Origin of the sequence: Niallia sp. 01092 (assembly GCF_052318935.1) — a bacterium.
In the GTDB taxonomy this organism is placed as follows: Bacteria; Bacillota; Bacilli; order Bacillales; family Cytobacillaceae; genus Niallia.
Window position 1 is genome coordinate 1 of record NZ_JBQRKO010000018.1, and the last position, 57,671, is coordinate 57,671.

Here is a 57,671-nt window from a genome sequence, read left to right on the forward strand (position 1 = left end):
ACCTTTATATGCTTGATTTTCACTATCTATATTTCATAGCATCCACTTTTTCAGTGACCTCAGCACAGCGACGAGGAGGCTCGGCACTCGTCCGCGGAAAGCAAAGTGTATTCATGCTGCGGGTTAAATAACAATTAGGCCTAGGGCTTGGTATTCTTACAATCCGTTAAAACAATATTCTTGTTCCAATGGTTGCTCATTCTCTATGGAATCTGCTTAACACCTTTTATTATTTCTAGTTTTTTCAACAAATAGTTGATAACGTTTTATAAGTAATTTATTCTCCAACTAAACCGGTGCTTTGCTTCCATCATGGAGCAAGACATTTTTTCAGTAAATAAAGTGTGAAGATCAAAGAATCACAATAAATAATTATTCAATATCCTTGAGATAAAGCAGATACATGTCAATTTAGATGCTTGTGAATGAAAGTGGGAGAGCATATAAAAAAGCGCTAAAGATGAAAAGAGTTTCCTTAGCGCTTTTTGTTCGTTATTGTTTAACAGCTTCTTTTAGTTCTTTCCCAGGTTTAAAAGCAGGAACTTTAGAAGCAGCAATCTGAATTTCTTCCCCTGTTTGAGGGTTGCGGCCTGTTCGGGCTGCGCGGTCACGTACTTCAAACGTACCAAATCCAATTAACTGGATCTTTTCTTCTTTAGCAAGAGTAGTAGAGATAGTTTCAAATAATGAATCTATCGTTTTTGAAACATCTTTTTTTGTTAATTCTGTTTGTGCAGCGACAGCATTGATCAATTCTGTTTTATTCATATTAACACACCTCAATTTTAAATTGTTTGTAGAAATGATAGCATAACACAACTAATAGCAGGATTTCCAATTTGATTGATTACTATACATTAATTTAAAAGAAATAGACCTAAACCCTTAAATTTAAATTGCTGCATGTATTGCATGGAAGGATTGAGAAGAAGGGTGATTGTATAGACAAGTTTGATAGATAACTATCACCTATTTTTCCACAGGTTTCTTCCCGCTAATATCACAAAAGATGGTTGGAAATTAGCGAATCTTAAGCAGAATAACGATTAAAATTTAAATTTAAGATTAATAAACCTAACATAAGGAAAGCGCATAAGATATAACTTGGATGGGTATTAAATAGTTAAACAACAAGATGGAACATCATGCAAGCCCCTTACTTTTAAGAAAGAAAGGGGCTATGTTCTTAATCAAATTGGAAATCAAATCACTTGGAGAGATATATTTAATGGGAAATAGAACCAGTAGGAGTACTAAAAGTATCATTCATTTTTATATAGGAATTAGTTAAATTAACGATATTTTAATAAGATGTTAGCCAACATTTTGATGAATAAAACAGCAGCTTCAATATAACAATAACTGAACGAACAAACGTTGTTTTCTTCTTTTGTTTTTTCAAATACTTCATCTTTCCGGATTTCTTTAATTTATTTATAGTATGTTATAAATAAAAGTAACATAATCATTAAAGGGAAAACAAAGGAGGACATATGCAAGATTTTGACCAAAGGAGGGAGTACAATGAAGAATTCTTATAAGATTTACAACACTGGAGTGGAGGCTACTTTGGAAGTAATCGGGGGAAAGTGGAAACCTGTGATTCTCTTTCATTTAACATTTGGAAAGAAAAGAAACAGTGAATTGAAAAGCTTGATACCAGCAATAACTCAAAAAATGTTAACACAGCACCTGCGTGAGCTTGAAGATGAAGGGGTCATTTTGCGCATTTCTTATAATCAAGTTCCACCAAAAGTGGAGTATGAGTTGACAGAATACGGATGGAGCTTAAAGGAGGTTCTGCATCTAATGTGTAGATGGGGAGATACGCATATAGAGAGGAAGTATGAGGGGAGAGCTACCATTTTGGCGAATTCACATCTTAAAGACGTAGAAAACATATAAGAAGCCGACCAATTGTATACGAAGGTCGGCTTTTTAATTTTAGGGGATGACTTTGCGTTTGCGGAAATCGTTGAAGATATTAATAAACATTGCTTCGGTATCAACGTATTCGTGAAAACCAAAGCGGCGGGCCTTTGTTCCGTCTGCAAAGAAATCATAATCCCAAGAGAAAACAAAATCACCGAATTGCCAGGAAGATACTTCTTTATACGAATGCCTGGTAAGCCCATGATTCTCGATCATTTTGTTCCAAAGTTGATCTTTGTCGGCCATAACTACATCAAGTGACATCTGTAATGGAGGAGCTATTTCCAATCCAAAGTAGTGAGCGATCTTCGGCCATAATTCATCCCAGCGAAATAAATCACCGTTTGTGATATTGAATGCCTGATTGGCACACCGTTCTTCAGTCGCTGCCCAAACTGTTGCCTTTGCGAGAAGCCCCGCATCCGTCATTTCCAAGAGGCTGGTATATGCACCCGGCTTGCCTGGAAACCGCAGTGGAAGTCCAAGCTCCTTCGAAATGGAGGCATAGATTGCAATAACCATGGCGAGGTTCATAGGGTTACCTAGTGAGAAGCCGCAAACTACAGAAGGACGGATTGCTGACCAAGTCCAAGACTTGCCTTTTTGCCTTTCTTCTAAGAAAACCTGCTGATCAACATTAAATTCGGGCGGCATATGGTTAGCGTCTGTTTCACGGGCTGGTGTCTTGAAAGGACCGAGATGTGCTCCGTATACTTTGTATCCCTGCATCAAGCTGATATGTTTTAACCCCAACGCAATTGGTTCGATTGCATCTACAGTATTCACTAGCATGCTTAGGTTAGGTGGAACAAGTTCTGCCCAAGTTGGTCGGTCCTGATAGGCGGCATAGAAGATGTGTGTTACCTCAGTTAAACCGCTTAGCTTCTTACGTGTGTCTTCTATGTCGAGTAAATCCGCTGCCACATATCGAACACGGCCAACAGATTCTCCACCTCGACGTGATACGCCAATGACGTCCCAATTAGGGAGTGTAACGAGATGATCAATAAGGTTTCGGCCAATGACTCCATTTGCGCCTATCACTAGTGCTACATTGCGTTTGATTTGAGGTATATGATTCATAGTTTTGCAGCTCCTTCTCTAATGTGATTTGTTCCCTGTTATTTTGTATGAAGGAACCAAATTTGAGAAGTACGCACTTTGAAGTGGTATAAGCACTTTTTTGTAATCCAGCAGTGTTTATAAGCAGTTTCCTTTTAATCAAACATTAAAAAACTTAATTCATACCTTGTTTTAAGAGGCGTTAAAAATTTATTATTATGTATTGCTAGTTTTTATAAGTGTACTCAATGAAATGACGGAATTTTTAATAAAATCCCAATCTTTCAGTAACGTAAATGACAGATTGGGATTTTTTATACGGGAGTATCCTTCATTTTATAAATTGCGTTTTGCTAGTGATACCCCTATAAGCTCTTCTTTTTTATATTTTAAATCTTTATTATTTCGAAAACTTTTATCAATCGAAGAATTGAGTGAAAACAGCATCACTTTGACCAGGTGCCTTTTCTTGAAATCCACGCATGATACACATTGGTGCTTCTGCAATGAAATATGTGGTGTATATATCTTTAGGGTGATCAAATCCTATTCGATGAAACCAGGCATGCAATAAAGAACCAGCTAGATTAAGTTTTGTAATTGAAGGATCGTCAAGCAATATTGGATTGATTGTAACGTCTAAAGAAACCTTGAACTGCTTTTTAGCTGTGTTAGCTCGTATGTTGAAATGCTCTCTTGGTTCTGGAATGTAGTAGTTAATTTTTGCTGCAGCAGCATTACCCGTACCATTTTCACTAAAACGTTGCGTTAATGTGTTCATCGCAAGGTTGATAGCTTCTGTTCCACTCGTAATACGAGGTCCTTTAAACCAAAGAGGTGTTAAATTATGGGTTGCGTATTTTTGTGTACATGAATTAAGTTGCGACAGGTAAGGACTGGATTTTTTTAGTTGGAAAAAATGTTGTTGCCAGAACGTAATCACAATAAGAATTAAAGCTCGAATACGATTTGTTTGAGAGGGAGTAAAGCGTGTATCCACATCGAAATAAATAAAAGGCGGTAGAGATGGTCCCACTGGCAGTGCAGGCAGCGCTAACTCAATTCTGCGATAAGAAGGTTTATCACGCATTAGAATTACTCCTTTCTTAAAATTTTAAGTTTCTTTCATCATTTTTTAAGAAGGATATCCCCTATCTATACTATTCAAATTGATAGAAAAAAGGTTGGACAAGTTCATTAATCTATTAAATAAATGGTGAGAAAAATAGTTTGAAACATGTATACCTGAAAGTCGAGTTAACTGGTACGAGCTTGCATGCGTTTCTAATATTTTTTAATTTTATAAACATTAAGGATGTTTGTTTATAAAATTATAAACAAAATAATAAAATGTTTGTTAAATCATTGAATATCCTTGATGTGTGTAATAGTATATATTGTATTACCCAACATATGTTGAAAATATTTGTTTATATATAAACAATAATTTGGAGTGTTTAAAAAATGGAATTTTGGGATGCAGCGGTAGAGGAATTAAAACAAGGCTATATAGAACAAAAAGAGGGGTATGTCTGCTTACTTTGTGGAGAAACCGTCGAAAAAGGCATTATATATCCTCAGGACGATATGTTATATGAAGCAGAGAAATACATGCAAATTCATATTCAGGAAAAGCATCAGTCTGTTTTTGCTTACTTAATAGGCTTAGATAAAAAGCTTACCGGAATGACAGAGCACCAAAATAATTTTCTTTCTCTTTTTTATCAAGGAAAAAGCGATGCGGAGGTGCAGCAGGAGCTTGGCATTGGCAGTGCTTCTACGATTCGCCATCATCGTTTTGTTTTAAAAGAAAAAGAGCGGCAAGCGAAAACATTTTTAGCCTTAATGGAATTGTTAAAAGAAAAAGATCAGCATACTCCTGCATTTGTCCCGGTTCATAAACAAGCGAAAATGGTCGATGAACGGTACAACATAACAGAAGAAGAACAACAAAAAGCGGTTAGTAAATATTTTTCAGAAGGAAAGCTCGAGAAATTTCCGTTAAAGGAAAAACAAAAGCTGATGGTGCTTCGGGAAATAACAAACCGCTTAGATGATGACAAAAAATATACAGAAAACGAATTAAATGATGTGTTAACAGCGATTTATGACGACTATGTGCTGATTCGCAGATATTTAATTGAGTACGGCTTTGTAGACCGCAAAGCAGATGGCAGCAGCTATTGGCTGAAAAAATAAAGAAATAGGTGAATGAAAATGGATCGAAAAAAAGAACTAAAGCAGCTTTATAAAGAAACACCGATTAAAGCAGGCATATACAAAATTCAAAACAAAAAAAACGGTAAAGTGTTTATTGGAAGTACACGAAATATTAAAACATTAAATGGCGTCAAATTTATGTTGAATAAAGGTGGCCATACAAATAGAGAGCTTGCAAAAGAATGGAAACAATTTGGAGAGGATAGCTTCACAGTGGACGTGATTGAGATTTTGAAAAAGAAAAATGATCCTTATTTTAATGAAAAAGAAGAATTGCAGAAATTAGAAGACAAATGGCTAGAGGAATTTCAGCCATATGGAGAACGTGGTTATAACTAAACGATAGAAGGCTGTTTGACGGGGAAAACGTCAAACAGCTGTTTCTATTATTCTAGTTTCGTCAATTCGAAGTAATCTGTGTGAAGTTCTAAATAAATTTGTTGTTTGTCTTTTTGAAATACGTAAGCTTTCCCTTCAAAGTTTTTTTCTTCATTCCACCCTTCTTCTTTAATTTTTTCAAAATAATCAGTAGGATGAATTTCTCCATCTTCTGTTGTTTCCTTTCCAATGCTAATGAGTTCATATTTTTGATAAACGGATTTATCTTTTGTGGCGTTTCCTCGTTTTTCTTTCGCATTAGCAGGAATTGGGAAGTTAGATTGAAGACGAGAATAAGTGAAATCCTCTTTTTCACTATACTCATTCGAGCAGCCAACTAGTAAAAGGAAAAAAACAAACATACAAACATACTTTTTTTTCAAATCTTAACCTCCATTATCGTTTATTTATTATATTGGATACTCAAACCTTATATCCCTTTTATGGTTTTTGTCGAATTTTGTAAAAAAATCGATAAATCTAAAAAAACGAAGATAAAACCAATAAAAACAAAGATAAAATCCAGATTCGACTTTTATTGAAGCAGGATAGCAGACAAAAATGGAGAATAGATTAGTAAACGAGTTTATTACAAAAGGAGAGATGTGCATATGTTCTCAACACCAGTAAAGGGAGAATATCCAGCTTATTTTGAAAATTATATAAATCTTGTCGGGGAAGGAAGCATTATTGAACACCTTGCGAAGCAGATTGATGAAACATCCTCTCTACTTATGAGCTTAACGGATACACAAGCGGACTTTCGTTATGCAGAAGGAAAATGGTCGGTAAAAGAAGTGATTGGACATATTACAGAAACAGAGCGGATTATGCAATATCGGGCATTGCGTATAGCAAGAGGCGATCAAACCTCTCTTGCAGGATACAATGATGAAGAATATGTAAAAGAAGCGATATTTTCTGCCCGTTCCATGGAAGATTTAGTTGAGGAATGTAAAATCGTGAGGCAGTCAACAATTGCGCTTTTAAAAGGATTGCCAGAAGGGACTCCAGCAAGAATGGGCTATGCGAACAACGGAGAAGTATCCGCAAACTCCATCGCATACATTATCGCTGGACATGAATTGCATCATTTAAAAATTCTGAAGGAACGTTATTTCATTTTACAATAACAGAGGAGATTTTTATGGAGATTGATGAAATATACGGTGATTTGCCTACGTTACAAACCGAACGTCTTATTCTTAGAAAAATAACGTTGGAAGATCTAGACGATATGTATGCGTACGGTTCGGACGACGATGTAACAAAATATGTTACGTGGGATACGCACCAAACATTGTCAGATACAAAAGGTTTTTTGCAATTTGTACTCAATCAATATCACAATAAGAAAGTAGCTCCTTTGGGAATCGAATATAAAGAGAGCGGAGAATTAATTGGCACGGTCGATTTTGTTTGGTGGAAGCCATATCATAGAAGTGCGGAAATCGGTTATGTTCTTTCCAAAGATTATTGGGGTAGAGGCATTATGACAGAAGCAGTGAAAGAACTGATCAAATTTGGCTTTGAAAAAATGGATTTAATCCGCATTCAAGCAAGATGTTTTACGGAAAATATCGGATCAGAACGAGTAATGCAAAAAACAGGAATGTCCTTCGAGGGCATCATGAGAAAAGGAATGTTGATTAAAGGAAAACATCAGGATTTAAAGACATATTCTATATTAAGAGAAGAATTCATTAAAACAAGCGCTGGGATATAAGGAAGTCGCTTGTTTTTTTGTTGTTTGGATGGTGAAAACAGGGATTACCGCGTGGAAGTAGAATGAAGTACGTATAAATGAAATAATCGAGAGAAAGATGTTGTCTACCGCGAAAAAAAGTGGAGTACCGCGAGAAAAAAGAAAATGCCGCGAGAAAAAGTGGAGTACCGCGAAAAAAAGGAAAATGCCGCGAGAAAAAGTGGGAGCATCGCGAAAAAAAAGAAATTACCGCGAAAAAAGCATGGCCCCTTAAAAAAATACCGCAGGAAATTATACGATATTAAGTATTCAATAAAAATGTTAATACTAGTTGGCTGTTCTCAACAGATGCAACGTGTGATAAACTGTGGTTGTCATAATTTTCTAATTAATACTCATTCAAGATAATAATTTGGAGGTAATATGTACACTTACGATTTGTTTGAAATATCCGGGTCTTTTACATTATTAAGACCTATTTTCATCAATGTTTATCATTTTTGCTTTGATTCTGTTTGTTATGATTATCTTTCCTAGAACAAGACGAAAATTCATTAATGGGTTTGCTGTTATCAGTTTATCGTTAGTCTCTTTAATCATATCTGCTCAAGTTATATACTATGATGCAATTATTGTCGATGAACTTGGTCTTGGTGGAGATGAGGTTACTACCTTTATGTGTTTAGCAGTTATAGCTTTTAACTTTTTGAATCCAATGGTGTATTTCAGTATTGTTAATCATAAAAAGGATTCAAAGCTGAATCCTTAAAATAGAGAATTTGCGACACCCCGATATAGTAACAGTAACGGGGTGTTTCCTTTAGCCCTCTTGTCTTTTTTATAAAAAATAAGTAAGCTTCATTGAAAGCTCCCGAGAATACCTTTAGAAATGTTTATTTTTATAACCAAATGTCAACTCCCTCAAATTGATTTTTCCTTAATAGTACTCAGCTTAAAATAGGCTAAAGTAGTAATGAAAAGCCCGAATGCTGATAATATGCTTCCAGCAGCTAAAAAATTATTTATATAGCCCTTCAACATAGTATTGTAAGTATTAGGATCGGCTCCACCTTGCTCTACTAACCAATTTTCCGCACGTGACACACCAAATTTCACACTACAAAACAGCATCACAAATCCAATTATGCCAATTAAAGACCCTATGATTAAAGCGCCGATTAAATTCTCTTTTTTCATAAAATTTCCCCCAATCATATGAAATATTGGTAAAATCTGATGATACAAGTTTATCATACATGGGGAACAGACCACGATCCAAATCATTTTTGTACTGGATAAAAGAAAAATAACACGAAGCACTCCATTGTTCTAAAAAATAGAATCACGGGGTGTTTTTTTTGAAAAAATCGAACGAAATCCCGATATCCTACCAATATATAGTATAAAACAACAAGGAGGGATGAGGATGGAGGAGCAGAACGAGTATAATCAGCTCATTACACGTATTTTATCTGGCAGTGAGCAAGCATATACGGAGCTTTATGACAAAACGATTCAATTCGTTTATAAAAATGTTCAAAAGATCGGAATTAATCCAAAAGATATAGAGGGTGATGACATCCCAGCCAATCTAAAAGCAGACTACGAAAAAACAAGTGATTTTATCGAATATGTGAATGAAAAACAAGTACAATAAAGGCAAGAAAAGCTGCAATCTCAATGGGAGGTTGCAGTTTTTTTGCGAAACCCCAAATTCATCTCCTAAAAAATGCTATACTAAAATTCGAATGCTAGAATCTTTTTTATTTATTAATCGTATGTATCTTCTGAAAGGGGTGAAATAAATGGGAAAAACAACGAAAGTAATGACAGGAATTATTTCCACTGCATTTATGTTGAATTTGGCAGCATGCAATAACCAAACGGATGAAGAGTACACAACCACACAAAAAAATCCTGATCCGCCATCTGATGCGAATTGTGATAAGTGGGAATGGGACGACGATGATGGAGTTTGGGAATGTGAGGACCGTCATTCCAGCCATTATGGGCATTATTTTTACGGAGGCAGTTATTATAACTCAAGGTCAGCCTTACATAACAGCAAATATTATAAATCGCCAACTTCTTCTAGTAAAAATTCTTCCGTGAATTCCAGGAACTCAACTAACAGTTCTTCGGTCGATTCAGGAAGTTCAAGTGAAACGAGTAAATCAGTGAAAAGAAGCTCTGGTTTTGGCAGCGGTTCAAAAAGTTACGGAGGATAAAAGAAAGGGAGAATAACATGAACTTATATATCAATTTTGCCTCCTATTTAGGGGTGGCTTTGCTTTTACTAGTAATCGGCATTCTTTTATTTATGTTTAGTACACCGAAATTAAAAGAAATGAAACTGATTGCTGAAAAAAATCTTAGTGCCGCATACGTGCTTGGCGGAAAAGTAATCGGGCTTGCGATTGTGCTTGGAGCAGCAGCGGAATATTCTGTTTCATTAGTTGATATGGCAATTTGGGGAGCTATCGGCATTGTCGTACAAATTGTTGTATTTATTTTAGCAGAAGTAATCACAATCCGTTTCAGCATCCATAAAGCAATTGAGGACGACAATCGTGCAGTAGGCATGATGCTGTTTTCTCTGTCAATTGCAATCGGCTGGATTGTGGCGAAGTGTCTATCTTATTAAGAAAAGCGCAAGCGCCTTGTTCAGCCCCGAAGAAAAATGTTATCTTTCTTATGTTATTAAAAAGGATGAAGACAAATGAAAAAACTCACCTATTTTATTGATAAAGGCAATGACGACTATCAGCCGTTTTACGAATATGAAATTCCGACTGTTGGCGTCGATGAATTATACGCCCGCCAGCTTTGTACGTATTTTATTATGAGAGGGCAGCAATACGAACTCATTTCCAATGAGATGGCAGAAGACGAAGAAATTCTTGTATTGAAAGATATCGGCAGAAATTCATCTGGATTAGATGAGCAAAACTATCGTGGAAAAGGATTACATATCGAGATTCGCAGACATAGGGAAGCGGAGAATTACCGGTTGCTTACGGTGATTCCGTGCAGCGCCCATTTTGATATTATCCGCTATCTATTAAAAGACATCATCGATATTCCTGCTATCGGGCAAAAAGCAGTAACGTCCTCTGAAATTGATGAAGATAGGGGCGTTTATGTCCTGTATGTGAAGGATATTGGGGAGGAGTCATAATGTCTCATTATCAGCAAAAAAGACAGCAATTTTACAGTCGAATCGATTCATTTTGGGCAGATCTTTATAACGAAGAGTATGCCCTTTATGATACCGCCATGATAAAAAAACAACAGTTGCAGCAGCTTCGTATTGCCAGTACACGAATTGGCAGCATTTTTTTCAAAGTGTGCGATTTATTGCGGCAAGTGCCTGATCAAACATTGCTAGAGATGGGATTTCCAGAAGAGACGCTTGCTTTTCTCCGGTTAAAAACATTGCCTGTTGAAAGTGTGATTTCTCGCCTCGACCTCATTCCATCCGGCTCCAGCTATAAATGTATTGAAATAAACAGCGATACACCAACGTTTATTAAAGAACTTTTTTATATAAACGGAAAAGTGTGCAAAGAATTTTCAGTGGAAAATCCGAATGAAGGCATGGATATGTTTCTCGGAGAAGTGATTCGAACGACGATTCAACAACTTCAGCAGCAAACGGTGGTGTTTACTGCCCATGAAGACAATATTGAAGACAGAGAAACGGTTATTTATTTGCAAAAAATCTCCGGGGTGCCATCCAGATTCATCCCCCTTCATAAACTGCAAATCGAAAAAGGGGTCGGTCTTTTTGATGAGGAAGGAAACAAAATTGATGTTTTGTACCGCCAAACGTTTCCGATTGAAAATTTAATCAGCGATGAAGATGAGGATGGCAATAAAATCGGCTTGTGGCTTTTAGAATTAGTGGAAGAGGGGAAACTGAACATTATCAACCCACCGTCTGCGTTTCTTTTGCAAAACAAAGCGGTGCAGGCAGTTATATGGGGACTGCATGCAGAAAACCATGCTTTTTTTACAAAAGAAGAGCATGACTGGATCGAAGAATATTTTCTGCCAACCTTTTTAGAGCCGGATTATTTTCTAGAATCAGGCCTGCCATTTGTGAAAAAGCCAGCATTCGGTAGAGAAGGGGATACGGTCGAAATTTATAATCATGAAGGAAAGCTGGCACATGCAGACAGCCAAACATCATATACCGATTATCTGCCTGTTTACCAGCAATATATCGAGCATCCCGAGATAAGTTTTAACAGTGAAAAAGGAAAACAACAAGGCAAGCTATTGATCGGCAGCTTTTTAGTAAGCGGAAAGGCAGCGGCAGCAGGCTATCGCATCGGCGGAACGATCACGAATAATTTATCTTATTATTTGCCAATGGGATTGGAAGATTAAGCAGGATTTTTTTATAATAAAGGTAAAAATCCAAATCTGGAGGATGCGATGAAATTTGCAGAATTAATAAAACCAACTGTTGCCTGGGAAGAAAGACTGGAAGAAGGCGATGACCTTTTTACAGAGGAAAATTTGGAAGCAACAAATGAAGTGTTGAATGCATTTATTTTACAGCTACAAAACCTTGGCGAAAATACAACAGACGAAGCCGTTATCGCATGTGTAAAAAATGTAGTATTACGCTTAAATGAGATAAACGAAACATTCGAATACTTTATCGAAACGATGGAAAGAGAAGAACTATACGAATTTATAGTCGAAGCTGCAAGCATAGCCGGATTGCAATGGGAAGAAGATATAACAGAAGAATGGCGCGAATGGTAGAGCATGGGTGGCTCGACCATTCGCTTTTTTTGTGGAGGCTATTTGCCCAGTATACCGTTTTATATCCTGGTACCTAGTTAAACCCGGTTAGCAAAAGCCCTGACGTCATGGATTGTTGACAAGTACATGTCCGGCATCGATTTACGGAACATGACCTCTGCGGCGTGACAGACTCCAGTAATACTACGCCCAGTAACATTAACTCCAGCTTGAGCAAGCTTACGATAGTAGCTAAGTCCCTCATCACGGAAGATGTCAAGTTCGTTGACAGTAATAACGTGCGGCGGAAGATCTGCTAGGTCATCACTTGTAGCCCAATATGGCCAGCAAAGAGGGTTATTAGTGTTAATCCCCTCTGGATCATAGACAGAAGCAATCACCTCGTTAAGCGAACAATTAATGAAGTAACCGTCGTTCTCTAACAGCGACGGAAATTCTCTGGCTTTGTCCTCGTCGCTCCATCCGTAAGCCCCCGAGATATAGGGAACAAGAGCGTAGACGCCGTCGATTGCTTTGAGTCGACCATTGCGTTTGGCCTTGATGGTTGTGGCCAGTGCAAGGTTAGCTCCGCCAGATTCACCTGCTAAGATTAGCTTTGAGATGCCAAGTAATTCACGATTTGAATGCACCCATTCTAGTGCAGTGGTACAGTCGTTTAAGCCTGCTGGGAAAGGGTGTGGACCGTGAACACCCGCAGCATTGCGGAACTCGACGCCGATAACTACCATACCGGTTGCTGCCAACTCATCACGCCACCTTGAGTAAACCGGACCTGAAGTGCTAAGCAGAGTCATGCCTCCACCGTGGATATGTAGTACGCCAGGCAGTGCTGCCGTAGATTCGCCTTTTGGGCGGTGGATGTAAAGCATGATATCGTTGCCATCAACACCTGTAATCATCTCAGTCGAGTGCAATATTCCCGGTACAGGCGGCAACTCCGCCATTAAACCGGCAAAGAGAGCTTCGAACCCACTCTCCGCTGCGGCCAAGAACTTAAGGCGATCTTCAAGTGGATCCCTCGGTGACACGGGCGATGGTGCAGTCAAACCGTCTAAGTTGAAAGCGGCCATCGCGGCGACCATTCGAGGATCGGACCGAGGATCCGTACGTAGTTCGAAATTAGGGTTTCCTAAACGTCCAGGTAAAGTTACCAAAGAGTCAGAAACAAGTGAAAACGGTGTTTTCTCCAAATATAAAGCCCCCTTTAATTATAACCTACGACTCTCAAAAAGCTGCTGTTCTTCTAACGGTTACCTACATGCCCATTGATTCAGCTTGAAAGAGTTATTCTTATCGTAATATCTTTTGGAATAATCAGTCAATGAAAAAGGGTTTTCTTTACTTTTTTTCTAAGAAGAGTATCCTCATTGCCGTGCAAACTCATTTTTCTTTTTAATAAAATGAACATTCCGTTTGTAAAAAAGATTTGATTTACTAATTTGGTAAAATCGACAAACCCTCCCCTTCTAAATGTAGGTGGTCACCAATTTCTCTTCTTTTTTTCAACGTTTATCATCGTTTTTTTGGATTTATCTTCTTTTTTGCACAATTTATCTTCGAGTTTCTTTCGTTTATCGATTATTCTGCAAAAAACGACAAAATCCGCTGGTGTCCCATGTAACTGCTTGTTGTGATAAACTGAACCTTATTTCAGCTTTTCCATTATGGCTGATAACCAAACATCACAATCATCAGACAGAACCATAAATAAAGGATGGTTACAGGTAATATACTAATTCCTAATCTGATCTTTGTCTTTTTTTCTTTAGCATGTTTAAACCATAAATAGAAGCAAATGATGAGAATCAAGAGCAGCGGAATGTTGAAAAGTGGCACAAAATGATCCACATAATCCGAATTTTTATCCCATAGCGTTTCAATCGGCTGCGATTGATACTTCTCCTCTAATTTTTGCCTTCCATTGTTAAAAATAGATGAAAGAACAATATAATAAACAAAAGGAATCCATTTTAGCCACCATTTTATATGCTTATGAAAAAGCACCATCACTCCAAAAACAACAATTGCTAAAATAAAAGGCATAACAAATTCCTCCTTTATTGGAATTATACAGGAGAATATGTGTGTTGTGGTAACATTTTGTTATTTTTGTGTAAAATTACTTGCAGTTAACAGATCGATGGGTGGAAAAGGAATAAGGATTGTTGCATTTTCGGTCTATATTGTTGCATTTTTTCCTCACTTTGTTGCATTTTTCACTAGGATTGTTGCATTTTTTTCGATTTAGCTATTATTCGGTAATAATCGACAAAATCCGATCCCCCTTAAATAGTTGCTTTTCGACAAAAATAGTCAAACTTAGCCCCACTCTCATTATTTCCACTTAACAAAATAAATGGTAATATAAATGTACGCTATATAGAACAGTGGTTTTGCAAATAAGTGGTCTTATTTACCTTTCGAATGGAGGAATAACTTTGAAAAAAGTAAAAAAAGCGATTATACCAGCAGCTGGGTTAGGAACGAGATTTTTGCCGGCAACTAAAGCGATGCCAAAGGAAATGCTGCCGATTGTTGACAAACCAACCATTCAGTACATAGTGGAGGAAGCGATTGCTTCTGGAATTGAAGATATAATTATCGTAACTGGAAAAGGAAAACGCGCAATCGAAGACCATTTTGATTATGCTCATGAGCTAGAACATAACTTATTAGAAAAAGAGAAATATGATCTGCTGGAAAAAGTACGCTATTCTTCTAATTTAGCAGATATTCACTATATTCGTCAGAAAGAGCCCAAGGGATTAGGGCATGCTGTTTGGTGTGCAAAAAGCTTTATTGGAAACGAACCGTTTGCCGTCCTATTAGGGGATGATATCGTACAAAGTGATACTCCTTGCTTAAAGCAGCTTATTAACCAATACGAAGAAACGCATTCTTCCGTTATTGGCGTCCAAACAGTTGCGGACCATGAAACAAACCGCTACGGTATTATTGACCCAGGCTTGCAGGAAGGAAGACGTTATCAAGTAAACAGCTTCATTGAGAAGCCGGCACTCGGAACGGCTCCATCTAATTTAGCGATTATGGGCAGATATGTATTAACACCAGAAATCTTTTTATTTTTGGAAAAACAACAAAAAGGGGCAGGCGGCGAAATTCAGCTTACAGATGCGATCCAGCAGCTAAACGAAATTCAACGCGTATTTGCCTATGACTTTGAAGGCAATCGTTACGATGTTGGAGAAAAATTAGGCTTTGTGAAAACAACCTTAGAATTCGCCTTGCAAGATGCCGATTTAAAAGAAGACATGCTAACGTTTATAAAAGAAATGATAAAAGTACATGAGCAAAGTGACATTAAGATAGGATAACGAAGAAAAACCATTGGGAAATCAATTAATTCCAATGGTTTTTTTATATCAGTATATATGCTTTAATAATAGTATTAATTGCAATAAAAGGAGTCAGAGTATAAATGACTATTAATAGAAATGATAAATGTCCTTGCGGCAGTGGCAAAAAGTATAAAAAGTGTTGTTTGAAAAAAGAAAACGTTATTCAACTAGAAACAGTGAAATTAGAGCGCTTTTTACAGCAGAAGCATCAGCTCATCGAAAAATTGAGATTTTTTCTTGAAAAAAATATATCGATCAATGAATTTTACCGAAAAGAAGCAGAGTTTAATAAACGCTCAGCTAGACGAACGACTGCAATAGGGTTCGGTTTCTTTCAATTTTGGTTTTATTTTTTCCATCGTTTTGATAATGGACTTCGCGGTATTGAATGGTTTTATAAAGAAAATCAGCACAAACTTGCAACAGATGAAAAGATTTTGGCTGAGAATTGGGTAAATTTAAAGCCAAGAATTGTCCAAGCAATCGATAGAAAGGGTGATGATATCTTTTTTGAAGATGTCTTGACAAAAGAAACGTTTGCAGTACCTAATGTAAAAGAAAATATCCCTTATTTTTCACCATGGTATGGAACGATTGGATTACTGGAACAAATGGGGGATAGATTTTATTTTAATGGAGTAAGGGCTTTTGAAGGACCAGAAGCTGTTCATCGAATCGCAGAAAAAGTAAAGAAATTAATGAATGAGTCAGGAAGCAGCAGTGAACATGTTTTATTTAACTATTTTCCAGAAATGTTAGCTGATTTATTAGGGAATGACGACATACGAGAAACAAAAATCATTCATTACTATACGCTCAAATATGACATTCAAAATGAACAAGTGTTAATCGATTTCTTATATAATCAAAAAGAAGTCGAATTCGATAAGTGGGACGCTAATGAGAAAAGAGTGAGCTGGGTAAAGGATTGGAAAGTGTTCCAAGATAGTGAAATAAATGGAGCTGTTCATTTCGCTGAAGTAGAGGGCGTAATTTCTGTTGAAAACAATCATATGGAAATTCACTGTTATAAAGCAGAAGCAAAAGAAAAGATAAAAAAGAAAATGGAAGAAATAAATATGGCCGTCACATTTCTGAAGGAAGACGTAAAAGAGACAACCGTTCCTTTTCATATTGAAATTCAAAATTTACTCCTAAACATGGAGGAAGATGTACCAAGATACGCAGCTATATATGCACAAAATAGTTGTAACTTAGATGTTAATGTGAAAATTCTTAAATTTGGTGACTACACCATTGGCCAATTGATCGCGATGAATCGTAAAGAAGATGTCGATATTTGGTTAAAACAAATGGAATACCATCTATATCAAACCGTATATAAGGAATTTGGAGAAGTAGAAGTTACAGCTGATTTTAATACAATTCGAAAACAGCTAGGTTTGTCGTTGTCGCCATTCGTATCAGGACAAGCTGAAAGAAAATCATCTTTACAGTCAACGATACCGCAAAATGCACGACCTATTCGACTAAAAAATGAAGATATCCCATATTTTGAAGACCTAGGCTTTACACCCGATACAATCGATAATTTTTACGCAGTAGACATGGTCACTTTCTTTAAAGAGAAAACAAAGGGAAAATCATCAAACACCGTTAGAAAATATGGATCAAGTTTATTTGATTTAAGGTATTTATTAGAAATGAAATCATTTGATGATTGGGGACAGTGTGATAAGCGCTTCTGGACAAAGGTATTAACAAAAGATCTATTTAACCTCTATGAATTTGTAAGCAAAACGCAGCTTAAAGAATTTATAAGCACCATAAAGGCCTTTATGAAATGGCTTGATAAAAAATATAACACGACGATAGCTCAAAATGTTATTGAAGTCATTGAAAAAAATGAAGAGAAAATGTTTGAATTAGTTGGGTATTGAACACTATCTAGGGGTCGGACCCAATGTCATCAAGCTAGTATTCAAAAAAAGGAAAATAAGCAACTAAGTAGGAAGTAAGGGTTTTGGTCTGTTCTCCGAGGCTTACCGCTCGCTTTCCACGGGGCGAGCGCCGAGCCTCCTCGTCGCTTTGCTCCTGTGGGGTCTCGTCTTTCTCGCTAATCCCGTAGGAGTCGAGCGGACGCCTCTCCAAACAAATTGGGTATTTCTTTTACATAAAGGGTATCCAATAAATAGGATCTTAAAAAGGCAATAGGATGCCCGGGCGGATGAAATATTATTTTTTTACCCTCCCTTGGCATCCTACTTTTTTCTTATAATACCAATTCACGATGGTATCAAATAGTTTGATAAAAGCTTCTGGCTTAATTTTCTTTCTTGCTTCAGAAAAACTTTGTTTACTAATACTTTTCCCCTGAAAAATCACCACACATCGTTGATATACCAAAAAAGGTATCCAAAGCAATTATTGTGGTGTTTTCGAAAAGTTAAGTAGTTTTTTTAAATAAAACATTTTTATGACAGTTTAATCTAATAACATTTTATGGAACCTTAAGTTGATGACATTGGGATCAGACCCGATTAAAAGAACGATACCTAGTCCAAAAGACAAGTATCGTTCTTTTTTGTATTAGCAGTTTTCTCACAGTATGTTGTTTTTACGTAAAAAAATGGGAGAAGAAATACTCAGCAGACTGAATACACGTAGACTCCTGTGGGAATGCAAGAAAGACGAGACTTAAGCAGAGCGTATGCGACGAGGAGGCTCGACGCTCGCTAAACGGACGAAGTGTATTCAGGCTGCGAGTTTAAAAGCAACAAACTATACGAAAACAGCCTAAGCTAAAGAATCTCCTTTCTACAAGAGGTTCTATTATTTTGAAAGCAAGTTATATAAATAAAGACACGAAATAACAGCATTATTTCGTGTCAGTAGGCTTAGCATTTTACATACATGTATAGTAAATAAATGTAGGATATTGCTCAAACCTCTCCTTTATCTAGTTATCATATTTTAAATTTAGCAAGCATCATTTGAAGATCTTCTGCTAACAAAGCCAAAGATTGGGAAGACGCTGCTATCTCTTCCATAGCAGCAAGCTGTTCTTGGGTAGCGGCAGAAACATTTTGTGTACTGGAAGCGGAGGCTTCGGCCACTTCATTTACGACAAGAATAGAAGAATTCACATGCTCTGTTCCTCTTGCCAATTCCTTTAATGTTTCCGATATTTCGCCAATTTGTGCAACAACATCTTTAATAGCAATTTCTATTTTTTGGAATGAGCTTCCGGCTACATCCACTACTTTAAGTCCTGTATGAACTTCTTCTGATGTGTTTTTCATCGATTGAAGTGTATTTTCCGTATCTGTTTGAATAAGTTGAATTAGCTTGGAAATTTGTTCGGTTGATTTTGATGATTCTTCCGCAAGCTTTCTTACTTCATCAGCAACGATGGCAAAACCTTTCCCATGCTCGCCGGCTCTTGCAGCTTCAATCGCTGCATTTAACGCTAATAAATTTGTCTGCGATGAAATAGTAGTAATAACATCGGTGATTTTGCCAATTTCACTGGAACGTTCATCTAAGCTTTTCACCGTTTCGGATAAACGGTTTACATTAGCATTGATAGAATTCATTTGTTTGCTTACTTCGTCGATTGCTTGATTTCCTTCTAATGACATTTGAGAAGCATGATGGGCGCCTTGTGTCATTTTCTGGGTATTTTTTTCGATAGTTTTTGTATAGTGTGTAATATCTGTTATAGCACGAGAACTATTTTCCACTGTTTGTACTTGTTTATCCGAACCGTAAGCTAGCTCTTGGATGGTTAATGTAATATGCTCACTCGCTTTGCTGCTTTCTTCAGCGCTTGCACTTAGTTCCTCAGAAGCTGCTGCTACTTGCTGAGAAGAGTCACTTACAGTAGCAAGAGTAGATTGAAGCTGTGCGGTCATATGATTAAAAGAAGTCATTAACTCGCCAACTTCGTCTTTTGACTGGTAGCTTCCTTTTACCGTAAAATCTCCATTTTCAGCTTTCCCAAGTAAACTTTTTATCTCCCTTATTGGAGTGATAATCATTTTAGCTATTAAAAAGCCAAGTGATAATAAAAGAAGAAGAGCAGCAATAATAACGACCCATACAATAGTAGTCGCTTGTTTTAATCCATCTTGATTTTCCTGATTAATTCGTTCAGCAGTAGAAATATAGGTTTTTTGGATTTCTCTAAGTATGTTTGTTACTGCTAATCGGTTAGTCTCCAATTCCTCTGAATAGAGTGAATAGGCTTCTTCATTTTGATTAGCCATAGCTAATTTTAATACTTTACCTCTAGAAGCTTCTAGCAGCTTTTCCTTTTCAACAAAGTCTTGCATCAATTGTACTTCTTTACTTTCCAGCATACTATTTTGCAGTGTATTAACAATTGTCTTATTTTCATTCAAATTGGTGTCTATTTCCTTGAATAGTTCATCGTTTCTAGTTGAATCTTTTGTAAGCATTAGTTCAAGTGTATACGCATCGTTTGCTCTAGTATTTAATCTGAATTGCATCAGCTGGCTGATAGGCAATAAATTCTCTTTATACATTCTCTCAGAATCCTTTGCCATCTCTTTTATATAATTCAGCCCGACCAATCCCACAATACTAAGCGCTAATGCACTGACACTTATAATTACCAGTAATTTTTTCGTGATTGTAATATTTTTGAGTATTTTCACACATTCTGCTCCTTTTAGTTTAATATAATTATGCTTACACACTAGATATATCGGACGTATAACAATACATATTGAATCGACTTAATAATCCATTAGTACTATTTTTAAAATGTTTTTGGTTGCTTCTTGTTAGTTCTTATTCACTTTAGGAGGAATTTTATCGATAATGATTACATGTAAAAAGAACTTAGATTAGAGGTGGCGGAGAGAATGAATAATACATGGAATAAAGTGATATATAAATTATGGTCTCCTATATACGATATCTTTTTTAATTCAGGCTTGTTTCTTCATGCCCGTAAACAAATATTTCAAGAAATACACTTCAATAGCAATCAAAAAATATTATTTGTCGGCGTAGGAACAGGAGCTGACTTAGAACTAATAAATCACGCGGAATTAAATATTACAGCAATTGATTTTTCACCTGATATGTTGAAAAAAGCAAGAGAGAAATTCAAAACTTCCTCGATTAAATTTTTAGAAATGGATGCTCAAGATATGAGATTTGACAGTAATCAGTTCGACTTGGTTATCGGAAGTCTCATTCTTTCCGTTGTACCTAATGCAGATAAATGCTTTCAGGAGATGACAAGGGTGCTGAAACAAGATGGAGAAATGATTCTATTCGATAAGTTTTCCTCTAAAGAAAACAAGCTGTCATTGCCTAAAAAATTTGTTAGACCTCTTATTAAAGTGTTAGGAACTGACATTGGATTAAATTTTGAAGAATTATATGAAAAATACTCTCAAGCATTAGTTGTAAAAGAAGACAAGCCAGTGATGTTTAATGGTATGTACAGAAAAATAGTAGTGAATAAATCCATTGATTAGTCCTTTAATGTCTAGATATAAACTAATAAGAAGAAATAGGATAGTACCCAAGTTGTTTTTTTTCAATGGCTGTTTTCTTATAGATTGTTGCTTTTAACTCGCAGCCTGAATACACTTCGCTTTCCGTGGGCGAGCGTCGAGCCTCCTCGTCGCATACGCTCCTGTGGATCTCGTCTTTCTCGCATTCCCACAGGAGTCTACGTGTATTCAGTCTGCTGAGTACTTCTTCTCCCATTTTTTTACGTAAAAAACAACCTTTCCAAATTAATGAAACTTAGCACTCATTAAGAACGTATAGAGCATTGGGTATATTTTTTAGGAGGTATTAAATTGAAACGAACAACTGAAATGGTTTTAGGGATTATCGCATTGGTTCTTCAATTACTGGTGATTGTTCTTGGAGTTTCAATAGCCTTTCTTATAGGAAGTCAATTTTCAGAACAGCTGCCACAATCCATTGAATTATGGTATGCCTGGGTTGTATTGGGAATACATATACTGGGGTTTGTTTTAGGAATCATTGCAATGATTATACTAAAGAAGAGTCCAAAGAAATCAGGAATTATATTACTTGCAACTGCTATTCTAATGCTCCTTCTTACTATAGGTGCAACACTAATACAGTCGGTGCTATTCTTTATTGTTGGAATTATGTGTATAGTACGAAAACCTGTATACAAAGATGGGGAAGAACAATTGATGAGTAAAAAATAATCTGATGAAGGGGGGTCTAGTCCTAAAAAAATTTTCAAGCGGCTTCTATGGCATAGGTTGGACCTTTGCCATGCCGTCTTCATTTTGTTAAAAATAGCCCTTGTCTCAAACAGTAAAAGACATTTTTTGAGACAAGAGAACATGTTTTTTATTTAAAAGCAATGCTGTCCCTGTTTGGAACAGCAATCATCCCCGAAGCAATTAGAACACCGAAAATAACAAAAACAGCACCAATAATTTGCGAGAAAGCAACTGGGGAACCAGCTGCAAAAGAAATAATCATCGCCACCACTGGAACAAGGTTGAAAAATAACGAAGTTTTATTAGCTCCAATGGTTTTTATCCCTTTATTCCACCAAAGGTATCCTAATACACTTGTAAAAATAGCCATAAATATAATGCTGCCCCATGCTTGAAATGGAATGTCTGTCAGGGGAACAGGATTTGGTGTAAATAAAGAAAAAATCATTAAGCAAACCGCACCAAAAATCATGGAATAAGTGGTAGAAGCCAAAGATGTAGCCCCCTTTATGAAGCGTCGTCCTAACACCCCATATAAAGCCCAACAAATATTTCCTCCCATTATAATAATGTCTCCAATAGAAAAGGATAAGTTTCTAATTGTGTCAAAAGAACCTTGCGTAAGCACAAATAGCACACCAATAAAAGCCAAAATAATCCCTGCCATTTGTCTTTTCGTTATCGATTCTTTTAAGATTACTCTCGCAAAAAGGCTTGTTAATAAAGGATTCAATCCCATAATTAATGCTCCGTTAACGGGAGAGGTATATTTTAAGCCAACGAAAAACAACGTGTTAAATCCAAAAATGCCGATTATGCCCAGAAGAAGATAAGGAATACTATTTTTTTGTAGATCGACTTTTTTCATGCCTTCTTTAAAAATTAATACTATTCCCATCACGATAGCTGCAATGCCGAAACGCCATGCTGCAGCAGAGGCAGGAGAGAAATAATCAACTGTATATTTGGCAAGATGAAATGTAGCCCCTGTAAAAACAGCAAAACCAACTAATGGAAGATATAGGTTGAGATACTTCATTTCTTTTTCACATCCTCAAAGGAAATAGAATAATAGTAATCTATTTTTTCTTTTGTCGTAGAGATTACACCATCTAGCTCTTTCTTCTTCTTTTCCATCTTCTCTAGATGCTTCAATAAAATCTCGATTCGTTTATGAATCGATGGTTTAAGTTGAGATGCTTCTATATTTTGTTCTATCTTTTCGACAATGCAGCCATCATTCACCATCTCACGAATCTCTTCTAATAACATCCCTGTTTCTTTTAAACTTTTAAGAAACACCATAAAGGCAATATCCTTCTCTGTATAATAACGAATATTTCCTTCCCTTCGTTTCGGCGAAGGCAAAATGCCAATCTTTTTATAATATCTTAACGTATAAGAAGAAATTCCAGACTTCTCAGCCGCTTCACTAATTGAAAACATACATACCATTCCTTTTCTGTAAACTTGCATTTAGTTTACAACTTAGAGTCAGCTCTAAGTCAAGAAGAATATATGACATTCGGTTGGCAGCTTCCAACCGATCTATTGATGAAAATAGTATTAATGTAAAATATGGATATAAAAGTATGAATTTGAAATAAAAATATGGTATTTTGGAAGAAATAGATAGGTAGAAAGTGAGATTCTAATGAAGAAAAAAATAATCATGACTATTTCCAGCCATTTAGCTTAATGGTCCTCAAGCCCTTGGGTATACCCGTATGAGAAAATTAGATCCACATGGTGATTTTGGAAGAAATGAACGACAAAGAAAAGTAATCACTGCCATTATTGATAAAGGAATGAGCCTATCCTCTGTGACGAAATTTGACGATATACTAGGTACTTTAGGTAAAAATGTGAAAACGAATATTTCATTAAAAGAAATGGGAAGCATCGAAAAAAATTATCGAAATACACGCAATAGTATTCAGCAGTATGAAATAAAAGCAGAAGATGCAAGAATAGATGGAAAAGCCCTTTTAGTAGTGTCCGAAGAAGAAAAGGAGAACGTCCAAAAAATAATTGCGGATAGCTTGATGAATTAAGATGGAAATGATAAAACGGAAATAGGGGGATGACTGCATGTCTTTGTCTCCCTTTTTCCGTTTGTTTATAGCAAATACTGGATAGAAATTGTCTAACAGACGAGTAAACGAAAGGGGAGAGACGCAATTGATTACAGTAAAAAAAGTATCAAAATCTTTTGATGATCAAGCAATATTAAAGGATATCGATTTGTCAGTGGGAAAAGGGGAAATTCTTGGTTTGCTGGGACCGAATGGAGCGGGGAAAACGACGCTGATTCGTTTAATTAATGGCGTGATAAAACCAGATAGCGGTGAGATTTATATCGATGGATTAAATCTTGCGGTCAACAGTGATAGCGTAAGAAAACGGGTTGGCATCGTAACAGAAAGTGCCGGTCTTTATCATGAAATGAGCGGTTATGAGAACTTGGCATTTTTTGCAGCGATTTATGGCGTTCAAGACAAGAGTCGGATAGAAGTACTCCTTAAATTATTTGAATTAAATCAGCATCAGCACCAACGAGTAGGAACATACAGTACAGGCATGAAGAAAAGGTTGGCGTTGGCGAAAGCGCTTTTACATCAGCCGGATCTATTATTTTTAGATGAACCGACAAATGGGCTTGACCCTGAGGGGATTAAAATGGTGCTTTCCTATTTAAAGAAATATCAGGAACAAATGGGAACGACCATCTTTATTTGTTCCCATGTGCTTCATCAATTAGAATCGATTTGCAGTTCTTTTGCTTTTTTAGAAAAAGGAGCCATTATAGAAAAAGGAACACTAGAAGAACTTGCGGACAAATATGTGAAAGAGATGAAGGTGAAAGTTGCTACAAATTTAATAGTAGAAAATGGTTCTTTTGCTGGCTATCGATGTGAACAGCAAGGAAAAAATACAGTAATCTTTACGTTGCAATCAAAAAAACAAATTACTTCTCTTTTGCAGGAGCTGTTGAAAAGCTATTGGGTGGAAGCAGTAGAAGTGATGAATACAGATCTAGAGTCGATTTACTTTCAAGTAAGGAGTGGCTTGCATGAATAATAACGTGATCAAAGCGCTAATCACAAAAGATATCCGAACGATTATTAGAAGCAAAAGCTTGCTAATGGTTCTTATCATTATTCCTATCGTTTTAGGTTTTGTCATACCGACTGCCATCATAGCAAGCATCCGTTTTTTTGCTGTTGAAAGTACGCTGGGACCAGATGTTAAAAAGCTATTGACGAAATTCCTTGCTGAAGTGCCTAATGTCTCGCTCGCACTCGATACATTTAAACAACAAATGATTTATATTTTTGTGAATTATTTATTCGCTTCCTTCTTTTTGCTTGTGCCGATTGTAACTGCCTCTGTCACAGCAGCAAACAGCTTTGTCGGGGAAAAAGAACGTCGTACGTTGGAAAGTTTATTGTTTGCACCGATTACGATAAAGGAGTTATTTGTCGCCAAAATCCTAGCATCCTTTCTGCCATCTTATTTTATTTCTATTGTCAGCTTTATTATGACAGGCATTAGCATTAATATCTTAAGCTACCCTTTATTTCATCAGATTATTTTTCCAACAGGCAATTGGGTCATCCTAATCACCTGTCTTTCACCGATGATTTTGCTGCTTACAATCTTGCTTAATATTCTTATTTCCGCACGCGTACAAACATATCAAGAAGCACAAAATATTGGTGGAATCATCGTCCTTCCAGTTATAGCTATGGTCATTGGGCAGGTTTCCGGATTGTTTCTCATCGGAACGAAGATGATGCTCCTTCTTTCTATAGCACTACTTATTATCAATCTACTACTGATAAAGAAAATTGCCAAAAATAATGATCGGCATGTGTTGTTTGAGAAGCAGATACATTAGATATCAAAGCATTAAAAAACCATTAGAAAAGTTATTTTCCAATGGTTTTTTACGATGTAGCTATTGAACGATCATTTATTATTCTTATCTCCTATAAATTCACTATCAATCACTTTTACTTGATCGCTTACCTTTTTATTATAAAACTTTGAGGATGTAACAGTAACTGTTCCTCCAACGGGTAAATCTGTATTATAGATAGCTAATTTACTGTATTTCATATCCGATTCATAAAAGATGGAGTTTAACACGGTTACTTTTGCATTAGATAATACGGCTATATCTGCTTCCGGATCACCAGGGTAATCGTGGACACCGCTGTTTTTAAAGGTTGAATTCATAATCGTTACTTCAGCAGAAGCTTCAACATGTACACTTTGGCCAGCTATATTATTGAAAGAGCAATTTTTTATCGTAATGTTCTTCGCTTTAATAGCTACACCAATTGCAAATCCGGCATTTTCGGATTTACTCTTGTTGTCTTTGAAAATACAGTTTTCAATTAGCCAGTTTTCGCTTTCAGCATTAATTTCTATATCATCAGATGTATTGTTTTTAAAGAGGCAATTAATAATTTTTACATTGTAACTAGGATTTTGATTAGATAATATCCCGTACCCTGAACCATCAAATAAGCTATTGATAACGGATAAATTATGAACCGTAAAAGAGTTTTGGATACCTTGAATAGAGTTAGTAAACTTACAATCTAGAATGGTGATATTGTCACCAGCTAATAATGTACCAAGCTTACTTTTCAAACCAATACTTTGTATGGTTTGATCCCCTTCAAGCTTTAGGATGCTTTCAACTGCATCATCGGTTCTTTTTAAGGTGGTCGTTGTTTTACCATCACCTATAATAGAAATATTCTTAGGAACGAAAATAGTGGATGTTACTAAATAGGTGCCTTTCTTAAAAAAGATGGTGCCACCCCCTGCTTTACTAGCAGCATGAATAGTGTCATTAATAGCCTCACTATCATCCGTCGTTCCATCACCTTTTGCTCCGAAATCTTCTACTTTAAATACTGCTCCATTAAAATTAACTTCTTGCGCTAAATTATTAGTTGATATACTATGTTGTTTATTTTGCATACTCCATACCCAAAAACCGAGTGCAACAACAACAATAAATAAAAGGACAATCACAGTAGCTTTAGTTCTAATGAAAATAACCTCCTTAACTACTCTCTTATTTTTTATTGCTTAGATTGATTGATTTATTGTGTTTATTCAATCAATGGGATTCACTAGAACAAGACAATAGAAATGGTTTTTAAAGGAAATAATCTTTTTTAATAGTATAATATGTTCTTTATAAAGAATCAATTAAAAAGTTGAGAACAAAAAAAGTGTTCATTATTTAGAATATTTTTTGAAAGCGATACCATTTATAAATTAATAAAAAATAGAAAATCTACTATATAAAAAAGAGAAGTTGCACTAGAATAGAAGGATAATCAAAACTTTAGCCATGAATAACTTAACGAACACAAAAAAATAAAAAAAATAAGAAAAAACTATTTCCAAATGAAAGGAAAAGATGCTAATATAAATGTACGTTATTGAGAACGAAATGGTAGTGATATTTAAAACTATTTATCAAGTAATTGAAATAGGGGGATAGTATGGACGAAACAATTACGATAAAAGAATTTTTTTACACATTAAAAAAAAGGGCGTTATTAATTATCAGTTTGATGTTGATTATGGCAACAATAACTGGTTTTGTATCAAAATATTTTGTCACACCGACATATAAAGCTTCTACTCAACTTCTAATCAATACTTCTAACGAGAAGAAACCTGCGAATAAAAAGAAATCTGCAAAAGAAAAGGTAAATGAAGAAGATAATCAATATACTTCTGATCAGCTAATAACCAATCTTCAATTAATCAAAACTTACAAAGTTATTATTGAGAGTCCAAAAATATTGGACAAAGTGATAAGTGAACTGAACTTAAAAAAATCAGCAGATGAATTAAAAGGAATGCTAGAAATTGAGAATGAAGAAGGATCTCAAGTAATGGTAATAACTGTGACAGATACTAATGCAGAAAATGCAGCAATTATTGCCAACCAGGTAGCAAAAGTATTTAAAAAAGAAAATAAAGATATTATGGACATAGACAATGTGGAAATAATAGCAGAAGCGAAATATTTTTCAAACCAAATACCTATCGGATCACAGCCTATTCAAAATATCATGATAGCTTTAATAGTAGGGTTAATCATAGGCATAGGGTTGTCGCTGATACTCGATTATTTTGATAGTACCGTTAAAACGAAGAAGGATCTAGAAACAGCGTTGCAAATTCCTATACTTGGTGTAGTGCCTCCAATAAAATCGAGAAAAAGAATCATAAAAGAAAATAAAATGAAAACAGAATATAGAGGTGAGACTCTTGGTTCTTAAAAAAATAAGTAAAAAGAAGTTGCAAAATTTCCAAAATAAATTAATCGCAAAGTATGAACCAAAATCGATGGTCTCTGAACATTATCGGAAAATTAGGACGAGCTTAGAATATTGGATGAAGGAGGATGCTAGAATCCTCATGATAACATCCGCAGAACCTAATGAAGGAAAAACTACAACAGTTTCTAATTTAGCTGCTGTATTTGTACAAAAAGGGAAAAAGGTTCTGCTGATTGATGGTGATTTAAGAAAACCAAATATTCATTATTGTTTTGATATAAATAATAATGTTGGTTTGTCAAGCGTTCTACTTAATCAGTGCACTTTAGCAAATGCAATAAAGAAGGATAACGAATATAATAATTTATTTATCTTGCCAAGTGGACCAATTCCGCAAAACCCTTCTGAATTATTAGGATCATCTGAATTAAAAAATCTATTAAAAGATGCTTTAGAACAGTTTGATTTAATCTTAATAGATACACCTCCTATACTAGCAGTTGCAGATGCACAAATATTGTCCAATCAATGTGATGGAACGATTTTAGTAGCAAGAAGCGGTAAAAGTGAAGTGGAACATTTAACGCACGCAAAGGAACTTTTATCAGTGTCTACTACAAAGTTATTTGGGGTTATTTTAAACAACAGCAAAGATACGAAGAGTACTAATAAACATAGAAATTATTATATTTAATAAAACCGCTGAAAAATGAGAATTTTTTTAAATTATCGTTCTTAATTAAGAATGTATTTGTTGTTAATAACGCATAGATAAGATGTACTGAAATTTTACTCAAGATAAAAGTGCATAGGAATGGGAATGTCATCTAACCCTTTATCATTTGAGGCACTCGGCCATGCTGTGGGATAAAAAATCCTTAGACACTAGTCGTCAATGGGATGGTGTGAGGACGGGTTCAATGCCCGAATATTGATATTAATAAGTTCAGCATTAAGGGGGATGTAGATTGAAGAGTGTGAAAAAGGCAATTATTCCAGCTGCTGGTTTAGGGACAAGGTTTTTGCCTGCAACAAAAGCAATGCCTAAAGAAATGTTGCCGATTGTAGATAAACCTACCATTCAATACATTGTGGAAGAAGCAATTGCCTCTGGAATTGAAGATATTATTATTGTTACAGGTAAAGGGAAAAGAGCAATTGAAGACCATTTTGATTCCGCCCATGAACTAGAACATAATTTAATGGAAAAAGAGAAATATGATTTGCTTGAGAAAGTTCAATATGCAACTAGTTTAGCGGATATTCATTATATTCGCCAGAAAGAGCCGAAAGGATTAGGGCATGCAGTTTGGTGTGCAAAAAGCTTCATAGGTGATGAACCGTTTGCCGTCCTTTTAGGGGATGATATTGTTCAAAGTGAAACACCGTGTTTAAAACAGTTAATTACACAATATGAAGAAACACTCTCCTCTGTTATTGGGGTGCAAAAAGTAGAAGAAAATGAAACGGATCGATACGGCATTGTAGATCCAGCATCTGCTGAAGGAAGACTTTATCAAGTATCTAATTATGTAGAAAAACCAAAGCTTGGAACCGCTCCATCCAATTTAGCGATTATGGGCCGATATATATTAACTCCGGAGATTTTTAGGTTTTTGGAAAAACAACAAAAAGGTGCAGGTGGAGAAATACAACTAACAGATGCCATTCAACAATTAAACAAAATACAAAGAGTGTTTGCATATGATTTTCAAGGCAAACGGTATGATGTTGGCGAGAAGCTTGGTTTTGTTAAAACGACTGTAGAGTTTGCGTTGCAGAATAAAGATTTAAAAGAAGAAATGCTTCTTTATTTGCAGGAATTATTGTCCTTAAATCTAGTTGAACATGCGAATAATAGGTAGGTGCTTACATGTCCAATTTAAGTAAAGAGGAAATATTGTATATAAATCTAAAAACTCATGTCAATGAAAAAAGAGGATATTTGTACCAAAAAAGAATACTAGATATATGCTGTGCTCTTATTGGCATCATGCTATTAGGCATTATTTTTATTATCGTCTCCGTTCTAATCAAAGTGGAGGACCCAAAAGGAAGAATTTTCTTTAAACAAACTAGGATTGGAAAAAACGGCAAGGAATTTAATATGTATAAATTCCGTTCCATGGTTCATAACGCAGAAGAACTTTTAAAAGGTCTATTAGATAAAAATGAAATAAGTGGCGCAATGTTTAAAATGAAAGATGATCCACGGATCACAAAGATAGGGAAATTTATTAGAAAGACAAGCATTGATGAACTCCCTCAATTATGGAATGTGCTAAAAGGGGATATGAGTATAGTAGGTCCGCGTCCGCCTTTACCTAGAGAAGTGCAGGAATATACGGAATATGATAAACAGCGGCTGCTTGTAACACCGGGGTGTACAGGGTTATGGCAAGTTAGTGGAAGAAATAGCGTAGGTTTTCATGAAATGGTGGAATTGGATTTAGAATACATGCAAAAACGAAATATTGTATTTGACGTAAAAATAATTGTTAAAACAGTGATTGTCCTGTTTGGATCAAAAAATGCATTTTAGGAAGGAGGCATGTAAGCAATGATGAAAAAGGATGCAAAAATCTATGTTGCTGGTCATAAAGGATTGGTGGGATCAGCAATTTTTAGAAAATTACAAAAAGAGGGGTACACAAATCTAGTGTACAAAACTAGTAAGGAACTAGATTTAAGAGATGCGGTTCAAGTAAATGATTTCTTTTTAAAAGAAAAAATTGAGTATGTTTTTCTAGCAGCTGCAAAAGTTGGTGGGATTGTCGCAAACAATGAATATCGAGCTGATTTTATCCGAGAGAATATCATGATTCAAACAAATGTCATTGATGCTTCCTATCGATATGGTGTAGAAAAGCTCCTTTTTCTTGGAAGTACGTGCATCTACCCGAAATTAGCGCCACAGCCTTTAAAAGAAGAGTATTTGTTAACAGGTCCATTGGAAGAAACGAATGAACCGTATGCAATAGCAAAGATTGCTGGAATCAAAATGTGCGAGTCTTATAATAAACAATATGGGACAAGATTTATTTCAGCCATGCCAACAAATATGTATGGAGAAAATGATAATTTTGATTTAAAAACGTCACATGTATTGCCAGCTCTAATAAGAAAATTTCATGAAGCGAAACAATTAAATGCAGAATTTGTGGAAGTTTGGGGAACAGGAACTCCAAAACGTGAATTCCTTTATTCTGATGATTTGGCAGATGCTTGTATTTTTTTAATGAATCATTATGAGGAAGATGAAATAATCAATGTCGGTGTAGGAGAAGATCTTCCTATTAAAGATCTTGCAGAATTAATCAGCCAAGTAGTTGGCTTTAAAGGAGAAATTAAGTTTGATTCTTCTAAGCCAGATGGAACGCCAAGGAAATTGGTTGATGTCACCAAAATAAATGCTATTGGATGGAAAGCAAAAGTACCGTTGGAAGATGGAATACAAAAGGCATATAACTGGTTTTTACATAAAGAACTTACAAAAATAAACTAAAAATGCAGGAGGAATAAAATGAAGAGAGCATTGATAACTGGGGTAACAGGTCAAGATGGATCTTATTTAGCAGAGTTTCTATTAGAAAAAGGATATAAAGTTTATGCATTGCGCAGAAGAACAAGTACGCCGAATTATGAAAATGCCGAACATGTTAAGGATCAATTAGAATGGATGGATGGAGATTTAAATGACATCGTTTCGTTAATAGAAGCTGTTCGCATAGCGCAGCCGGATGAAGTGTATAATTTAGCTGCACAATCTTTTGTCGCAACATCCTGGTCACAGCCAGTTGCAACAGGAAATATGACTGCAATTGGTGTAACTAATATGCTGGAAGCTGTTCGCATTGCCAAACCAGATGCCCGTTTTTATCAAGCGTCCAGCTCTGAAATGTTTGGAAAAGTACAAGAAACTCCGCAAAAAGAAACAACTCCATTTTATCCAAGAAGTCCATATGGAGTTGCAAAGGTATATGGACATTGGATTACAGTCAATTACCGTGAAAGCTTTAATATGTTTGCATGCTCGGGAATTTTATTTAATCATGAATCTCCGCGTCGCGGCATTGAGTTTGTGACACGCAAAGTGACAGATGCAGTTGCCAGAATCAAGTTGGGCTTGGCAACAGAATTGCGTATGGGAAATCTAGATGCTAAACGAGACTGGGGATTTGCAGGAGATTATGTAAAAGCAATGTGGCTAATGCTGCAGCAGGATCAACCAGATGACTTCGTTATTTCAACAGGGGAAATGCATACGGTTGAAGAGCTAGTAGAAACAGCATTTTCTTATGTGGGACTAGATTGGAGAGATTATGTAGTCATTGATGAAAAATTTGTCCGTCCAGCAGAAGTAGATTTGTTATTGGGCGATTGCTCCAAAGCAAAGAAAAAGTTAGGCTGGGAATTAGATGTAAGCTTTACCGAACTTGTTCATATGATGGTAGATTCAGACATAGAGAAATACTCTAGAAATAAATTAGTGGAAATATAAAAAACAGAAGCTTGGCATAAAGCAACGCCAAGCTTCTTTATTATTTCCTAATTCACCTTAAAAAGATACTACTAATCAAATGATTGAAGGGGAAATAATATAAAAATATGAAAAAAATATTAGTAAATGCGACAGCAAATGATGCTAGAGGTCCATTATCCCTTACAAAAAGCTTTCTGAAAGACTTAGTTGAACATGAAAAGCAACTAGAATCAGAAAATATTTTTATAACTACATTAGTATCTAATAAGGAATTATTAAAATATAATTCGAAACACATTGAAGTGATTTATGATGTGAAACCAAAGGTCAGTTTTTTAGCTAAATTATCATATGAATATCGTTTTCTCCCAGCATTAATGAAAGAGAAGAATTACCGAGCGTATTTATCATTGCAAAATACCGCCATTAAGAAGGGGCCTTGGAAGCAATTTGTCCTTATTCATACCCCGCTGCCGTTTGTAAAGATTAGCTTGGCAGATTTGGAGAAAAAGAATTTTATAAAATATAAAATTTTACTGAGAAATGTCATCGCTAGACAAATTGAACATACAAATGAAATTATTGTCCAAACAAAGTGGATGAAAGATTCGATTAGAAAATTGGGATTTAAAAATCATATTACCATCCATAGACCATCTAGTGGAAATTTTCGAGAATATTGTAATCCACTAACCCCATCCATAGAAGCGAAAATAACAAACGTCGCTAATAAGAATAAAATAAAACTACTCTATCCTACTAACTTGGAAAAATATAAAAATAATAACCGTCTTATTTCCGCAGTGAAAAGATACAATGAAAAGAATGAACACAATCAAGTTGTTCTCTATTTAACACTCGATGGCCAAGATGATACGGATATAAATTATTTAGGAAAAATACCATTTGAATCCATGTATACCCTATATAAAAAAATGGATGCTCTTATTTTCCCGTCCATCGTAGAAACGTTGGGACTGCCATTATTAGAAGCAGAAGAAAGTGGTTTAAATCGTATAGTAGCAGATAGAGAGTATGCCAGAGAAATATGTAAGAACAATGCTTATTACTTTGATCCTTATAGTATAGGGTCCATTATGCAAACAATCGAACAATTTGTTTTCGAATACGATGCCAAAAAAGAAAATAGAGAAGATACAACATTCCCCATCCATATAAATGATTCTGCAAGCTACTATGACTATATAAAAATAATTCAAAATACATGGTGATAAGATGAAAAAAATAACATTTGTCATAAACTATTTTTACCCAGATTTCGATTCAACTGCGCAATTAATGACAGAACTTTGTAAAGAGCTGCAACAAGATTTTCAAATATCGGTAATAGCAGCCCAACCGAAAAATGCAGGTGAAATTGGGAAAAAGAAAAGATTGGAAAAAGGTTATTTAGAAAATATAGAAATTAATTGGATTCGTTTGCCAAAAGTAAATAAGATGTCAAAAATCAGTAGGATAAAATACATTTTTACCTACTTTTTTTATGCAAATTTAGCTCTAATTAGAGAAAAAAATGTGGATATTATTTATACGATTTCCACACCGCCAGTGTTAGGAGGATTAATTGGAACGATTGGAAAATTTATTAAAAGAACGAAGCATGTGTATAATATTCAAGATTTTAACCCAGAACAAGCTGCAGCGGTAAGTTTTACGAAAAATGAGCTAATTTTTAAGGCCGCTAAAACAATCGATAAGCTAAATTGTAAGTTTTCCGATCACATTGTCGTCGTCGGAAATGATATGAGTGAAACATTAAAAAATAGATTCTCTAATAAATCTATTCCAGAACATACGATTATTAATAATTGGACGGATGAAAAGGAAATTATCCCGTTAGAAAAATCCAATGATCAGGTAAAGAATTTTCTCCAGCAATATAATCTCGAGAATAAATTTATCGTGATGTATTCAGGTAACATTGGTCTTTATTATGATTTAGAAAACATCATAAAAATAACCAAGGAGTTTAAGGAATACAAGGATCTTGTCTTTGTTTTTATTGGAGAAGGTGCAGTGAAAAAACAGATGCAGCAATTTATTAAAGAAAATAGGTTGGAAAATACAGCATTTATCCCTTTTCAGCCCAAAGAGTTTATAAAGTACTCGCTAAATGCTGCTGATGTTCATTTTGTCGTAAATCAAAAAGGAATAAAAGGTGTGTCTGTTCCAAGTAAGATTTATGGTGTTTTAGCTGCTGGAAAACCGATAATAGGTGTACTAGAACAAGGTAGTGAAGCACAAAGAATAATTGATGAAAGCAACTCCGGGATAGTGGTAGAGCCGCAAGATTATCAAGGGATAACAGAGGCTATAAAGAAAATGTATGAATTAGATTCAGCTGAAAGAAAAAACCTAGGCATAAATGGAAGGGTTTATTTGGAGCAGCATTTAAAAAGAGAACTTTCTATTGAGAAATATAGAAATCTACTAAAACAAGTATCTGATGAAACGACTATCAGTGTAGAAAATTTTCACTCAAATGCAAAATTATAAGCTTATAAATAGGATAAAACAGACCTCATTAGATATTCATCAGGTCTGTTTTTTTTAGGAGGAAAGCAAATGAAGCTGGTTTTATTATCAGGAGGATCTGGAAAAAGACTTTGGCCTTTATCTAATGACACTCGCTCAAAGCAATTTCTGAAAGTATTGGAAAGTGAAGAGGGAGAAAAGCAATCGATGGTACAGCGCGTATGGGGGCAGTTAGAAGCTACTGGCTTAGCAGAGTCTTCCGTAATAGCGACTTCTAAATTACAGCGGGACATGATTTATAGTCAGGTAGGTCAAGAAGTTCCAGTAATAATAGAACCGGAGCGAAGAGACACTTTCCCTGCGATAGTACTTGCAGCTGCGTATTTATTATCGGAAGCAAATGTGTCGGAAGAGGAAGTAATGGTTGTTTTGCCAGTTGATCCTTATGTTGATGATATGTTTTTTCATAAGGTGAAGCAATTAGAAGAAGTGTTGCATGAATCGGAAGCGGAGTTAGCATTAATAGGTGTTCAACCGACCTATCCATCCTCTAAATATGGCTATATCGTACCTCATGAATTAGAGGAGAAACAGGGGTATTATACAGTTAATCATTTTACAGAAAAGCCAAGCGAAGAAAAAGCGCAAACTTTAATAGATAATCATGCACTTTGGAACTGTGGCGTGTTTGCTTTTAAACTAAAATTTTTAATAGATATCATGGTTTCAAAAGGGCTGCCATTACAGTATGAAAAGCTTCTCCAGCAATATGCGCTGCTGCCCAAAATTAGCTTTGATTATGAAGTGGTTGAAAAAGCAGCAAATATTGTCGCTCTTCCTTATGATGGATATTGGAAAGATCTGGGTACATGGAATACTTTAACAGAAGAAATGACAACTGCGCATATAGGAAAGGGAATATTAACGAAAGATTCGATTAACACGCATCTTGTGAACGAATTAGATATTCCAGTAACGGTAATAGGAGTGAAGGATATTGTCGTTGCTGCAAGTCCAGACGGTATTTTAGTTGCTGATAAAGAGGCTAGTCCAAAAATAAAGGAATTAATAAGTGACTTTGCTGGTCCGCCAATGTATGAAGAACGATTATGGGGATGGTCAAGAGTGCTTGATTATGCGAAATATGAAGGCGGCCAAGAAATGGTTACGAAACGCATCTGTATACATGCTGGCAAAAATTCTACCTATCACTATCATCAATTGCGAGATGAAGTATGGACAATTGTTCGTGGGGAAGGAGAATTGGCACTTGATGATCATATTACGAGAGTAAAAACAGGGGATATCATTCATTTGCCTAAAGAGAAGAAACATGGGATAAAAGCAATATCAGAGCTGGAGTTTGTTGAAGTGCAAACAGGGGTTGGGATAAGCGATTCAGACTTTAAGCGAATTTATTACGAGTGGGAAGATGTAATCAATCACTTCCATAAATCCAAAGCGAAAGTTATTATCTGATAGTAGCAAGGGAGGAAGTTCCCTTGCTACTATCAGAAACAAAAAATGATAAAAAGGACATTAATGATGATGAAACCTAATTATTTAATATATTTAGCCTTCTTTTTTATATCACTAGATAATTTCCCATTAATGTTTGGAACGGCATATAAACCAGTCAGTCTACTGTTTTTAGTTTTGTATTTTGGTATAAAATTACCTGAAATGATCCGCTTAAATTGGAAAAGAATCGAATTGTTTATTTTCTTTCTTATTATGCTAAGCTTTGTTATTAGCGCCACAATAATTAAATTTAATGGTTACAGTTCGGTCGGTTTAATTGACGCTGTATCTTCTTTTCTAGCTGGAATCATTATTTACTTAGCAATTAAACATTTTATGATGAAAAATGATTTGGAAGTGCGTATAAAGGCTCTTGAAATGTTGTTATACGGTTATACCATTCCTGTTTTCATCGGTTTGTTGCAAGTTGTATATATTTATATAGCTCCTTTAGGCTTTATAGAAAACATCACTTCTATATTTGTACAAAGAACGGATTATATTAATACTGGAAGAGTGCACTTTACATTTTCTGAACCTTCCTTTACGTCCATTCATACCAATTTGATTATGATTCCTGCCCTGTTTATACTGAAAAAGTTTAGATCTGTAAATAGATATATAAAAATTGTCGTAATGCTCTTTTTTATTCTTTCCATTTTAACATTATCCGTTCGATATTATATGGATTTAACTTTTGCTTTACTCGTTTATTTCATTATTTTTCTTCAAGTAAAAAATATTTTTAAAATATTTTTCATTGCTCCTGCCTTAATAGGGATCTTATTCTTAGTACTAAATTTTACTGGGAGCTCAAAAGACAGCTACCATGTTCAGAGGTTTATGAAAGTAATGGAGAACCCAGAACAAATAGCTTCTGATCCATCCTTCCAAATCAGAAATACATATTCTGACATTGGATATAACGCATTTCTTGATCATCAATTAATTGGTGTTGGGATTGGAAATTATGTACAGTACTATAAAGGAAATCTGGCTAATGTTAATCCTAACTATAAAAAATATCCAGAACTGGTTGATGCACTTAATCATAGCGAAGTAATTGCACAATACAATATGTATACAAGATTGCTGTCAGAAATGGGAATGATGGGAATGTTAGTTATCCTGATAATGATGATTATATTGATTTCAATGAGGAATAATCGTTATAAACTATTTATTTCCATCTTGTTAATATGGACCTTAATCCAATTTGATTCCTTTGCATTTATCCCAATGTATTTAATTCTATGTCTTAATAGCAGGAACTGGATGAGAAAGAAGCAAACTTTGAGTTCAAAAGGAATATTGCTCCATTATGGAGATAAAGAACAGATATCCTTAGATAGGGACTAAAAGTATAACGATTCATTGAAACTGCAGGAAAAAAATAAATGTTTGGGTAGGGTTAATGATGAAAAAACATCTATTTGGTGTCTTAGAACAAGGGATGGTATCCCTTTTGAATTTTTTAATTATCGTATTATATAGCAGGCAAATGAACAGCAGTGATTTTGCCTTATTTGTCATTATTCTTTCAACCGTTACATTAGCATTCTTGATAGCTACTAATTTTTGTGCAATGCCTATCCAAATATACTTAGAAAACAAATATAAAAAACAAGCAAGAAAATATATTCAATTGCTAATAAAAAATTATCTAATGATAGCTTTCATTACTAACAGTGTTTTCTTATTGCTGTTTGATCTTTTAGTAAGAAATATTAATTGGGAAACTTATTTTTTTAGCATGCTATTCTCTACTGTTTGGGGATTGTATGAAATCATAAGAAAAATATGCTATACACAACAAAAAACAAAAAATATATTTATCGGAAGTATTATTTTGGTTATAGGCTTTTGTTTTAATAGTTACTTTTTGTTTAATAAAGTATCTCTTATTAATAGTTTTATCATTCTTTGTATCTGTTATTCTCTTGCTTGCATCTCAAGTATTTTATTAAATGGAAAGAAAAAAAATAAAAATAATAAATCTCAAGATATATTAAGCCGACAATCGTTTCAAAGAAATGTGTTAAGTACTCATTGGAAAATATCGAAGTGGCCCATCATTGGTACGGTATTTTATTGGATCTCTACCCAGGGATATATGATTTTTCTATCTTATTTTATTTCCGACTTACAATTGGGGGCATTTCGTACAGCGATGAACCTGCTTGGTTTAATAACAATCCTTCTAGTATTCTTTGAAAATATGTATACACCGATTGCTTCAAAAGAATACTTTAATAAAGGCGTAAAAGGAATAGATTCCCTTGTGAAGAGCATCTATATAAAAGCAAGTTTACCCTTAATAGGGATTACTTTTATAGCAACAATTACTAGTTACTTCCTATATGGCATTATCTTTGGTGAAAAGTATGCCAGCTTTTCGTACTTAACAATATTTTTTGGATTTTATCAATTGCTGCAAGGAATAAATAAACCAGCATTAGTAGGACTTGTAGCAATGGAGAATACAAAGCCAGTTTTTATTGGGAATTTGGTGAATGCTGCGATTACGGTTTGTTTTGGATTGCTAATGTCAAAATACTTTCATGTAATTGGATCAGTCATGGGTGTTGTCTTAGCAACATTTATATTATCAATCTATTTGATATCTTGTTATTGGCGAACGAAGAGAAGTATGGAATTGTCAGGAGTTGCCTCTTTGTAGAAGAAGGGAAGAGGATGGTGCATATAAAAGGAAAGGAGAAAAGAATGAAGATTAGTGTGATTATTCCAATATATAATAGCCAAGAAACAATCATTGCTGCAATAGAAAGTGTGGTACAACAAAAAAGGGACCTATTTGAAATAGAAATCATTCTTATAGATGATGGGTCTTATGATAATTCATGCAAAATCATTTCACAGTTTATAGAGAATAATCCGAACAATAAAGTTCAAATCGTATATCAATATCAAGAAAACGAAGGGGTATCGGCTGCTCGAAATGCCGGCTTACGTTTAGCAACTGGTGATTTTATTGCCTTTTTGGATTCAGACGATATATGGCTAGAAGGAAAATTGGAGAAACAAGTAAAAATGTTTATGGAAGATTCATCTTTAGGGATGGTTTATGGCCAGTATATTAATCGTGTAGTGTATACGAATAAAAAGGTAGAGCGATTTGTATTAAAACATTTTTATGAAGGGGATGTTTATATACCTTTATTAAAAGGGAATTTTATTGCAACATCATCCGTTCTAATGACGAGGGAAGTCTTTCATTCTGTCGGTTATTTTGATGAAGAGTTAACTTTAGCCGAAGATTATGATTATTGGCTAAAGATTGCAAAAAAATTCAAATGTTCATATAGTAAAGATCCTTTATTAATAAAGCAATTTACCGGCATAAATAATTTAAGTGGCGGAAGAAGTCTAAAGATGCACCACTTTGCAAGCAAAGTGGTGAATAAAAATCTAGAAGAATCGAATATCTCAGGAAAAAAGAGAAAGGAAATTATCGATTTATTAGATACTAGCTTAGTGTACGACTACATATATGAAGGACAAAGGAAAAATGCATGGCGTTTAATAGGAAGAAAATTACTAATAGATAAAATGATAAATAAGCAGCTGGTTATCTTTTTTCTTCTGACTTTTTTACCTAGAAATACAATGGATCATTTACAAGTTCTCAATTCTAAACTTAAAATATTTTAAACATTTTCTTTGTTTAGAGTACTAGTGGCGAATAGGGTTAATCAGATTCTATTTAAGATGAAAGAGAATGATAAAAATTTTAAAAGGGGTATCTTAATGAAAAAGATTGCAGTAATTGGCCCACTTCCACCCCCTATACACGGGGAAAGCTTAGCTATTCAGTCAATTATAGAATCGGAGAAATTAAATCAGGAATTCATCATTAAACCGATAAATACTAATAGGAAGATGATAAAAAATCCAGGTGGATTTGCCATAGGAAAAGTGATGCAAGACATAGCTATAATACTAAGAATACTATTTATTAATACGGATATTGGATACATTTCTATTTCTCAAACAAAATTAGGCCTATTAAGGGATTTAGTCATTATATATTTGTTGAATATAAAAAAAGTCAAAATTATTACCCATTTGCATGGGAACAGCTTAGGAATAACGATTGAGAATCTGTCGAAATTTTGGAAGAGAATTGTGAAATATGTATTTAAGAGAATTAATATTGGGATTGTGCTTGGGCAAAGTCTATCACATAATTATCAAGGTCTTGTACAGGATTTAAGAGTTGTACAAAATGGAGTTTCGGAAGAATTTTTGTTAAATGAACAAATTGAAAAGGCAATAGAATTAAAGAGTAAAAAGGACTTTGTACAAATTGTATATTTAAGTAATTTAATCGAAAGTAAAGGATTTCTTTTATTGGCCAAATCTTGTGTAGAATTAATTAAAGAAGGTCTTCCCATTCGATTAGTTTTAGCTGGAGCCATTCATAATAAGGATAGTTATGATGAATTAATCGAATTAATAAATAAACAGAACTGTAAGGAGGAAATTACTTATTTAGGTACAGTTTTTGGGAAAGAAAAGCAGCAATTATTATTAGATTCAGATTTGATGGTGCTTCCAACAAAATATAAGACAGAAGGACAACCTCTATCCATTATTGAAGGAATGGCTGCGGCATTGCCGATTATATCCACAAAAGTCGGGTGTATTGAGGATATGATTAACGAAAATGGTATCCTCCTTGAAGATCCAACAGTAGATTCACTGAAAAAAGCGATAAGAAGTTTAGTAAAAGACCCTGAGATTCGGAAAGATTATTCTATAGAAAGCAGAAGGCTTTATAAAAAGGAATATACATTAAAAAAACATATTAATAAGATGGAATCTATTTTTAATGAGATGTAAGGATAGCAACATAAGGAAATAAGTGAAAGGAGAAAGATCATTTTGAAGATTTTAATAGATGCCTATGTAGAAAAAAATTTAGGGGATGATTTGTTTCTGAAAATATTATTTGATCGCTATCCTTCATCTATAGAATGGTTTATCATTTGTAGTTCAGAAGATAAATTAAAAGCATTTGAAAATTATAATATCAAAAAATTCAATAAAAAGATCCATAAATATAAAGATTTTGACGCTGTTATTAATATAGGTGGCTCCATCTTTATGCAAAACGGAAAATGGTGGATGAAACAGCTGCTTATCCGATTGGCGTATGCATTGCCTATGAAGCTTAGAAAAAAGCCATTATTTATAATTGGCTGTAATTATGGACCATCGAATAGTAAATTAATGTATTTCTTTAATCATCTTTTTATTAAGTATTTCGTAACAGATATCTGCTTTAGGGATAAAGAAAGCTTTCATTTATTTAAAAAAATAAAGCAGGCAAGATATGGTGCAGATATTGTTTATGGTTTAGATACAAGCAGCATGGAGGTTGTAAAACGAGGCAATAAAATAGGTATATGCATCATGAGCTTTTCTGATAAGGAAACCAATGAGCAATTCATTAGAAAAACAGTTGAACTAACGAAAGAGTTAATAGCCAAAAGATATGAAGTAGAATATTTATCTTTTTGTGAAGAACAAAATGACAAAGATACATTTAATAAAATTAAAAAATTATTAGATGAATCTTATCAAAACAAAATAACGCATGGTATCTATGATGGAGATATTAACACATATTTGGAGAATTTAAATAAATTAAATTTTATCATAACTCTACGTTTTCACTCCCTTATATTAGCCCAAATATTAGGAATAAACTATTATCCTATAGTTTACAGTAATAAAACTTCCAATATATTGAAGGATCAAAACTTTGGAGGGGAGTATACATTTATTCATGAAATAGGTCAGCTTCAGATTGAAAATGTCATAAAGCAAATAAAAGGGACAAACAATTCAATGAATCTGAAACTTAAAGAAGAGGCAGTCAATCACTTTGTTGAAATAGACCACTATTTGAAGAAAACCAATGTTAATCTGAGAAGTGAATACGAAGAATTAAGGTTATAGAATTATAGAGATGCTTCTCTATTATTAGATAAAACATAGTGAAGAAGGAGATAGTATGAGCCGAGAAGCAACTCTTTTAAAAAATACCATCATATTTGCTATTGGGAATTTTTCTTCCAAATTTTTGGGATTTCTTATCCTTCCATTATATACTGCATATCTTAATTCTTCTGAATATGGATATTATGACCTGATTGTCAGTACAGCAAGTTTATTGTTGCCAATCATAAGTTTTCAAATATATGATGGATTATACAGGAATTTGTTAGAGGTAGAGGAATTAGAAGAAAAAAAGAAAAATATTAGCGCCACTATTTATATTATTGTAAGAAACTTAGTAATATTTAATGTCCTTTATTTATTGGTGGATATTCTCCTTCCATTTAAAAATAGTAGCTTAATATTGCTATTTATAAACGTATTTATTATTTATACTGCTTATTTACAAATTGCAAGAGGATTTAAGCAGAATGCTGTTTTTTCGATAGCTGGAATTATTAATACAGTATTGGTTGTATTGTTTTCTCTCTATTTTATTATTTTATTAAATCTAAAGGTCTCCGGGTTGCTGCTTTCGATGATTCTTTCTTATTTCATATGTATCGTATATCTTGAAGTGAAGTTGAAGGTTATTAGATATATCCGTTTTTCTAAGGGAGATAAGAAAGTAGGGAGTCTTCTAATCGCTTATTCACTACCACTAATACCTAACACTATTAGCTGGTGGATCATGAATGTATCAGATCGGTATTTATTAACACACTTTGCAGGGGTTGAGGCGAATGGTTTATATGCGATTGCAAATAAATTTCCAGCTATACTTTTAGCGATTAATAGTGTGTTTTATCTATCCTGGCAGGAGAGTTCCATTACTGAATATGAGGCAAAAGATCGAAATGAATTCTATACGAAAATGTTTAATAATCTAGTAGTGTTTCAGTTTTCTTTTGTACTCGTTCTAATTGCTTTTACAAAGCCAATGATGCAGCTGCTTGTGAATGCAGAATTCTATGCTGCATGGAAATATGTCCCTGCATTATATATCGGTGCAGTTTTTTTTGCATTCTCTTCTTTTTACGGCACTGGCTTTTTAAGTACAAAGAAAACAAAGGGTGCATTTTATAGTTCTGTTTTTGGCTCCATCGCGAATATTCTCTTAAATATCATATTAATCCCTTTTATTGGTATTCAAGGTGCAGCAATTTCAACTATGTTAGCATTTATTATAATGTGGATTATAAGAATGAAGCAAACGAAAACATTCTTTCAAATAACTATTAAGAAAATTCCATTTCTTATATTAGTGAGTCTTATATTATTGGAAATAATCGGTTATTATCTAGACTATTTAGTACTGGATTATATTTTAATGATCGCATCACTGATTTCCTTTTTACTATTGAATAAAAATTTGATTGTTGGAGTGTTGGGAAAAACTTCGAGAAAATGGATAAAAAGACAAAGAGTATCATAGTGGCATAAATAGACATATTATTTTTCTTTAAGTGGAAGCTAAGGAAAGATATCATAAAAAAGCCTCTTGTAATGTTTGTTCCAACAAACTTACAAGAGGCTTTTTTAATATGCCATTAAATTTGGTAACGAGCCATTGCAATGGTCCCCTTTTTTACAGCAGCGATTACTAATCGATCATTGATAATGCAGCTTCCTTCTCTTCTACAGTATCCCCCTGTTTAAAATATAAATCTTTATAAACTCCACCTTGTTTTATTAATTCCTCATGTTTTCCGGACTGGACAATTTTCCCGTTATTCATCACAATAATTTTGTCTGCTTGTTTAATAGTAGATAAGCGATGAGCGATAATAATGGTAGTTCTATTGCCTTTTAACTTTTCTAGTGCATGTTTTATTTTGTATTCTGTTTCACTGTCGAGCGAAGCGGTGGACTCATCCATTAAGATAATAGGAGCCTCTTTTAGTATTCCTCGAGCTATAGCCAACCGTTGTTTTTGCCCTCCAGACAATTTTGCTCCTCTTTCACCAATTTCTGTATCATATCCATGCGGCAAAGATTCTATAAAGTCGTGAATTTCTGCTAATTTGGCAGCTTTGACTATTTTATTTTCTGTAGTGTTAGGGTTAGAGTACATTAGATTTTCTTTTATCGTTCCATTAAAAAGATAGGTTTCCTGTGGTACGTAGGCGATATAACTTCTTAAATCAGAAGGAGATAAGTCTTTAATTGAAACGCCATCTAGAAAAATGTTTCCATTATTCACTTTATAAAATCCTAGCAGCAATTGAAATAATGTAGTTTTTCCTGTACCGCTCACCCCTACAATACCTATCGTTTTCCCAGCTGGGATTTCTAGGTTAAAGTCTTTTAAAATAACATGATTCGGATCATAGCCAAAAGTAATATTTTGAAAGACAATTTCCCTTTTTAATGGTTTCTTTGGAGTAAATATTGGGAAGTCATTTGTTTCTGTTGCATGTTTAAACACAACAGAAAGTCTTTCAACTGCTGCGGCAGATCGTTGGAAAGCGGCCCATTGGCCAGCAAGGCCATTTAAAGGGTACACAAGATGATTGATAAGATTAACAAAAGTCAATAAAGCTCCGACAGTAAGTGTTCCTTTAGAAATAAAAACAGCGCCAAAGCTAAGGCTGATTAAATAAGCTATTAATCCAATTCCGTTTCCTCCAGCATTATACAAACCGCGCATTTTTCCATTGGAAAGTTCCAGAGAATATAGTTTTTTATTTTGGCTAGTATATTTCTTAGATAAAATCTTTTCTAATAGAAAAGATCGTACAACATTAGTTCCTTGGAAAATATCACTCAGTTGATTATTCATTTTTCCAATTATTTGATGAATTTTTCGGCTGTTCTTACGTAATATCATACCAAATAATACCCCGCTAACTAGAGCAATAGGGGCTATACAAATACTGATGATAGAAAGCTGCCAGCTAAGATGAAATAAGTAAATAAAAACCGTAATAGACATTAAAGGCAATTTGACGAAATTAAATAGATTCTTGCCAATCATAGCATCAATGCTATTAATATCATTCGTAAAATGAGCTAATAATTCACCAGTTTGAAAGCCAGCTGTTTTATTTACTGGCAGACGTAATAGATGGCTTAATAAATCCTCTCTAAGATCATTTTTTATAGCATTTGTTGCCTTTGAATCTAGATACGTATTAAAAAAAGTATTTGACAGATTAACGAAAACAATGACAGCTCCTAATGGAATTAATTGCTTAATTTTCTGTAATTCACTGTTGATAGCTGCATTCGTAATTTCACCTAAAAACCAAGCGAAGATAATGGTAATAAATATATCAAGAATAATAGAGAACATTAAAGAAAGATATATTTTCCAATGTTTTAAAATATAGGGTTTAAGTAATGAGGAAGTTTTCCTCTTAGGAAGTAGTTTAGTTTTAAGTTTTAATAAATGTGGAACCTGAGTATAATTATCCATTACATCACTCCAGAAAATAAAATAGTAAAATTTTCTCTATTGGTTCATTATAAAGAACGTTAAGGGAAAAGTAAACCTAAGTAATAAATCATGATAAATAAATTTAACGAAATAAAAAATAAGTATATTTTTGCTTATTTAATAGCTTTTTTTATATTGAAAGCAAAAGTAATTGGAATATTATAGTTGACATCAAAGAACGCTGCTTGTAATATTATTCTTAATAAAGAACGATTTTGAAGCGGACAATCATGAGGAGAAAGGTGGATGCAATGAGCGCAATTATAGGTATTCTTCACCAAAATCAGGAACCTATATCCATCGAACAGGGATTTACTATGATGAAATCATTACAAAAATATCCTGCTGATGACATGCACACTTGGAATGATGATCGCATTTTTCTAGGTTGTCATTCCCAGTGGATCACACCTGAATCTATTGGTGAACAAATCCCCTGTTATGATTCTGCATCTGAAATAGTCATAAACGCCGATGCAATTATTGATAATCGTGCAGAACTATTTGACATGCTGCAAGTGTGCAATACAGAGAAAAAAACGATGAAAGATAGTGAATTAATAATATTAGCATACAAAAAATGGGGAAAAGAGGCGCCTAAGTATTTAATCGGAGATTTTGCTTTTATCATATGGGATAAGAGAGAGCAGCTTCTATTTGGAGCAAGAGACTTTTCTGGAAACCGAACACTCTATTATTATCGCAATAATCAGAGATTTGCTTTCAGCACGATCATGGAGCCATTATTTTCTTTGCCTTATATTGAGAAAGAACTGAATGAACAATGGCTTGCTGAATTTTTAGTTATACCAGATAGAGTGGAAACAACAGACCCTTTTTCAACAGTATATAAACATATTGAACAGATTCCACCAGCTCACACTATTTCAGTAAAAGAAGGCAAAATAACCTTTTCACAATATTGTACATTACCGGAAGGAGAAGTATTAAAACTAAAGTCTAATAAAGAATATGAAGAAGCATTTCGAGACGTTTATGACAAAGCAGTGACATCCAGACTAAGAACTCAATACGAAGTAGGAGCTCATTTAAGCGGAGGATTAGATTCTGGTTCCGTTGTTAGTTTTGCTGCTAACGCCTTAAAAAAGGATAATAAATGGTTGCATACGTTTAGCTATATTCCTGAAGATGGTTTTACAGATTGGACACCGCGGAATCGAATGGCGGATGAACGCCCATACATCGAATCAACGGTAAAGTATGTAGGCAATATTAATGATACTTACTTGGATTTTAAAGGGAAAAGTCCTTTATCTGAAGTGGATGATTGGTTGGAAATAATGGAGATGCCATATAAATTTTTTGAGAATTCTTTTTGGATGAATGGAATATATGAACAGGCTAAGCAAAAAGGAATACGTGTGTTATTAAATGGAGCGAGAGGCAATTGGACAGTATCTTGGGGACCAGTATTAGACTATCAAGCCTTGCTAATAAAAAAGCTGAAATGGCTGCAGCTCTATCAGGAATTGCTTTTATACAGTCGAAGCATCGGCGTAAAAAGATCGAAAATATTATCTATAGCAGGGAGAAAAGCATACCCATTTTTAAGCAGGTTACATCCATCTAATATAGATAGAAACTCAGCTTTGTTAATAAATTCTGAGTTTGCAAATAGGACAAGAATCCTTAATAGATTAGAGGAACAAGGAATCCACAGGAATCATGCAGCTATCCGAAATGCATATGAAGAAAGAAAAAATCACTTTCAACAATCCTATTCTTGGAACATTAATGGTGTAGTTGGAACAAAAATGTCACTTCGACATTCTATCTGGGAACGTGATCCAACCAATGATTTGCGAGTTGTTCGTTTTTGTTTATCTATTCCAGAAGAGCAATGCGTACAAAATGGGTTAGGTAGATCTCTTATTCGAAGATCAACAAAAGGGCTGCTGCCAGATAAAGTGCGGTTAAATCAACAAGTACGTGGAATACAAGGAGCCGATGGAATCCATCGAATGCGTCCTCATTGGAGATCGTTTATAGAAGAGCTGCATTATCTATGTGAAGATCAAAAAATGGCTGAATACTTTAATATATCCTTAATAAAAGAAGCGATTTCAAGAATTGAGGCAGATCCCCAGGAAGAGATGATATATGGGGATGAGTTAAAGACTGTAATGAGAAGTTTTATTGTCTATCGATTCTTAAAAAATATTGAAAGGGGGTGAAACAGAATGAAACATGTGAAACAAGAATGGGAAACACCAGTATTGGAAGTATTAAATATCAATATGACTATGGCAGGTCCTGGATTAACTATTCCAGATTTAATCCAAGGAGATCCAGATGAAATGGTTCACCATAGCTGATTTTTTAGCGGATTGAAATAGTACTTGCCACATATTTTTGATGATGCGAACAGAATAACATTCTTATTATGTTCATACATCAACAAAAATAATAGACTTCTGGAGTACTTAAGCAAGTATCTCCAGAAGATTTATAGGATGCATTTTACTTTGCCATTTGGGGTGAAAAAAGATGATAGGAACTGCAAGAAAAGGTTTTTATAAAGCATTCGGATTAGTTATGGTGAGTGATATAATCCTGCCAGAACTGCCATTATGTAATGAAAATGAGCATCAATTCGATTTAATTATTTCAATAAAAGATTTATCTGACTTATGGGCAAGTGTATCAAGTGATGCATCAAGTCATGTAATAGCGAAAGAAAACTTCGTCATTTTTGAAGTTCCAGATACTGCGATTTTTTGCATTCGGGATGGAAAAGAAATCATCGTTTCCCCAATCAAGGAATCAGCAGAAGATAAAATCCGGCTCTATATACTTGGTACTTGTATGGGGGCTGTATTGCTGCAAAGAAAAATTATTACCTTGCATGGAAGTTGCATTGCGATAAATGGTAAAGCATATGCTTTTATTGGCGAATCGGGCGCTGGGAAATCAACATTGGCTTCTGCTTTTTTAAAAGAGAATTATGCGCTTCTTAGTGATGATGTGATCGCCGTTTCCTTTTCGGAAAATCAAATACCGCTTGCATTTCCTTCTTACCCACAACAAAAGCTATGGGAAGAAAGCTTAAATCAATTTGGGATGGAAAGCAATCATTATCAGCCTTTATTTGAAAGAGAAACAAAATTTGCTGTTCCTGTTCCATCTCGATTTGGCGTAAATCCATTGCCCCTTGCTGGTATATTTGAAATTGCGAAAACGGAGAACGAAGATATTAAGGTTAAACAGATAAAAAATTTGGAAAGATTTCCTATTCTATATCGCCATACATATAGAAGCTTTTTGATTCAAAGATTAAATTTAATCGATTGGCATTTTATGAGCACGGCAAAAATGTTAAGTCATATAAACTTATATAAAATAGAACGTCCAGTTTCCAGATTTACGGCAAATGAGTTAGTTCCCCTCATATTAAAAATCATAAACAAGGAGTTGTAAAAAATGTTAAAAAAGCTTGCCATTTCATTAGAAAGTTGTGTCTCGCAAAGTCAAGGGAATATTGTCAGCGACATGGATGGAGAAACAGTGATGATGAGCATAAGCAATGGAAAATACTATAACCTAGGAAAAATAGGCGGGAAAGTATGGGGCTTAATGAGCCAAGAAACGACTGTCTCACAAATAGTGCTTACATTGCAAGCGCAATTTAATATTGAGCAGAAGGAATGTGAAGAACAAGTTATTTCCTTTTTAAATCAAATGTTGAAGGAAAATTTAGTTCAAGTGAAAAGCAATTAGCAGACTTTCATTCTACTAAGAGAAAGGAATATGAAAATGGGTAGAAAGATAAGAAGGTATCTGATGTTAAATAATAAAGTGAAGCTGTTGTATATAGAAGCTCTTCTATATTTAGGGTATGCTCGTATTCTTGTTTTTCTACCATTTTCAAAAGTGGCGCCTTTTTTAGGTAGACAAATGACAGAAACTCCCTATATTCAGTCCAATATAGATCTACTTCAAGTAAAAAGAATTTCTAATGCAGTAAATAGTGTCAGTCGCCACACCTTCTGGGAAAGCAAGTGTCTCGTAAGAGCTATTGCTGGAATGAAAATGCTAGAAAGAAGAAAGATAGACTCTACTTTATATTTAGGCACAGGTAAAGATAGCAACGGAAAAATGATCGCTCATGCCTGGCTGCGTACAGGTGATATATATATAACTGGTGCAGATGTAATGAATCAGTTCACTGTAGTAGGTAAATTTGCAAAGATTAATGAAACATAAATACAAAGGAGCTGCTTTATGGGAGTGGAAGTGGAACGTCGTATTTCTGAATTTACACTAGAATTACAGCTATTAGTAAGTCTATTAAAATTAGTAGATTCACAAGAAGATATACCACGTATAAAGGAACAATATTCAGCAGTTGATTGGGATAAATTTTTACAATTAGCTATCCACCACCGTGTCTATCCTTCCATCTATAAGAAATTAAGTAATATGGATAACGATTGGATTCCTTCCCATGTTTTGCAGACATTGCGTAATAAATACCAATTTAATACGTTTCAAATGCTGCAATTAAGTGCAGAAATGGGACATGTCATCAAACAATTGTCAGCAAGGAATATTCCATCACTTGTATTAAAAGGACCTATTCTAGCCGCGGATTTATATGGTGATATTTCTTTAAGAACTTCAAAGGATCTGGATATTCTTATACCTTTTGAGCATTTAGAGAGTGCGCATGAGATTCTCCGCATGGAAGGTTATATTAGTGACGAATACCCAATTATATTAAAAGAGTGGAAATGGAAAACCCACCATTTTTCCTATACCCATTCACAAAAAAAAATAAATATTGAACTGCACTGGAGGCTGCATAATCCACCTGATAAGGAACCAAGTTTTCATTCTTTATGGGAGCGGAAAAGAGTAAGCAGACTTACTGATTTTCCTATCTATTATTTAGGGAATGAGGATATGTACTTATACCTTATCACTCATGGAGCAAGACATGGGTGGTTTCGTCTGCGGTGGCTGCAGGATATAGACCGAATTTCTAGACAAGAATTCGATTGGAAGCTGCTAAACCAGTTAATTAAAATAAATAAATATCAATTATTGGTTGGACAAGCAGTGATGCTAGCTTCTCTACTATTTAATACACCAAAACAACAAGACCTTCGATTCGTTTCGTATAACAAGAGTGTAAGTTCAATAACTAAACATGCGTTATCTTTTATTACTAATAGTGGGAAGTATCACCTTGCTCCAGAAGCTATAGAGGATGATTTGAAAATTTATGCGTTTTCACTTCAACCTGGATTTATGCAAAAAATGAAGTATATACTCGTTCGGTTATATCCTACCCATATAGATGCCGAAACGCTGCCGCTTCCTAAGGGGCTGCATTTTCTATACTTTCCACTTCGGCCGGTATTATGGATTTTGCGAAAAAAAACTAGCATTTAATCAAAAAATGTATGGTAGCCATTCGCACTAATTTAGGTACTTGCTAGTTTCATTTACATTCACCACTGCATATATTGATAATAGAAATATATCTGTATAAATTAAGGTGGTGGCTTTATTTTGGCCGATTCATTAATCAATGTAAAAGATTATGGGGCGGTTGGAGATGGAATAAATAACGATAAGCCAGCAATTACACAAGCTATTACAACGTCCAACACGCTTAAAGTAAGAAAAATTGTCTTTCCACAAGGCTCGTATTATTATAACGGTACTTTGACAATTTCTAATTCTGTAAAATTAAAAGGGGAAGGAGACGCCGCTCTTCTTTTCAAAAATGCTGCTAGTTCGCAAGATATACCGATTACAAGTGATAATGTTTCGCTAGAAGGCATAAATATATCATCAGCATCAAATGTACAAGCAGTAGCTACTGCTGCAGCTGGTGTAAATAATTTATCCATTGTAGATGCAAAGATAGACAGCGTTGGACATGGAATCCTTTTGAATCATGCTCAGACTACAGATGTGCATCTTATCAACAGCGACGTACATGCCCAAAATGGATACGGATACCTATTAAATCTTAATGCCACGCAAGGGAGAAACTTCTCTCTCGTTAACAATAAAATTATTTCAGATAAAGCAGATGCAATTGAAATTAACACACCTAATAATAGTGATATTGCAGCAAGCGGCATACGCATTATTGGCAATGAAATTATAGCCGGGAATGGTATAACCAACACTACTGCTGGGTTTGCTGTCGGAATAGCTCAAGGCAAAGACATTACGGTAATTGGGAATACGATAAAGGAAAGTAGAAGAGATGCACTGCATATCGAGGATGCCAGTGAAAATGTTACAGTTGTAGGAAATGTCTTTGCTGGATGTCGAGGAGATGGCTGTGTCGTAATAAATAGAAGCAAGTCCGCTACTCTTTATGCAAAATCCCCTATTATAACAGGAAATCATTTTAAAAAGCTGGATAATGTAAAAACGGGAAATGGAATGTGGCGTGTATATGATGGGAATGGGACGTTAGATTTTAATTTTGCCAATAATCGAATTGAAGGCTTCGATAAAGCTATGTTTATAGACGGAAGAGGATATATCCATGCGGATGGAACATTTATTGAAAACTGCAACATTGGCATAATGGCATCTGCCTCCAGTATTTTTGGTACCGTTTATTTGAAAGATACGCCAACGCTAGTACATTTTAAAAAAGATACTTTTATTGACAGAATAGTCAGTTATACGAAATTAGATCCTGCCAGCATGTTTACTCATAGTTTAGTGAAAAACCAAGTAGCTACATTAAAGTCTGCCTATTATAAACTAAACGATTATAAGACTTTCGTTGGATTGAATAAAATACCGATCATAAAAGCACCTGTATATGGAGAAGGATCGATAAAAATATCTATGTTAAAATATGGCCGTTCGGATAAGGTGGATCTATATTTCCATTTTGAAGTATCCTCTGGGAATATAACTGCAAGCTTAAAATTGGTAAACCAAGCGAGCATTGTCTTCTCTAATTATTCTCTTATCTTAGAGGATGGATTTATTAAACTATCATTCAATGCAAGTTCGATTGAAACCTTCACCCCTTTTACTATTGATTTAGATGGAACCTATATTTTAAATGAATCCGTTTTAAAATAAGCTGATAGGTTGGTAATAGCCCTTATTTTTTATTTGTTATAAGGGCTATTTTATTAAAAGATAGAATTGTTTAAATAACAATGATATACACCATACATACCGAACTATATTTTTTCAAAAATCAATAGTGGGGAGAGAATCTATATAAAGAGGAGGACTAAAATGATCGGAGAACGTATTCGCTATTTAAGACAAAAAAAAGGATACTCCATTTCAAGACTAGCAAGAGAAGCAGGAGTATCCAAAACGTATTTAAGCAATTTAGACCGTGGTCTCCAAAACAACCCATCTATACACTTTCTTGAAAAAGTAGTGAAGGTATTAGGGATAAGCGTTGACTATCTGATTAGTGAAGAATTTCAGAAAGAACAGGACGTACAAGATGAAGAGAAAAAACATTAGGCAGTCATTCAAACCATTTTATTATAGTAATATTTATTATCGCCATTTAAGGTAAATGGTTCAAAAATCACCATATCCTTTGTTTTTTCTATTCAGTCAGTTTCATTAATTAATAAATTTACTCTTCTTCACTTGTACTTGTTTTGCTACTTTTTTATGATGAAATTTAGATTTTTTAATAATAGCCGTACCACCAATTGGCTTATCCGTATTAAATATTGCTAGAGTGCTATATCCTGAATCAGATTGATAAAATGTACAATTATCAACAGTTGCTTTTGCATTTGATAAAACTGTAATGTCGGCTTCAGGATCTCCTTTATAAAGTATGATGAACGTTATTTTTAAAGGTTGAATCCAGAATACTTACTTCTGCAACACCTTGTCCAACAATATTTTTAAATTTACTATTCTTAATAGTGATTTCTTTTGCTTTTACCGCTGCACCAACACCAAATCCTGACCATTCAGATTGACTTTTATTATGTTCAAAAATACAGTTCTCTATTAGCCATCGTCTACTTGGAGCATTAATTTCGATATCATCTGCAGTATTATTTCTAAAACGAGAATTAGTAATTTTAACGTCATAGCTCGGATTTATATTAGATAAGATTCCGTAGCCGGAGCCATCAAATAGACAATGATCGACAATAAGACGATAAACGGTATTAGAATTTTGTATACCTTGTACAGTGCTGGAGAATTTAACATTTTTAATAGTGACATCATCTCCGTTTATCATCACACCAATTTTTGATTTAAAACCAACACCCTCTAGCGTTTGATTTCCCATAAGAGATAAAACTCTTTCCACTGTTTCTTCGTTTCTGATAAGCGTAACTTTTTCTTTTCCTGCTCCTTTAAGGGATACTTTTTTAGGGACATCAATAAAACCTTTTATTAAATATTGTCCATTGTTAAAGTATACGGTTCCGCCACCTTCTTTTTTGGCAGCCTCTATTGCTTTTAGAATGGCACTAGTATCATTTGTAGTGCCATTTCCTTTTGCACCGTAATCTTTCACCTTAAAGCTTGGATTCTCAGCTGCTAAAGCATTTTGATTTGAAATATGTAATCCAAGTGCTAAAAAAATAGTAGATAACACAAAAACTAAACATTTCTTCATGTAATCTCCCCTGTTCATTCTAGAAGAAAATCAAAATATTTTTTCAGATTATATCTTTTCGTCGACATCCGTCTCTTTGCATAATAGCATAATTTTTTAGTCAAGTGACACCCCGGAAGTATTGTATTTCTATGGAAAAAAATTTGATAGAGGTGAGAGAATCTAGATAAAGAGGAGGATACACAATGATTGGAGAACGTATTCGCTATTTAAGACAAAAAAAAGGATACTCCATTTCAAGGCTGGCAAAGGAAGCAGGAGTATCAAAAACGTATTTAAGCAATTTAGACCGTGGTCTCCAAAACACCTCATCTATTCACTTTCTTGAAAAAGTAGTGAAAATATTGGGTACAAGCGTTGATTATCTAATTAGTGAAGAATTTAAAAAAGAAAATGACGTAAATGAATAAATAAGTATAAGATAAAAACAAAAAAATAGGATGCACATTAAAAACTTTATGGATTCTCCAAACAGAAAGTTATGTATTGGAAATAGGAAGATTTATATAATTAAGGAGTATAAGTAAATAAACTTTGTTAGATTCTGTTCTTTTCTTTATTTAGGAACGCTCTAATCTCCTCTATTGACAATCCCATTTCATGTGCATGTAAGATCAGTTCCATCCATTCCGTGTCTAAACCTAACTCCTCAGTATGTATTATATTAAGCATAAAGTCCTCCTTAAAAAAGTATTAGGAATATTTTATAATAAATTTTTTATAGTAAATAGTGAATATTAGATAAATTTTTACAAAAGAGGAATTAAGTAATAAACTACTACGACTATTAACCTGGTTCACAGGAAGGAAAACGTTACCAAGGAAACATCTTTATATAAAACCAGTATTTGGAACTATTCTATCCTACTTGATAATTATGGATATATATGTAATTTATACTAAAGAGCTGGAGGGCAGCACCCTCTTTGAAAAACGCGGAATTTTACTTGTAAATTTCGCAAATCTCGCTTTATTCCCATATTTCTCTATATCGCGAAAAAATAACGAGGGTATCCCTGCTCTATTCTGCAGAATTACCTATTTTTCGCTAAATCTATAGCAGGCTATAGGACTCTTCTTCATTCACTAACAACAAAAAACGATACTCTAAGTCCAAAAGACGAGTATCGTTCATTGTGTCATTCCCCATATTCCAACACCACCATATCCCAATACTTCAAACTTGGCAGTGTAAAAGAAATCTTGCCATCTTTCTGCTCAAAGGAAACTGAAATCGGAACACTTTGCCCTTTATCTGGAGAGGCCATCCATATTTTTTTAACAGGTCGACTTTCCTCTAACTGAATCGCTAGTTCTTTTTGTTCCTGTGGTTCTGCCTGATTTCCGTCGGTATCCCGCCATTCTAAACTAGCAGCATCAACAAAATTAATCAGGTGAAGTACTTTTTGACTGTCTTTTTGTTTAGCAAAACTCCATATTTTTCCTAACTCTGGCTCCGTTGAGAAATGTTCCCCATCAATAGAGACAGAAGCATCCTCGACACCATCTCGCAGCAAGTTTTCATAAGCAACTAAAAAATCATAATAATTTTCCATACTTTCCTGTAAAGCAGGGCTCATATTTAAGTTATGATGAGGAAAATATTCCTTCGATAACATATGCTCCCCAAGCTCTAAGTGAGAGCCTCCTGATGCAAAAATCACACTGTTGGCGAGTAGAATGCCAGCAGGGTTAAATTCTCCTGGTTGATTGGAAGCATTGTAATTCATATAGGCAGCTAATACGCTATTTTTCCCTGAAGAAAATTGCTTATTATCATCAATGATTCGCTTTAAGTCTTGATAATATTTGAAGTCATCCCAAACCTCTGTGTATAAAAAGTCAACGGGTGTGCTGCCAATTTGCCTTTGTCCGTATTGATTGACGGCATTCATGACGATGCTTTTATCTGGCATTGATGATTTGGCACGGTCAAGAAAAGACAAAAATGTTTCATCTAAGGTGACTGTATTGCCATTTGCATCATATACATTTCCTCGTGGACCAAGCTGATCGATATGCCATCCATCAAACGGCAGGGCGTTATAGACCATTTTTTGCTGATTAAATAAATAGTCTTGCCACTGAAGATTTCCCGGATTCACTAAAAACACGTCGCTTTTCCAGTTATCAGGAAGGGGATGGAAATCTTGGGCATTCCTTTGTTGGTCTTTAAATAACCGCCATTCTGTTTGGACGCCATCATTTTCTGCTTCTGCAAATGCACCATATAAGAGATTATAGGCCATCGTTTTCATATTGCGCTCATGTGCTAAATCAAGATAGGACCTGATCGTTTCAAAAGTAGTTGGTCGATTTGCGATATCCTCCCAGTGGGACGCTGGTTCGTTGTTTTCCATTTTCAGCGGCTGATGATGCTTATAATGCCAATCATAAAATTGGATCCCATTAATATGATGACGATTTAAAAAAGAAATGGCACCCTTTCTCTCCTCTAAAGGCATATCAGGAAAGCTGGATAAAAATCCGTACCGAGGAAATTTGGACCAATCACTAGAAACGTCCACCCCAATGGTCTCCTCGTCTTCCTCGGATTTTACACGAACAAGATATCCTTTATAATCGTCTGTCGGCGGATTCCAAGTCCACTTTACAACATTCGAATCTACCTTTATTTCTTGCTGGCCAATCTCTTCATTTAAGTGAAAATAAGAGACGATTAAACGCCCGTTTGCAACGTTATCTGCTAGTTTTAGAGAAAATGAAACAGGATCATTTGGATGATAGAAAGCTTTATCTGTTTCCAGCGTTTGAATCAAATCTGCCTGCTGCAGGGGTTTGTTTCTTTTTACTTGTTTTGGTATTTTCTTCGTTGTAGTGATGGCGATTCCTAATCCTATTGCTATTAGTAAAATAATGCTTGCAATGATGATGAATTTTTTCTTTGAAAACATTTATTTACTCCTTACATGTTAATATTTAAAAGGCTCTGTTAACTTGCCTGTTGATTTCCGCTTCAGGCGTTCGCTTTCCGCGGGCGGTCCGGGAGCCTCCTCGGCGCTGTGCGCCTGTGGGGTCTCCCTCTGACTCGCTTTTCCCGCAGGAGTCTCACGCCTGAAATCAGAATCAACATCGTGCTGAAATTAACAATTAGCTTTAACATAGCCAT

General features: G+C 34.8%; 57 protein-coding genes and 1 pseudogene. 43 read left to right on the forward strand and 15 right to left on the reverse strand.

Translation table 11 applies throughout. The features are described from left to right. Positions 1-492: 492 nt before the first annotated feature. On the reverse strand, positions 493-768 hold the full coding sequence (locus tag ACTXGU_RS16140; RefSeq protein WP_443482560.1) for an HU family DNA-binding protein: 276 nt from the start codon (positions 766-768) through the stop codon (positions 493-495). Between the two features lie 756 nt (positions 769-1,524). On the opposite strand from ACTXGU_RS16140, the gene ACTXGU_RS16145 reads away from it, so the two are divergent. Continuing rightward, the gene (locus tag ACTXGU_RS16145; protein ID WP_443482561.1) at positions 1,525-1,905 is read left to right on the forward strand and encodes a winged helix-turn-helix transcriptional regulator; all 381 of its coding nucleotides are present in this window, start codon (positions 1,525-1,527) and stop codon (positions 1,903-1,905) included. A 39-nt stretch (positions 1,906-1,944) separates the two neighbouring features. On the opposite strand, the gene ACTXGU_RS16150 is transcribed toward ACTXGU_RS16145, so the two are convergent. Then, positions 1,945-3,015: an SDR family oxidoreductase gene (locus tag ACTXGU_RS16150; protein ID WP_443482562.1), complete on the reverse strand. Its 1,071-nt coding sequence runs from the start codon at positions 3,013-3,015 to the stop codon at positions 1,945-1,947. A gap of 397 nt (positions 3,016-3,412) precedes the next feature. Beyond that, positions 3,413-4,084 (reverse strand): hypothetical protein, encoded by a 672-nt coding sequence (locus ACTXGU_RS16155; RefSeq protein WP_443482563.1) that lies wholly within the window; start codon positions 4,082-4,084, stop codon positions 3,413-3,415. A 374-nt stretch (positions 4,085-4,458) separates the two neighbouring features. Here ACTXGU_RS16155 and ACTXGU_RS16160 point away from each other — a divergent pair, with 374 nt between their 5' ends. Further along, positions 4,459-5,193 carry a DUF2087 domain-containing protein gene (locus ACTXGU_RS16160; RefSeq protein WP_443482564.1) on the forward strand — a complete coding sequence of 245 codons (735 nt, stop codon included), beginning with the start codon at positions 4,459-4,461 and terminating at the stop codon, positions 5,191-5,193. An 18-nt stretch (positions 5,194-5,211) separates the two neighbouring features. Continuing rightward, positions 5,212-5,553, forward strand: a complete 342-nt coding sequence (locus ACTXGU_RS16165) for a GIY-YIG nuclease family protein (RefSeq protein WP_443482565.1) — start codon at positions 5,212-5,214, stop codon at positions 5,551-5,553. 47 nt (positions 5,554-5,600) lie between these two features. On the opposite strand, the gene ACTXGU_RS16170 is transcribed toward ACTXGU_RS16165, so the two are convergent. Next, positions 5,601-5,975: a hypothetical protein gene (locus tag ACTXGU_RS16170; RefSeq protein WP_443482566.1), complete on the reverse strand. Its 375-nt coding sequence runs from the start codon at positions 5,973-5,975 to the stop codon at positions 5,601-5,603. 228 nt (positions 5,976-6,203) lie between these two features. Between ACTXGU_RS16170 and ACTXGU_RS16175 the strand changes: the two genes are divergently transcribed. The 3 genes from ACTXGU_RS16175 to ACTXGU_RS16185 all read left to right on the forward strand — a co-directional run bounded on the left by ACTXGU_RS16175 (position 6,204) and on the right by ACTXGU_RS16185 (position 8,066). Further along, positions 6,204-6,725, forward strand: a complete 522-nt coding sequence (locus tag ACTXGU_RS16175) for a DinB family protein (protein WP_443482567.1) — start codon at positions 6,204-6,206, stop codon at positions 6,723-6,725. 14 nt (positions 6,726-6,739) lie between these two features. Beyond that, positions 6,740-7,318 carry a GNAT family N-acetyltransferase gene (locus ACTXGU_RS16180; RefSeq protein ID WP_443482568.1) on the forward strand — a complete coding sequence of 193 codons (579 nt, stop codon included), beginning with the start codon at positions 6,740-6,742 and terminating at the stop codon, positions 7,316-7,318. A 466-nt stretch (positions 7,319-7,784) separates the two neighbouring features. Beyond that, on the forward strand, positions 7,785-8,066 hold the full coding sequence (locus ACTXGU_RS16185; RefSeq protein WP_443482569.1) for a hypothetical protein: 282 nt from the start codon (positions 7,785-7,787) through the stop codon (positions 8,064-8,066). Positions 8,067-8,218: 152 nt separating this feature from the next. Here the strand turns inward: ACTXGU_RS16185 and ACTXGU_RS16190 are convergent, their stop codons facing one another. Next, positions 8,219-8,494, reverse strand: coding sequence for a hypothetical protein (locus ACTXGU_RS16190; protein ID WP_443482570.1), 276 nt, complete (start codon positions 8,492-8,494; stop codon positions 8,219-8,221). Between the two features lie 229 nt (positions 8,495-8,723). On the opposite strand from ACTXGU_RS16190, the gene ACTXGU_RS16195 reads away from it, so the two are divergent. The 6 genes from ACTXGU_RS16195 to ACTXGU_RS16220 all read left to right on the forward strand — a co-directional run bounded on the left by ACTXGU_RS16195 (position 8,724) and on the right by ACTXGU_RS16220 (position 12,073). After that, positions 8,724-8,954, forward strand: coding sequence for a DUF3600 domain-containing protein (locus ACTXGU_RS16195; RefSeq protein WP_443482571.1), 231 nt, complete (start codon positions 8,724-8,726; stop codon positions 8,952-8,954). A gap of 148 nt (positions 8,955-9,102) precedes the next feature. Continuing rightward, a complete protein-coding gene (locus ACTXGU_RS16200; RefSeq protein WP_443482572.1) occupies positions 9,103-9,525 on the forward strand; it encodes an aminotransferase yhxA in 423 nt (140 codons plus the stop codon). Between the two features lie 17 nt (positions 9,526-9,542). Continuing rightward, positions 9,543-9,941, forward strand: a complete 399-nt coding sequence (locus ACTXGU_RS16205) for a DUF350 domain-containing protein (protein WP_443482573.1) — start codon at positions 9,543-9,545, stop codon at positions 9,939-9,941. Positions 9,942-10,016: 75 nt separating this feature from the next. Beyond that, positions 10,017-10,475 (forward strand): RNA helicase, encoded by a 459-nt coding sequence (locus ACTXGU_RS16210; RefSeq protein ID WP_443482574.1) that lies wholly within the window; start codon positions 10,017-10,019, stop codon positions 10,473-10,475. Continuing rightward, positions 10,475-11,689, forward strand: coding sequence for a glutathionylspermidine synthase family protein (locus ACTXGU_RS16215; RefSeq protein WP_443482575.1), 1,215 nt, complete (start codon positions 10,475-10,477; stop codon positions 11,687-11,689). The genes ACTXGU_RS16210 and ACTXGU_RS16215 overlap by 1 nt, the downstream gene beginning before the upstream one ends. 48 nt (positions 11,690-11,737) lie before the next feature. Beyond that, positions 11,738-12,073: a hypothetical protein gene (locus ACTXGU_RS16220; protein ID WP_443482576.1), complete on the forward strand. Its 336-nt coding sequence runs from the start codon at positions 11,738-11,740 to the stop codon at positions 12,071-12,073. A gap of 77 nt (positions 12,074-12,150) precedes the next feature. On the opposite strand, the gene ACTXGU_RS16225 is transcribed toward ACTXGU_RS16220, so the two are convergent. Together ACTXGU_RS16225 and ACTXGU_RS16230 are read right to left on the reverse strand one after the other, a co-directional pair. Beyond that, positions 12,151-13,263, reverse strand: coding sequence for an alpha/beta hydrolase fold domain-containing protein (locus tag ACTXGU_RS16225; protein ID WP_443482577.1), 1,113 nt, complete (start codon positions 13,261-13,263; stop codon positions 12,151-12,153). A 472-nt stretch (positions 13,264-13,735) separates the two neighbouring features. Further along, the gene (locus ACTXGU_RS16230) at positions 13,736-14,116 is read right to left on the reverse strand and encodes a hypothetical protein (protein ID WP_443482578.1); all 381 of its coding nucleotides are present in this window, start codon (positions 14,114-14,116) and stop codon (positions 13,736-13,738) included. Positions 14,117-14,511: 395 nt separating this feature from the next. Here ACTXGU_RS16230 and galU (ACTXGU_RS16235) point away from each other — a divergent pair, with 395 nt between their 5' ends. Both galU (ACTXGU_RS16235) and ACTXGU_RS16240 read left to right on the forward strand, forming a co-directional pair. Further along, positions 14,512-15,408 carry a UTP--glucose-1-phosphate uridylyltransferase GalU gene (gene galU / locus ACTXGU_RS16235; protein ID WP_443482579.1) on the forward strand — a complete coding sequence of 299 codons (897 nt, stop codon included), beginning with the start codon at positions 14,512-14,514 and terminating at the stop codon, positions 15,406-15,408. Between the two features lie 104 nt (positions 15,409-15,512). Further along, on the forward strand, positions 15,513-17,333 hold the full coding sequence (locus tag ACTXGU_RS16240; protein WP_443482580.1) for an SEC-C metal-binding domain-containing protein: 1,821 nt from the start codon (positions 15,513-15,515) through the stop codon (positions 17,331-17,333). Positions 17,334-18,359: 1,026 nt separating this feature from the next. Here ACTXGU_RS16240 and ACTXGU_RS16245 read toward each other — a convergent pair. Next, complete coding sequence (locus ACTXGU_RS16245) at positions 18,360-20,072, reverse strand: methyl-accepting chemotaxis protein (RefSeq protein WP_443482581.1); 1,713 nt, start codon at positions 20,070-20,072, stop codon at positions 18,360-18,362. 210 nt (positions 20,073-20,282) lie between these two features. Between ACTXGU_RS16245 and ACTXGU_RS16250 the strand changes: the two genes are divergently transcribed. Beyond that, complete coding sequence (locus tag ACTXGU_RS16250) at positions 20,283-20,906, forward strand: class I SAM-dependent methyltransferase (RefSeq protein WP_443482582.1); 624 nt, start codon at positions 20,283-20,285, stop codon at positions 20,904-20,906. A 330-nt stretch (positions 20,907-21,236) separates the two neighbouring features. Then, positions 21,237-21,620, forward strand: a complete 384-nt coding sequence (locus ACTXGU_RS16255) for a DUF4064 domain-containing protein (protein ID WP_443482583.1) — start codon at positions 21,237-21,239, stop codon at positions 21,618-21,620. Between the two features lie 148 nt (positions 21,621-21,768). Here ACTXGU_RS16255 and ACTXGU_RS16260 read toward each other — a convergent pair whose 3' ends face one another. Next, on the reverse strand, positions 21,769-22,680 hold the full coding sequence (locus tag ACTXGU_RS16260) for a DMT family transporter (protein ID WP_443482584.1): 912 nt from the start codon (positions 22,678-22,680) through the stop codon (positions 21,769-21,771). Continuing rightward, the gene (locus ACTXGU_RS16265) at positions 22,677-23,087 is read right to left on the reverse strand and encodes a MerR family transcriptional regulator (RefSeq protein ID WP_443482585.1); all 411 of its coding nucleotides are present in this window, start codon (positions 23,085-23,087) and stop codon (positions 22,677-22,679) included. The genes ACTXGU_RS16260 and ACTXGU_RS16265 overlap by 4 nt, the downstream gene beginning before the upstream one ends. 260 nt (positions 23,088-23,347) lie before the next feature. Between ACTXGU_RS16265 and ACTXGU_RS16270 the strand changes: the two are divergent. The 3 genes and pseudogenes from ACTXGU_RS16270 to ACTXGU_RS16280 all read left to right on the forward strand — a co-directional run. Continuing rightward, positions 23,348-23,695, forward strand: a pseudogene (locus ACTXGU_RS16270) (LCP family glycopolymer transferase); the annotation flags it as partial. Between the two features lie 127 nt (positions 23,696-23,822). Then, positions 23,823-24,722 (forward strand): ABC transporter ATP-binding protein, encoded by a 900-nt coding sequence (locus ACTXGU_RS16275; protein ID WP_443482586.1) that lies wholly within the window; start codon positions 23,823-23,825, stop codon positions 24,720-24,722. Further along, a complete protein-coding gene (locus ACTXGU_RS16280) occupies positions 24,715-25,542 on the forward strand; it encodes an ABC transporter permease subunit (protein ID WP_443482587.1) in 828 nt (275 codons plus the stop codon). The genes ACTXGU_RS16275 and ACTXGU_RS16280 overlap by 8 nt, the downstream gene beginning before the upstream one ends. 71 nt (positions 25,543-25,613) lie before the next feature. Here the strand turns inward: ACTXGU_RS16280 and ACTXGU_RS16285 are convergent, their stop codons facing one another. Then, positions 25,614-26,639 carry a glycoside hydrolase family 55 protein gene (locus tag ACTXGU_RS16285; protein ID WP_443482588.1) on the reverse strand — a complete coding sequence of 342 codons (1,026 nt, stop codon included), beginning with the start codon at positions 26,637-26,639 and terminating at the stop codon, positions 25,614-25,616. Positions 26,640-27,172: 533 nt separating this feature from the next. On the opposite strand from ACTXGU_RS16285, the gene ACTXGU_RS16290 reads away from it, so the two are divergent. From ACTXGU_RS16290 to ACTXGU_RS16360, 15 genes are all read left to right on the forward strand, one after another. Beyond that, a complete protein-coding gene (locus tag ACTXGU_RS16290) occupies positions 27,173-27,961 on the forward strand; it encodes a YveK family protein (protein ID WP_443482589.1) in 789 nt (262 codons plus the stop codon). Next, positions 27,942-28,655, forward strand: a complete 714-nt coding sequence (locus ACTXGU_RS16295; RefSeq protein WP_443482590.1) for a CpsD/CapB family tyrosine-protein kinase — start codon at positions 27,942-27,944, stop codon at positions 28,653-28,655. Before ACTXGU_RS16290 ends, ACTXGU_RS16295 begins: the two co-directional genes overlap by 20 nt. A 274-nt stretch (positions 28,656-28,929) precedes the next feature. Further along, positions 28,930-29,826 (forward strand): UTP--glucose-1-phosphate uridylyltransferase GalU, encoded by an 897-nt coding sequence (galU, locus tag ACTXGU_RS16300; protein WP_443482591.1) that lies wholly within the window; start codon positions 28,930-28,932, stop codon positions 29,824-29,826. A gap of 8 nt (positions 29,827-29,834) precedes the next feature. Then, positions 29,835-30,503, forward strand: a complete 669-nt coding sequence (locus tag ACTXGU_RS16305) for a sugar transferase (protein WP_443482592.1) — start codon at positions 29,835-29,837, stop codon at positions 30,501-30,503. Between the two features lie 21 nt (positions 30,504-30,524). Then, positions 30,525-31,466 carry a GDP-L-fucose synthase gene (fcl, locus tag ACTXGU_RS16310; RefSeq protein WP_443482663.1) on the forward strand — a complete coding sequence of 314 codons (942 nt, stop codon included), beginning with the start codon at positions 30,525-30,527 and terminating at the stop codon, positions 31,464-31,466. 18 nt (positions 31,467-31,484) lie between these two features. Next, positions 31,485-32,462, forward strand: a complete 978-nt coding sequence (gene gmd / locus ACTXGU_RS16315) for a GDP-mannose 4,6-dehydratase (protein ID WP_443482593.1) — start codon at positions 31,485-31,487, stop codon at positions 32,460-32,462. Between the two features lie 107 nt (positions 32,463-32,569). Continuing rightward, positions 32,570-33,676: a glycosyltransferase gene (locus ACTXGU_RS16320; RefSeq protein WP_443482594.1), complete on the forward strand. Its 1,107-nt coding sequence runs from the start codon at positions 32,570-32,572 to the stop codon at positions 33,674-33,676. 4 nt (positions 33,677-33,680) lie between these two features. Next, complete coding sequence (locus ACTXGU_RS16325; RefSeq protein ID WP_443482595.1) at positions 33,681-34,961, forward strand: glycosyltransferase family 4 protein; 1,281 nt, start codon at positions 33,681-33,683, stop codon at positions 34,959-34,961. 69 nt (positions 34,962-35,030) lie between these two features. After that, complete coding sequence (locus tag ACTXGU_RS16330; protein WP_443482596.1) at positions 35,031-36,419, forward strand: sugar phosphate nucleotidyltransferase; 1,389 nt, start codon at positions 35,031-35,033, stop codon at positions 36,417-36,419. A 63-nt stretch (positions 36,420-36,482) separates the two neighbouring features. Then, positions 36,483-37,820 carry an O-antigen ligase family protein gene (locus ACTXGU_RS16335; protein WP_443482597.1) on the forward strand — a complete coding sequence of 446 codons (1,338 nt, stop codon included), beginning with the start codon at positions 36,483-36,485 and terminating at the stop codon, positions 37,818-37,820. Between the two features lie 55 nt (positions 37,821-37,875). Next, positions 37,876-39,141: a lipopolysaccharide biosynthesis protein gene (locus ACTXGU_RS16340; protein ID WP_443482598.1), complete on the forward strand. Its 1,266-nt coding sequence runs from the start codon at positions 37,876-37,878 to the stop codon at positions 39,139-39,141. A gap of 14 nt (positions 39,142-39,155) precedes the next feature. Continuing rightward, entirely contained in the window at positions 39,156-40,133 is a 978-nt protein-coding gene (locus ACTXGU_RS16345; RefSeq protein ID WP_443482599.1) for a glycosyltransferase family 2 protein, read from the forward strand. A gap of 96 nt (positions 40,134-40,229) precedes the next feature. Further along, on the forward strand, positions 40,230-41,324 hold the full coding sequence (locus tag ACTXGU_RS16350) for a glycosyltransferase family 4 protein (protein WP_443482600.1): 1,095 nt from the start codon (positions 40,230-40,232) through the stop codon (positions 41,322-41,324). Positions 41,325-41,366: 42 nt separating this feature from the next. Continuing rightward, positions 41,367-42,446 (forward strand): polysaccharide pyruvyl transferase family protein, encoded by a 1,080-nt coding sequence (locus ACTXGU_RS16355; protein WP_443482601.1) that lies wholly within the window; start codon positions 41,367-41,369, stop codon positions 42,444-42,446. A gap of 55 nt (positions 42,447-42,501) precedes the next feature. Beyond that, entirely contained in the window at positions 42,502-43,920 is a 1,419-nt protein-coding gene (locus ACTXGU_RS16360) for an oligosaccharide flippase family protein (protein ID WP_443482602.1), read from the forward strand. Positions 43,921-44,088: 168 nt separating this feature from the next. Here ACTXGU_RS16360 and ACTXGU_RS16365 read toward each other — a convergent pair whose 3' ends face one another. After that, a complete protein-coding gene (locus ACTXGU_RS16365) occupies positions 44,089-45,903 on the reverse strand; it encodes an ABC transporter ATP-binding protein (RefSeq protein WP_443482603.1) in 1,815 nt (604 codons plus the stop codon). 272 nt (positions 45,904-46,175) lie between these two features. On the opposite strand from ACTXGU_RS16365, the gene ACTXGU_RS16370 reads away from it, so the two are divergent. The 8 genes from ACTXGU_RS16370 (at position 46,176) to ACTXGU_RS16405 (ending at position 53,412) form a co-directional block, all read left to right on the forward strand. Further along, positions 46,176-48,119 (forward strand): asparagine synthase-related protein, encoded by a 1,944-nt coding sequence (locus ACTXGU_RS16370; RefSeq protein ID WP_443482604.1) that lies wholly within the window; start codon positions 46,176-46,178, stop codon positions 48,117-48,119. A 15-nt stretch (positions 48,120-48,134) separates the two neighbouring features. Beyond that, positions 48,135-48,260, forward strand: a complete 126-nt coding sequence (locus tag ACTXGU_RS16375; protein ID WP_443482664.1) for a paeninodin family lasso peptide — start codon at positions 48,135-48,137, stop codon at positions 48,258-48,260. Positions 48,261-48,432: 172 nt separating this feature from the next. After that, positions 48,433-49,362, forward strand: coding sequence for an aldolase (locus tag ACTXGU_RS16380; protein WP_443482605.1), 930 nt, complete (start codon positions 48,433-48,435; stop codon positions 49,360-49,362). A gap of 3 nt (positions 49,363-49,365) precedes the next feature. Then, a complete protein-coding gene (locus tag ACTXGU_RS16385; RefSeq protein WP_443482606.1) occupies positions 49,366-49,662 on the forward strand; it encodes a lasso peptide biosynthesis PqqD family chaperone in 297 nt (98 codons plus the stop codon). A 30-nt stretch (positions 49,663-49,692) separates the two neighbouring features. Beyond that, a complete protein-coding gene (locus ACTXGU_RS16390) occupies positions 49,693-50,148 on the forward strand; it encodes a lasso peptide biosynthesis B2 protein (protein WP_443482607.1) in 456 nt (151 codons plus the stop codon). Positions 50,149-50,166: 18 nt separating this feature from the next. Continuing rightward, complete coding sequence (locus tag ACTXGU_RS16395; protein ID WP_443482608.1) at positions 50,167-51,339, forward strand: nucleotidyltransferase domain-containing protein; 1,173 nt, start codon at positions 50,167-50,169, stop codon at positions 51,337-51,339. A 120-nt stretch (positions 51,340-51,459) separates the two neighbouring features. Beyond that, on the forward strand, positions 51,460-53,010 hold the full coding sequence (locus ACTXGU_RS16400; protein WP_443482609.1) for a glycosyl hydrolase family 28-related protein: 1,551 nt from the start codon (positions 51,460-51,462) through the stop codon (positions 53,008-53,010). Between the two features lie 162 nt (positions 53,011-53,172). Then, positions 53,173-53,412 carry a helix-turn-helix domain-containing protein gene (locus tag ACTXGU_RS16405; protein ID WP_443482610.1) on the forward strand — a complete coding sequence of 80 codons (240 nt, stop codon included), beginning with the start codon at positions 53,173-53,175 and terminating at the stop codon, positions 53,410-53,412. Between the two features lie 319 nt (positions 53,413-53,731). Here the strand turns inward: ACTXGU_RS16405 and ACTXGU_RS16410 are convergent, their stop codons facing one another. Continuing rightward, positions 53,732-54,541, reverse strand: coding sequence for a glycosyl hydrolase family 28-related protein (locus tag ACTXGU_RS16410; RefSeq protein ID WP_443482611.1), 810 nt, complete (start codon positions 54,539-54,541; stop codon positions 53,732-53,734). 185 nt (positions 54,542-54,726) lie between these two features. Between ACTXGU_RS16410 and ACTXGU_RS16415 the strand changes: the two genes are divergently transcribed. Further along, positions 54,727-54,951 carry a helix-turn-helix domain-containing protein gene (locus ACTXGU_RS16415; protein WP_443482612.1) on the forward strand — a complete coding sequence of 75 codons (225 nt, stop codon included), beginning with the start codon at positions 54,727-54,729 and terminating at the stop codon, positions 54,949-54,951. Positions 54,952-55,078: 127 nt separating this feature from the next. On the opposite strand, the gene ACTXGU_RS16420 is transcribed toward ACTXGU_RS16415, so the two are convergent. Together ACTXGU_RS16420 and ACTXGU_RS16425 are read right to left on the reverse strand one after the other, a co-directional pair. Continuing rightward, positions 55,079-55,213 (reverse strand): anti-repressor SinI family protein, encoded by a 135-nt coding sequence (locus tag ACTXGU_RS16420; RefSeq protein ID WP_443482613.1) that lies wholly within the window; start codon positions 55,211-55,213, stop codon positions 55,079-55,081. 467 nt (positions 55,214-55,680) lie between these two features. Further along, entirely contained in the window at positions 55,681-57,456 is a 1,776-nt protein-coding gene (locus ACTXGU_RS16425; protein WP_443482614.1) for a glycoside hydrolase family 66 protein, read from the reverse strand. Positions 57,457-57,671 lie beyond the last annotated feature (215 nt).

Excerpts from the sequence above, each read along its gene's own strand:
- ACTXGU_RS16405 (WP_443482610.1), top strand. The coding sequence starts at position 53,173 with ATGATCGGAGAACGTATTCGCTATTTAAGACAAAAAAAAGGATACTCC.
- ACTXGU_RS16350 (WP_443482600.1), top strand. The coding sequence starts at position 40,230 with ATGAAAAAGATTGCAGTAATTGGCCCACTTCCACCCCCTATACACGGG.
- ACTXGU_RS16290 (WP_443482589.1), top strand. The coding sequence starts at position 27,173 with ATGGACGAAACAATTACGATAAAAGAATTTTTTTACACATTAAAAAAA.
- ACTXGU_RS16325 (WP_443482595.1), top strand. The coding sequence starts at position 33,681 with ATGAAAAAAATAACATTTGTCATAAACTATTTTTACCCAGATTTCGAT.
- ACTXGU_RS16395 (WP_443482608.1), top strand. The coding sequence starts at position 50,167 with ATGGGAGTGGAAGTGGAACGTCGTATTTCTGAATTTACACTAGAATTA.
- ACTXGU_RS16175 (WP_443482567.1), top strand. The coding sequence starts at position 6,204 with ATGTTCTCAACACCAGTAAAGGGAGAATATCCAGCTTATTTTGAAAAT.
- ACTXGU_RS16195 (WP_443482571.1), top strand. The coding sequence starts at position 8,724 with ATGGAGGAGCAGAACGAGTATAATCAGCTCATTACACGTATTTTATCT.
- ACTXGU_RS16260 (WP_443482584.1), bottom strand. The coding sequence starts at position 22,680 with ATGAAGTATCTCAACCTATATCTTCCATTAGTTGGTTTTGCTGTTTTT.
- gmd (WP_443482593.1), top strand. The coding sequence starts at position 31,485 with ATGAAGAGAGCATTGATAACTGGGGTAACAGGTCAAGATGGATCTTAT.
- ACTXGU_RS16190 (WP_443482570.1), bottom strand. The coding sequence starts at position 8,494 with ATGAAAAAAGAGAATTTAATCGGCGCTTTAATCATAGGGTCTTTAATT.
- ACTXGU_RS16380 (WP_443482605.1), top strand. The coding sequence starts at position 48,433 with ATGATAGGAACTGCAAGAAAAGGTTTTTATAAAGCATTCGGATTAGTT.
- ACTXGU_RS16415 (WP_443482612.1), top strand. The coding sequence starts at position 54,727 with ATGATTGGAGAACGTATTCGCTATTTAAGACAAAAAAAAGGATACTCC.
- ACTXGU_RS16345 (WP_443482599.1), top strand. The coding sequence starts at position 39,156 with ATGGTGCATATAAAAGGAAAGGAGAAAAGAATGAAGATTAGTGTGATT.
- ACTXGU_RS16155 (WP_443482563.1), bottom strand. The coding sequence starts at position 4,084 with ATGCGTGATAAACCTTCTTATCGCAGAATTGAGTTAGCGCTGCCTGCA.
- ACTXGU_RS16410 (WP_443482611.1), bottom strand. The coding sequence starts at position 54,541 with ATGAAGAAATGTTTAGTTTTTGTGTTATCTACTATTTTTTTAGCACTT.
- ACTXGU_RS16205 (WP_443482573.1), top strand. The coding sequence starts at position 9,543 with ATGAACTTATATATCAATTTTGCCTCCTATTTAGGGGTGGCTTTGCTT.
- ACTXGU_RS16385 (WP_443482606.1), top strand. The coding sequence starts at position 49,366 with ATGTTAAAAAAGCTTGCCATTTCATTAGAAAGTTGTGTCTCGCAAAGT.
- ACTXGU_RS16285 (WP_443482588.1), bottom strand. The coding sequence starts at position 26,639 with ATGCAAAATAAACAACATAGTATATCAACTAATAATTTAGCGCAAGAA.
- ACTXGU_RS16390 (WP_443482607.1), top strand. The coding sequence starts at position 49,693 with ATGAAAATGGGTAGAAAGATAAGAAGGTATCTGATGTTAAATAATAAA.
- ACTXGU_RS16160 (WP_443482564.1), top strand. The coding sequence starts at position 4,459 with ATGGAATTTTGGGATGCAGCGGTAGAGGAATTAAAACAAGGCTATATA.
- ACTXGU_RS16280 (WP_443482587.1), top strand. The coding sequence starts at position 24,715 with ATGAATAATAACGTGATCAAAGCGCTAATCACAAAAGATATCCGAACG.
- ACTXGU_RS16425 (WP_443482614.1), bottom strand. The coding sequence starts at position 57,456 with ATGTTTTCAAAGAAAAAATTCATCATCATTGCAAGCATTATTTTACTA.
- ACTXGU_RS16365 (WP_443482603.1), bottom strand. The coding sequence starts at position 45,903 with ATGGATAATTATACTCAGGTTCCACATTTATTAAAACTTAAAACTAAA.
- ACTXGU_RS16420 (WP_443482613.1), bottom strand. The coding sequence starts at position 55,213 with ATGCTTAATATAATACATACTGAGGAGTTAGGTTTAGACACGGAATGG.
- ACTXGU_RS16240 (WP_443482580.1), top strand. The coding sequence starts at position 15,513 with ATGACTATTAATAGAAATGATAAATGTCCTTGCGGCAGTGGCAAAAAG.
- ACTXGU_RS16250 (WP_443482582.1), top strand. The coding sequence starts at position 20,283 with ATGAATAATACATGGAATAAAGTGATATATAAATTATGGTCTCCTATA.
- ACTXGU_RS16330 (WP_443482596.1), top strand. The coding sequence starts at position 35,031 with ATGAAGCTGGTTTTATTATCAGGAGGATCTGGAAAAAGACTTTGGCCT.
- ACTXGU_RS16145 (WP_443482561.1), top strand. The coding sequence starts at position 1,525 with ATGAAGAATTCTTATAAGATTTACAACACTGGAGTGGAGGCTACTTTG.
- ACTXGU_RS16265 (WP_443482585.1), bottom strand. The coding sequence starts at position 23,087 with ATGTTTTCAATTAGTGAAGCGGCTGAGAAGTCTGGAATTTCTTCTTAT.
- ACTXGU_RS16200 (WP_443482572.1), top strand. The coding sequence starts at position 9,103 with ATGGGAAAAACAACGAAAGTAATGACAGGAATTATTTCCACTGCATTT.
- ACTXGU_RS16210 (WP_443482574.1), top strand. The coding sequence starts at position 10,017 with ATGAAAAAACTCACCTATTTTATTGATAAAGGCAATGACGACTATCAG.
- ACTXGU_RS16150 (WP_443482562.1), bottom strand. The coding sequence starts at position 3,015 with ATGAATCATATACCTCAAATCAAACGCAATGTAGCACTAGTGATAGGC.
- fcl (WP_443482663.1), top strand. The coding sequence starts at position 30,525 with ATGAAAAAGGATGCAAAAATCTATGTTGCTGGTCATAAAGGATTGGTG.
- ACTXGU_RS16220 (WP_443482576.1), top strand. The coding sequence starts at position 11,738 with ATGAAATTTGCAGAATTAATAAAACCAACTGTTGCCTGGGAAGAAAGA.
- ACTXGU_RS16230 (WP_443482578.1), bottom strand. The coding sequence starts at position 14,116 with ATGCCTTTTATTTTAGCAATTGTTGTTTTTGGAGTGATGGTGCTTTTT.
- ACTXGU_RS16360 (WP_443482602.1), top strand. The coding sequence starts at position 42,502 with ATGAGCCGAGAAGCAACTCTTTTAAAAAATACCATCATATTTGCTATT.
- ACTXGU_RS16185 (WP_443482569.1), top strand. The coding sequence starts at position 7,785 with ATGTTTATCATTTTTGCTTTGATTCTGTTTGTTATGATTATCTTTCCT.
- ACTXGU_RS16215 (WP_443482575.1), top strand. The coding sequence starts at position 10,475 with ATGTCTCATTATCAGCAAAAAAGACAGCAATTTTACAGTCGAATCGAT.
- ACTXGU_RS16140 (WP_443482560.1), bottom strand. The coding sequence starts at position 768 with ATGAATAAAACAGAATTGATCAATGCTGTCGCTGCACAAACAGAATTA.
- ACTXGU_RS16320 (WP_443482594.1), top strand. The coding sequence starts at position 32,570 with ATGAAAAAAATATTAGTAAATGCGACAGCAAATGATGCTAGAGGTCCA.
- ACTXGU_RS16340 (WP_443482598.1), top strand. The coding sequence starts at position 37,876 with ATGATGAAAAAACATCTATTTGGTGTCTTAGAACAAGGGATGGTATCC.
- ACTXGU_RS16305 (WP_443482592.1), top strand. The coding sequence starts at position 29,835 with ATGTCCAATTTAAGTAAAGAGGAAATATTGTATATAAATCTAAAAACT.
- ACTXGU_RS16180 (WP_443482568.1), top strand. The coding sequence starts at position 6,740 with ATGGAGATTGATGAAATATACGGTGATTTGCCTACGTTACAAACCGAA.
- ACTXGU_RS16370 (WP_443482604.1), top strand. The coding sequence starts at position 46,176 with ATGAGCGCAATTATAGGTATTCTTCACCAAAATCAGGAACCTATATCC.
- ACTXGU_RS16165 (WP_443482565.1), top strand. The coding sequence starts at position 5,212 with ATGGATCGAAAAAAAGAACTAAAGCAGCTTTATAAAGAAACACCGATT.
- ACTXGU_RS16335 (WP_443482597.1), top strand. The coding sequence starts at position 36,483 with ATGATGATGAAACCTAATTATTTAATATATTTAGCCTTCTTTTTTATA.